Raw genomic sequence first — 56,745 nt, forward strand, 5'->3', positions numbered from 1 at the left:
CGGTTCCGGGGGCGGCGACGGCGGTTCCGGCGGCCAGTCGCCCGCGCCCGAGGGGTCCGAGGCGCCGAAGGTGGACAGCGGCTCGGTGACCGACCCGGTGAGCGGGATCAGCATCCCCATCCCGGACGGCTGGTACGGCCAGCAGCTCACCGTGGGCGCGCAGGTGGCGTCGGACGAGACGTACAAGTGCCCCTCCGACACCTCCCAGGAATGCATGAAGGGCGGCGCCTACTCGGCGCCCGCGCTCGTGCACGGCGCCAAGGACGACACGGCCGAGGAGGTCGCCAAGGCGGACATCGCGGCGAACGCCGAGGAGTCCTACGGCAAGGGGTACGGCGAGATCACCTCGCACGAGGTGCTGGCCTCCAAGGCGGTGACCGTGGCCGGGCAGAAGGGCTACCTGGTGCGCTGGAAGGCGGTCACCAGCAAGGGAGCCGACGGCTACGTCGAGTCGCTCGCCTTCCCCTCCCCCGTCAGCGAGCGGCAGATGGTCCTGGTCCGCTTCGGCGTGGACGTCACGGAGGGACAGTCGGTCCTCGACGAGATCGCCAAGGGCATCAAGGTGTCCACCGGCGGCGGCAACGGCCAGGACATCTGACGCGCCCCGGGAACGACGCGGCCGGGTGGGGCGCCCCTCCGCTCAAGAGGAACCCCACCCGGCCGGGGGGTGCGCGCCGCCCCCGTCCCCACGGTGCGGCGCGGAACAGGTCACCGTCCAGTCATCCCGTGGACGGCGGCCTGAGTCTCAGGTGAGGCCGAGCGTCGGCAGCACGGCGGCCTCCACGAATCGGACGATGTACTCCGGGTCGGCGTCCTCGCCCTCCAGCATGGGACGGGCCCGCAGCACGCCGAAGATCTGGGCGGGGATGTACTCCAGCGCCGGATGGTCGGCGGCGACCTCCCCGCGCTCGACGCCGCGCCGGAGGATCTCGCGCAGCGCTTGGAGCTCGGGTTCGATGAGCGCCTCGTGCAGCGCCCGCTTGAGCTCCGGGTCCTCCATCAGGGCATGCCCGAGTGCCTGCAACAGCCGGGTGTCCTTGGACGACCACGCCCCGGCGGCCCGGGCGGCCTCCCGCAGGTCCCCCGCGAGCGTGCCGGTGTCGATGCCGTCGAAGCGGGTCTGCCGGCTGGCGCGCAGGGCGGCCGCCACGAACTGCGGCTTGGTCCGCCACTGCCGGTAGAGGGTGGCCTTGCTGCACCGGGCGCTGGCGGCGACGCCCTCCATGGTGACGGAGTCGTAGCCGCACGCGCGGACCTGTTCGAGCACGGCGTCGAAGAACTCCTGCTCACGCTCGGGCGTGATCTTGGAGCGGCGCGAGGCGGCGACCGTCTCCGGTCCGTCCGCGGCCTGCGACGTCATCTGCTCGTCTCCTCACTCGCATGCGACCCCACCGTCTGCGGAGGCTCGCTTTCCAGTGTGTCGTACGTCTATCGAAACGCCACTGTACCGGAACGCTGCCGTATCGGTACAGTGGCGTATCGGTACAGACGCGTTTCGGTACGTCACCGTACCGATGAGTTCGCCGAGCCCGAGGAGTCAACAGCTCGACAAGCTCAGCCAGCACCACTCACGTGAGCGAAAGGGCCGGGGGATGAATGGCCGCACCGAGCCTTCCGAGGCGGAGACCGCGATAGCGCGGCCTCCGCTCGTTCGAGAACTCCTGCTCGTCGCAGGGCTCTTCCTCGTCTACAAGTTCGGCCGCCAACTGGCCACGGGCCACACCGCCGAGGCCTTCCGCAACGCGGACCGCGTGTGGGATCTGGAACGGGCGGTCCACCTGCCCGGCGAGGACTCGGTACAGCACCTGCTGCTGCACGGCGACCCGCTCGTGCACATCGCGAACACCTACTACGCGGCCGTCCACTTCCCGGCCACCGCGGCCTTTCTGATCTGGCTGTATCTGCGGCGCCCCGCCCACTACGTCTGGGCCCGCCGCGTCCTCGCCGCCGTCACCGCGGCCGCCCTGGTGGTGCATCTGGCGTTCCCGCTCGCCCCGCCGCGCATGCTGGCCGCGACCGGGCTGATCGACACCGGGCAGGTGTACGGCCCCTCCGTCTACGGCCCGCCCCAGACCGACCACCTCTCGAACCAGTTCGCGGCGATGCCGTCGCTGCACCTCGGCTGGGCCCTGATGGTGGCGATCGGCCTGATCGTGGCGACTCGGTCCCGTCTGCGCTGGCTGTGGCTGCTGCATCCGCTGCTGACCCTGCTGGTCATCGTGGGCACGGCCAACCACTACTGGCTCGACGCGATCGTGGCGACGGCCATGCTCGGCATCGCCCTCGCGGTGATCCTCCCCCAGACTTCGGCCGGGGCGACCCCCATCTCGCTTCGCTCGCCCCGGCCCGCCTCGACGGCGGCCGGACGCGGCGCCGGGAAGCCCGTGCCGACGGCCCGGGACGAGGAAGCGGTCGACGAGGGATCCGTACTCGCGGGAGCGGCCCGATGAACGCCACCGTCCTCGCCGTCGTCCTGTCCCTGGTCTCCGCCGTCGCCTACGCCGGCGCGGCCGTCGCCCAGGAGCGGCTGGCCGCCCGCGCCCCCGGCTCGGGCCTGCTGCGGCTGCTGGGCTCCGGCGCCTGGTGGGGCTCGGTCCTGCTGAACGGCTCCGGCGCGCTGCTGCACGTCGTGGCGCTGAAGTACGGCCCGCTGACCGTGGTGCAGCCGCTCGGCGCGCTCACCCTGGTGGCCGCGGTGCCGCTGGGTGCGCGCATCGCGGGGCGGCGGGTCAGCGCGGTCGAGTGGCGCGGTACGGCGCTGACGCTGGCCGGCCTGTCCGCGATCCTCGTCACGGCGTCCGGGCCGGCGCCCGAGCAGGTCCTGAGCACCTCTCAGGCGCTGGCGGTCGCGGCGGTGACGGTGACCCTGATCGGCATGCTGGCGCGGCCGGGCGCCCGGCCGGGGCTGCGGCACGCGACCGCGTCCGGCTTCGCCTCCGGTGCCGCCTCGGCGCTCACGCAGACGGTGACGGTGGCCGCGACGGACGGCTCCGCCCCGCTGCTCAGCCTCCAGGTGATCGGGGTGGCGCTGCTGGTCGCGGCCCTCGCGGCGAGCGGGCTGCTGCTGTCGCAGACCGCCTACCGGGGCGGGCTCGGCGCACCGCTCGCGGTGGTGACGCTGGCCAATCCGCTGGCGGCCGCGGCGATCGGCCTGGTCCTGCTCGGCGAGCGCCTGCAGGGCGGCCCGGCGGGCATCCTCCTGGCGCTCGCGGGGGCGGGACTGGCGTCGTGGGGCGTGGTGCTGCTCAGCCGGGCCACCCCCGAGCCGGCCCCGGCCGACCTCGCGGCGGACGAGGACCACCCCGTCGCCGCCGTCCTGGCCCTGGAACCCGAGTCGGCGGCACAGGAACCGGCGCTGGTGCCCCGGCAGCCGGAGCCGGGGCACCTCACCGCGCTGTGAACAGCGCCGCGAGCCGGACTACTCCGTGATGATCGCCGGGTCGCTCACACCCGGCCGCCCGGTCTCCACCCGACCGGCGAACCGCCGCAGGAACGCCGGGTCGGCCCCGGCGGTGACGGTCAGGTCGTACCAGCGCCGGCTCTTCGCCAGGTCGACCGTGCGGCGCGCGGTGGCGCCGGGCCGTACGGTCACCGTCGTGGTACGGCCGCCGTACCCGTCGGCGACCTTGAGACGGACGCTCGTCACTCCCCCGTTGGTGAAGGTCAGCTCGATGTCGTCGCCCCTGTGCCGGGCGGTGACCTCGGGACCGGCCGCCTTGTTCGAACCCTTGAACCAGCGCACGAAGCCGGACGGGCCGTGCACGGTCAGGTCGTACGAGCCGTTCGAGTACGCCGAGTTCCAGGTGTCCGCGATGCTCTTGCCGGCCTCGGTGGTGTACATCCACGGCCCGTCGGTGCGGTTGCCGGACGTGACGTGGAAGGCGGCACCGGCCTTGGCGCCGGAGGCGAAGGTCAGCGTGAGCTTGCCGGCCGCCGCGTCCACCGAGCCGTCCACGTGCGGGGCGTACTTCAGCGGGCGGGCCGGACGCAGACCGCGCTCCTGCCGCGGCATGTCGGGGTCGGCCGGCGGCGTCGGCCTGTAGTCGGGGTGCCGCTCGCGGTCCGGCGGCTCGTACTCGTCCGTCCCCGGCAGCGCGGCGGGGCGGCTGTCCTTGCGGGAGAAGTCGAACGCCGAGGTCAGATCGCCACAGACGGCCCGGCGCCAGGGGGAGATATTGGTCTCCTCGACGCCGAAGCGGCGCTCCATGAAGCGCAGGATCGAGGTGTGGTCGAGGGTCTCGGAGCAGACGTAGCCGCCCTTGCTCCACGGCGAGACGACCAGCATCGGCACCCGCGGGCCGAGGCCGTAGGGGCCGGCCGGGCGGTTGGCGTCGCCCTTGTACAGGTCGGGCGAGACGTCGACCGTGGACTTGCCCCGCGAGGCGTCCTTCGGCGGGAGCGGCGGCACCACGTGGTCGAAGAAGCCGTCGTTCTCGTCGTAGGTGACGAACAGGGCCGTCTTGGACCAGACCTCCGGGTTGGAGGTGAGGGCGTCCAGGACCTGGGCGATGTACCAGGCGCCGTAGTTGGACGGCCAGTTGGAGTGCTCGGTGAAGGCCTCGGGGGCGACGACCCAGGAGATCTGCGGCAGCTTGCCCGCCTTGACGTCGGCGCGCAGCTGGTCGAAGTAGCCGTCGCCGTTCTTGACGTCGGTGCCGGTGCGGGCCTTGTCGTACCAGGGGTCTCCGGGCTTGGCGTCGCGGTACTTGTTGAAGTACAGCAGCGAGTTGTCGCCGTAGTTGCCGCGGTAGGCGTCCTCGATCCAGCCCCAGGAGCCGGCCGCGTCCAGGCCGTCGCCGGTGTCCTGGTAGAGCTTCCAGGAGATCCCGGCCTGCTCCAGACGCTCGGGGTACGTGGTCCAGCCGTAGCCGAGCTCGTCGTTGCCGAGGACCGGGCCGCCGCCCGTGCCGTCGTTGCCGGTGTACCCCGACCACATGTAGTAGCGGTTCGGGTCGGTCGAGCCGATGAAGGAGCAGTGGTAGGCGTCGCACACCGTGAAGGCGTCGGCGAGGGCGTAGTGGAAGGGGATGTCCTCGCGGGTCAGATACGCCATGGTCGTGGTGCCCTTGGCGGGGATCCACTGGTCGTACTTGCCGCCGTTGTACGCCTGCTGGCCGTCGGTCCAGCCGTGCGGGAGGCCCTCCAGGAACTGCATGCCGAGGTCGTCGGCGTCCGGGTGGAACGGCAGGATCTCCTCGCCGCCGTTCGACTGGTGCCAGTTCGACTTGCCGTTGTCCAGCTTCACCGGGCGCGGGTCGCCGAAGCCGCGGACGCCGCGCAGCTTGCCGAAGTAGTGATCGAAGGAACGGTTCTCCTGCATCAGGACGACGATGTGCTCGACGTCCTCGATCGACCCGGTGCGATGGTTCGCCGGGAGCGCGGCGGCCCGCTGGATGCTGCTCGACAGGGTCGTGAACGCCGTGGTCGCGCCCGCGAGTTGAAGGAATCTGCGCCGGTTGACTTCGGGCATGAGTGAGGGACCTCTTCCCATCGAGGGTGTTGTGACCGGCCGTTGGTGACGGAATGCGCGCGAAAGGAGTGTTTCAGGAGCACCAAACGTCAGGGAAGGGTCCGGTGGCGCTCGTGTGAAACTCGTCGGTACGTGGGGTGTGCCGGGCCAGGGCGCGGGGATGGTCGCGATCACGACAGAGACGGCGCGCACGGATTCCCCGCCGACCTCACGAGGTCTCCACGGCGGTGTCCTGGTCACGGGTGCGGGTCCGGGTGCTCAGGACCAGGATCGACGGCGCCCACTCGACCTCACTGGAATCTTTCGGGGCGACGCCCTTGACACGTCCGTGAGACCGGATCGATAGTACCCAGAACTTAAAGCGCTTTAAAGCATTCGGTTGTTCCAACAAAGCCCGCACAATGAGGTGCCATCAGCATGAACCGCACATCCCGCTCGTCTGGGACACCATCCGCAAGGGCGCCGAGACCGCCGCCGACCAGGCGAACCTGGTGCAGAACGCGGAGGCCGTCTCCGGTGAGGCACTGGGCGCCAGGCTCAACTCCACCGACTTTCAGCACGCCCTGTGCGTGATCCAGGTCCAGGGCGCGGTCAATCTGGAGCAGCGCTGCGCCGGTGTCGCGCACCGGCTTCGGCCTGCCCAACGGCCTGTTCTTCGACGTCCTGGGCGTCGGCGGCCGGGCCGCGTTCGACCAGCACCGGCCCGCCGAGTACCTCTTCGACGACGCCCAGCCCCAGGCCCGTGCCTTCCTCGACCAGGTCGCCGGCGTCGCCGAACCGCTCCCGGCCTGCGCCACCTTCGCCGACGCGCTGCGAACCATGGAGATCATCCAGGCCGTCGTCGCCTCCTCCCGCGAGGACGGTGCCGCCGTCCTCGTGCCGCCCGCCGCCTGAACCCGAAGCACTCGCCCCGCACCCGCAAGGAGACAGCCATGGCCCTCAAGCTCGGCGCGTACACCGCCTGTCTGCACGACCGCACCCTCACCGAGGCCCTCGACATCCTCCAGGAGAACGGCCTGACGTCGGTCGAGGTCAACACCGGCGGTTTCATCCCCTCTCCGCATTGCCCCGTCGACCTGCTGCTGTCCTCGGCCACCGCCCGCGAGGAGTACCTCGCGACCTTCGCCCACCGCGGCATGGAACTGACCGGCCTGAACTGCAACGGCAACCCCCTCAACCCGCTGCCCGGGGTGGGCCCCAAGCACGCCGACGACCTGCGCCGCACCATCCGCCTCGCCGGGCTGCTCGGCATCAGGCACGTGGTGACCATGTCCGGCACCCCGGGCTCCGACCCGGACGCCAAGTACCCCTCCTGGGTCGTCAACCCCTGGGACGGCGTCTACATGGACGTCCTGGACTACCAGTGGGGCGTGGCCGTCGAGTTCTGGAAGGAGATCGACGCCCTCGCGCGGGAGAACGACGTCAGGGTCGCCATCGAGATGCACCCGCACAACGTCGTCTTCTCCCCGGTGACGTTGAAGCGCCTCGTCGACGAGGGCGGGCTCACCAACGTCGGCGCCGAGATGGACCCCTCCCATCTGATGTGGCAGGGCATGGACGTCATCGCCGCCATCAAGTGGCTGGGCCCGCTCGTCTTCCACGCCGCCGCCAAGGACGCCACCCTCTGCCCCGGCGCCGACATCCGCGGCGTACGGGACACGTCGTTCACCCGCGTACCGGCCGACGCGCCGGACAAGGTGCCCACGGGCTACGGCTTCTGGTGCAACGCGTGGCCCGAGAACCCGGCCTGGAAGTTCGTCGCCGTCGGCCTCGGCAACGACGTCCCCTTCTGGACCGAGTTCCTGCGCGCCCTCGCCGAGGTCGACCCGCAGATGGCCGTCAACATCGAGCACGAGGACGCCGCCTACTCCCGCACCGAGGGCCTCGCCCTCGCCGCCAAGAACCTCCACATCGCGGCGGCGGTACTCTGACCCGCGTCTCTTGACCGGGCCCCGTTCCCACGAGCCGGGAACGGGGGCCGGTGAGTCCGTGTGCGCGGTGCGTGTGCGGTCGGCTCAGTCGCGTCCCGCCGACAGCGAGTAGCCAGGCCCTCCTGGAAACCGGACGCCGAAGCACCATCCGACGACGGCGGCACGGGGCCCTCCCCCTGAAACGCGCACAGTGGCAGGACGACGGCGTAGCCCACGACGGGATCCTCGGGAACACCCGGTCGCGGATCATCGCGGCTCCGAACAGCGCGCGGCCCAGGGCGAAGAAGGCCACGGCCCACGGGTCGACGTCGAGCCGGAACTCCGGCGAGCCCGCCACGTCGTCGATGAGGTCGAGCGCCTCCACGTCGGCGGGTCCCGGACGCGGCACCCGGGGGAAGCGCTGCGCGGATTCCGGGTAGCGGCGGTTGTGGGCATGCTCCTCGCGGCGGTCGAAGAGGTACGTGCGGCACAGCCGCTCGGCCGGATCGGGGCGGCGGGCCAGCAGCGCGTCGTGGACCGCCGCCGAGCTGACCGGGGAGGTGCGGGGGCCGCACCGGGGGGCCGTAGCGCGAGCGGATCGGCCCGGCGTCGGTGTGGAACGGCAGCGCGGCCCGGGTCCGGTAGCCGCGTGCCGCCGGATCGGCCAGGCCGCGGCCGGTGTCCCTGACATGGCCGAGCGGGTGCCCGTCCGCGTCCTGCGGGACGGGCCGCCCCAGGTACTGACCGAGGCCCCAGAGGACCGTACTCGCAGCCGGCTCGCCCAACTCCTCGACCGGGATGCCCTGGACGAGCACGAACCCCCGCCCGCGCGCCTGCGCACGGCGAAGTCGATCTCGGCCGGCTGGTGCGGCGAGAGCCGTACGATCCACTCCTCGGGGTCGTTCGCCGGATTCCCGCCACTCCACACCGAGGCCCCGAACGGGGCGCGTGCGGCGCCTCACCCGCGTCCGTCATACCGGTCATGTGCGCCTCCGTACCACCGACGGTCAGCCTCATCAGACCAGTTCGGGCACGGGAACCCGACCGTGGGACGGAGGGGGACGGTCCTGCGCCGCTCGCCCGCCCCATCCTGGCGGGCGGCCCTACGACGCGCCTGCGGTCAGGGCGCTCACCGTTCGTGGACCACGCGGCCGTCGAACACGGTGAGATCCACCTGGACCTCGGTGATGTCATGGGGGTCGAGGTCGAGCAGCGGGCGGTCGAGGACGCACAGATCCGCCACCTTGCCCGGTTCGATCGTGCCCTTCCAGCCGTCGGCGAAGTCCTGCCAGGCGGCGTTGGCCGTGTAGGCGCGCAGGGCGTCGGCGAGCGGCAGGCACTGGTCGGGGCCGCTGGGGCGGCCGCTGGCCTTCGACTCGCGCAGCATCATCGAGGCGACGCCCTGGCGCCAGTCGGGCTCCGTAATCGGAGCGTCGGAGCTGGCGCAGACCCGCACGCCGGCGTCCGTCGCGGAGCGCGCCGGCCACTGGTAGGCCGAGCGCTCGGGGCCCACGACCTCGTCCATCAGGTCGGAGATCGTCCACTTGATGGCGGGGTTCATGTTGACGCCGTAGCCATGCGCGGCCAGCTTGGCGAGGCTGTCGGGGCCGATGAAGTCGCCGTGGATGACGTAGTGGCGGGCATCGGGCCGGGGCGCGGCCTCGTCGGCGGCGACGAAGGCGTCCACGACGGTGTCGATGGCTCGGTCGCCGGTGACGTGCACGCCGACCTGGAAGCCGGCCTCGTGCGCGAGGCGGATCATCTCGCGCAGTTCCTCGACCTGGAGCGCGGGCGTCTCGCCGTGCACGCACAGGGCGCCGTGGCCGCCTTCCGGGTACGGCTCGCTCATCCACGCCGTGCGGTTCGGCGGCACCCCGTCGCCGAAGATCTTGACGCCGATGGCCCGCAGCAGCCTCGGATCGGCGGACTCGGGCCGGCGCAGCTCCGCCAGCCCCGCGCGCACGTCGTCGGCGGAACCGCCCATCGGCGCGGGCAGCAGCAGGACGCTGACGCGGGCCTCGAGCTCGCCGTCGGCGGCGAGTTCGGCGTAGGCGTGCCAGTTGTCGGTGCTCAGGCCGCCGAAGAGGGTGCCGGCGCCGCCGGGCCCGAGGCCGGGCTCGGTGTAGCTGGTGATGCCGCGGGAGTGGAGTTCGCGGATCACGCCCTGGATGGCCTGGCGGCGCTGGGCGGTCGTGGGCGAGGGGAGCGCGGCTTGGAGGAGCCCCTGGGCTGCCTCCCGGAGGATGCCGGTGGGCTCACCGTCGGGGTCGGTGTCGATGACGCCGCCGGGCGGGGGCGCGGTGTCCGCGTCGATCCCGCAGCGGCGCAGGGCGGCGGTGTTGGCCCACACCATGTGGGAGGAGAAGTCGGTCAGGCAGACCGGGTTGTCCGGCGCCACCGCGTCCAGGTCCCGACGGTTCGGGAAGCGCTTCGGGTCGGCGAGACACTCCGCCAGGTAGCCGGAGTCCCAGCCGAGCCCGACGATCCAGTCCCCCGGTCGGGCGGCGGACACCGCGCTGTCCACGACCGCGGCGATGTCGGCGATGGACCCCACCGCGGGATGGCCGACGAAGAGGGCGAAGGGGGGCTTGGTCATCCCGTACGCGGCCCCGTGCAGGTGTGAGTCGTTGATGCCGGGCAGCACGGTCCGGCCGCCCAGGTCGACGACCCGCGTGCCGGGTCCGGCCAGGGCACGCATCTCGGCGTCGGTGCCGACCGCGACGATGTCCCGGCCGCGCACGGCCACGCCTTCGGCGACGGTGAAGTCGCGGTCGACGGTGAGGACCTGGCCGCCGGTCAGGACGAGGGTGGGAGCGGTGTCGCTCACGGGAGACCTCTCTCGGGGGATCAGGGGATCAGATGGTCAGGGGGGCAGAGGGGCAGGGGGGCAGAGGGGCAGGGGGGCAGAGGGGCAGGGGGGCAGGGGGGCAGGGGGGGCAGGGGGGGCAGGGGGGGCAGGGGATCGGTCGGGTATCGGGGAGTACGGGGGTCATCGCCCCGGCCGGGGTGCGAAGTACGCCAGTGCGGCACCCGCCACCAGCGCGAGGCCCTGGGCCATCTGCTGCCAGAACGTCGGCACGTTCAGCAGGGTGAGGCCGTTCTGCAGGCCGCCGAGGAAGAGCACACCGGCCAGAACGCCCAGGATCGAGCCGGAGCCGCCGGTGAGCGCGACCCCGCCCACCAGCACGGCGGTGAGCACGGCCAGTTCGAAACCGGCGCCTGAGGTCCCGGCGACCACACTGTCGAGCACCGACGCCTTGATGGCTCCGGACAGGGCGGCGGCGATGCCCGTGACCACGAACAGGGCGAACGGCGTACGGCGGATGTTGATGCCGGACAGGTGGGCGGCCTCCCTGTTGACGCCGATGGCGAACACGTGGCGTCCGGCCGGGGCGAGGGCCAGGAACAGAGCGCCCGCGGCCAGGACGATCGCGGCGACGACGACAGGCGCGGCGATCCCGGCGACCCGCGCCCCGCCCAGCCAGGCGAAGCCGGAGCCGAAGCCGCTCAGGGGCAGCGGGAACAGCTGCTGCGCCAGACCCCGTACCGCGGTAAGCATGCCGAGGGTGACGATGAACGGCGACAGGCCGAGGTAGCAGCACAGCAGGCCGTTCACGGCGCCCACCGCGGCCCCGGCGGCCAGCGCCCCCAGCACCGCGACGGCGGGCGACTGGTGTTGCGGTCCGGCCAGCCATCCCGCGACCAGCCCGCCGAGGGCCAGCGTGGAGCCGACCGACAGGTCGAGGTAGCCGCTGATGACGAGCAGGGCGAGCGGTACGGCGACGATGGCCAGGGTGGCGGCGTCGGTGGCGATGCCGCTCAGGTTGGCCGGGTTGAGGAAGCTGCCCGTGGAGACCTGGAAGACCAGCACCATCGCGGCGAGCACGGCGATCAGGGGGTGGCGTCGTACGGCGGTCAGGCCTCCCGTGGCCAGGACGCGCGGGTGGGGCAGGACGCGGTCGGCGGTGGTCATGCTGCTCCTTCGGCGGACGCGGAGGCGGCGTCGGTGTCGGGGCCGGTGTCGTGCACGGCCGACAGCAGGGCTTCTTCTGTCAGGTCGGCGCCGCAGAGTTCGCCGATGATCCGGCCGCCGGCGACGATCAGGCAGCGGTCGGCGAGGGCGACGATCTCCTCGGGGTCGCTGGAGGCGAACAGCACACCCGTGCCCTGTTCGGCGGCGAGGGAGGACACCACCCGGTAGATCTCCTGCCGTGCGCCGACGTCCACTCCCTGCGTCGGCTCGTCCAGCAGCAGCGCCTCCACGTGCCGGGCCTCGTTGATCCACCTCCCGAGGACGAGCTTTTGCTGGTTGCCGCCGGAGAACGCGGCGGCCGGGAGCCCCGGTCGGTCGGGGCGCAGCCCCACACCCGCGGCCACGGTGGCGAAGAGGCGCCGCTCGGCGCCCAGCGCCCGGAGGCCGGAGCGGGCGAGGGGGCGGATGGCGGGCAGCAGCACGTTGTCGTGCGCGCTGAGTGCCGGGAACAGGCCCTGTGCGCGCCGGTCGGCCGGCACCAGGGCGATCCCTGCGGCGAGCGCGTCGGCGGGCCTGGCCGGGGCCACGGTGCGCTCCCCGAGCCGGATCGTTCCGCCCGAGGCGCGGCGCCTGCCGAACAGGGTCTCCAGCAGGCGGGTACGGCCGGAGCCGATGAGGCCGAACAGCCCGAGACGCTCTCCTTCGGCGACCGTGAGGCTGACGGGTCCGAAGCCGGGGCCGCGCAGGCCGTCGACGACAAGCCGGGGCGGGCCGGGTGTGCGCCCGGGGCCGCGTGCGGGCTCCTCGGCCTCCTCGGGGGGCCGGCCGGCGATCGCCGCGACCAGTTCGCCTCGGGTGTGTCCCGCCACCGCGGAGTGGTGGGCGACGCGGCCGTCGCGCAGCACGGTCACCGCGTCCGCGAGCCGCTCGACCTCCGACAGCAGGTGGGTGACGTAGACGATGGCCAGTCCCTGGGCGCGCAGGTCCTCGACCCGCCCGGCCAGGGCGTCGCTCTCCGCGCCGGACAGTGCCGCGGTCGGCTCGTCCAGGACCAGCACGCGGGCGCTGCGGCTGAGCGCCTTGGCGATCTCCACCAGCTGCCGCTGTCCCATGGGCAGGTCGCCCACGCGGTCGCGGGGGGAGCACGTGGCGGCCACCCGCTTCAGCAGCTCGGCGGCGGCCCCGTCCTGGGCGCGCCGGTCGATGAGGCCGCGGCGGGTCCACTCCTGGCCGAGGAAGATGTTCTCCGCCACCGTCAGGTTGTCGACCACGCTCAGCGTCTGGAAGATGATCGCGACGCCCGCCGCGATCGAGTCGCGAGGGCTGAGGCGGGCGTACGGCGTTCCGCTGATCTCGATCGTGCCGGAGTCCGGCGGGAAGGCGCCGCCCAGGCACTTGATGAGGGTGGACTTCCCGGCGCCGTTGTGGCCGAGCAGGGCGTGCACCTGCCCAGCGGTGACGGTGAGATCCACGTCGTCCAGGGCCCTGACTCCGCCGAAGGACTTGGTCAGTCCGCGGATGCGAAGGTTCGTGACCGTCATGGCGCGGCCTACGCGTTCTGGGCGAGCAGCGCGTCGATCTTCGCGGTGTCGCCGCGCTGCACGAGCGCGATCGGCACCTGGACGCTGGGGTTGGCCTTGCCCGCGGCGACCGCGCGCGGGACGTCGACGATGGCGGCCGCGATGTCGTTCGGGGCGAGGGCCGCGGAGGCGCGGTAGAAGGTGCCCTGCTTGACGGCGAGGAGGGAGGGGGCGGAACCGTCCTGTCCGCCGACGAAGGTCCGGGCGTCGTCCTGGGCGCGGCCGACCTGCTGGAGCGCCTTGAACCCGCCGTACGCGGCCGCGTCCGTGACGCCGAGGATCATGTTCAGGTCGGGGTGCTTGGCGAGGATCGCCTTCGCCTTCGACAGCCCGGTGTCGGGGTCGATGGCCTGCTCCTGTGCGACCACGTCGACGCCGGGGGCCAGCTTGGTGAACGCGTCGACCATGCCCTTGGTGCGCTCGCGGCCCAGTTCGATGGTGCTGTCGGTGAGAAAGGCGATCTTGCCCTTGCCGTTCAGGGCCTGCTCGGCCCACTTCGCCGCCGCCTCGCCCAGCAGGGTTCCGCCCTTGCGGAAGCTGAACTGGATGTCGGCGCTCTGGTGCTCCAGCGAACCGCCGTACGTCACCCAGATCAGGCCCGCGTCCAGGGCCCGCTTGGCGATCGGTTCGGCGGCCTGGAAGACCATCGGGAACGACACGATCGCCGGGACCTTTTGGGCGACCCAGGTGTTGAGGTTGCTGGCCTGAGTGTCGGAGTTGGCGTTGTCGCTCGTTGTGAGCATGGAGAGGCCGTGCTTCTTCGCCCGGGCCGAGGACAGCTTCACCAGCGTCGAGTACAGCGGGAGCTGGGAGAAGGGGTAGTCCAGCCCGATCTTCGTCAGCTTCGTCCCGCCCGAGGCGGAGGACTTCGCGGACGCGGACGCGCTCTCCGGCGCCGAGCAGCCGGCCGCGGTCAGCGCCGTGGTGGCGACGGCGGCGCCGGAGAGGGCGAGGAACTGTCTGCGCGAGGCCGACGGGCGGGCGGTGGATCCGGGGGTCATCATGGTGGGCCTCTTCGAGGGATGTGCCCGCGAGCCGCGGGCGTCCGGTGGTGCGAAAAGGAAAGACCCGGGGCGCGCCGCGCCGCCATCCGTACAAATACCGATCGGGTGCGGTGGCGTCGCCCTGCGGCGGCGATCCGGTTACGGAGCGGTGAAGACCTTGCCGGAAGAGGGCCCCGCCCATATCGTTGGGGCCCAAACGACCCTTGGGATCCCGGGCCACTCCGGAGGCTCGCATGCTCAGCCACCACCAGGTCGCGGCGGCCACCCGCATCGGGATGCTCACCCGCGAACCCGACACCGTGTCCGCCGGCGCCGAGGCACTGCGCGAACTCGCCCGCGCCCTCCCGCTGGACGCGGCGACACTGCTCGCCATCGACCCGTTCACCGGCGACCACGTCCAGGTGGCGGGCATCGGCTACACCGCCGAAAGGTCCCAGGCCCTGGCCGCCGAGTTCGTCGCGACCCCGTGGTACCGCAACGTCGTGCACCAGGAGCTGCCGCCGTCCATCTCCGAGGACACCGACGGCGTCGGCCCCCGCTTCCGGCACGGCTGGTTCTACGCCGAGCGGGTACGCCCCGCCGGGTTCCGCGACGGAGTGACGGGCGCGCTGCGCCACCATGGCCGCCTCGTGGGCCTGGTGCACCTCTCCACGGAGAACGCGGGCGCCTACGACACCGACGCGCGCCGTCTGCTCGCCTCCGTCATGCCGGCCCTCGCGGCGCTCGCCGACCCGGTGCCGCAGGCCGCCGACCTGAACGACGTGGCCGAGGCGAGCGCCACGAGTCTGGTGACGGACGGTGGAGTGATCGACGTACCCGGCAGGGACCGCGTCCGGGTCCTGCGCGACGAGGCGTTCCGGCCGCTGCTGCGGGCCTTCGCCGACACGGGCGGCCGGCGGCTTCGCCTGCTGTGGCCGGTGGAGGGCGGCTGGCACCGCGTCACCCTCCACCGGAAGCAGTCCGTACGGAGCCTCGTGGCGGACGCCGTGCTCGTGGTCGAGACACCCACCGAGCTGCCGTACGGGCTCAGCCCCAGGGAACTGGAGGTACTGACCCGGGCAGCCCTGGGACAGACCAACCAGGCCATCGCGCAGGCGCTGTTCCTGTCCCCGCGGACCGTCCACACCCATGTGGAGCACCTGCTGCGCAAGACCGGTGTCGCCTCCCGCGCCGAGGCCACGGCCCTCGCTGTCCGTGACGGTCTGCTGCGCCCGGCCCCGGACCATCTGGCCCGCTTCGTCGAGCGGTGACCGGGCCGTCCGGCGCCGGGCGCGCCGTACAAGACGGACTACACGGTCATCGCCTCCACCCGCCGCATGACCTCGCGGCAGAACGCCCCGACCCCCTCGGGATCGTCGATGAACTGGTTCGGCTTGACGCAGAAGGTGGTGAAGCCGAGCTCCAACTGCTCGGGGATGGAGGCGAGGGCCGCACCGAGGTCCGCCGGTGAGTGGTCGTCGGGGAAGCGGGCCTGGGTCCCGCCGATCATCTCCAGCTCGGCGATGTCGCGTCCGGCCCCGGTCATCGCGTCCTTGAGCGCCTGCAGGTCCTCGGGCGTGGGCCGGCCGAGCGGGTGGAAGCCGTGGCCGTACCGCACCAGCCGCCGCAGGACGGGGCCGTGCAGGCGCTGCCCGCCGAACCACAGCCGCGGGCCTTCGGGGCGGTACGCCCTGGGCTCGAAGTAGACGTCCCGGAACGGATAGTGGTCGCCGTCGTGGGAGATCGGGGAGGGCCCCCACGACTTCGCCCAGACCTGAAGGTGTTCGTCGAGCAGCCGCCCCCGCCTTTCGAACGGTACGCCCAGCGCCTCGTACTCGTCCCTGCTCCAGCTCACGGTGGGCTGCACCAGGAGCCGCCCCTCGCTGATCAGGTCCAGGGTGCCGAGTTCGCGGGCGAGCACCAGCGGGTGCCGCAGCGGCGCGAGGACCGCCGCGGCGGCCAGCCGCAGCCGGGAGGTGACCGAAGCGATGGCGGCGAGCAGGATCAGCGAGCTCGGCCAGGGGGTGTACGGGTCCTGGTTGCCGGGGAGGGCGTAGTCGCGCGGGTTGCCCATGATGCCGGCGGCCGCGGCGTCCGGCCCGAGGACGATGTGCTCGCTGACCATGACGGCGTCGAAGCCGGCGTCCTCGGCCTCGCGGGCCCACCGCACGGCGGCGGGCAGGTCGGCCCGGCCGCCGGTCAGCGTCCAGTTCTCGCTCAGCACGAGGAGCATGCGGGGAGGGGTGGAGGTGGGCATGTCCGTACTTCCTTCAGTTGTCGAGGTGCTGCTGGGGGTCAGAGGTCACGGGGTGCCCGAACGATGGGAGTGGGGCGGTGGGCCGTTCAACTGCGACGGACAGACCGAGGAGAGCGCGCGCCCGGCGATCGATCCGTCACCGAAGCCGAGAAGCTCGGCGGCGTCCCGATCCGCCGGGACCGGATCGCGGCCGTGGCGAATATCCACCCGGCCGCGTCCGCGGTGCGGCAGCACCTGGAGAACTCCATGCTGCGCGAGTCCGACCCGCCGTGCTCCAGCGCGTCGAAGAGACTCTGCTTGGCAGGGTGCTGGCGCAGGACGCCTCCGCCTTCTCCGCACCCGCCGCTTCCGCGACCACCGATCCGGCCTCCAGGGCGACGGGTCGCGGGCAGCGGCAACCCCGAGTGCGTGTCGGGCGACTTCCGGGTCGAAGTCGTGCTGGACGGTCAGCGGCGCCTGGGCGTACGGGACGAGGAAGAGGATGGTCGGGGCCGGCTCCGTCTGTTCCCGGGAGACGGTCTGCTTGTCCACACGGATCACCTGCCTGCGAGGGCATGTTCGTTTCGACCCAAACGAGTTTCGCCCCTCATGGTGGGGTGGAGGCATCCGTTTGACAAGGGGCAGAAGTACGGATGGCGCCCGCGGCTCAGCTCCTTACCCTGCCGTGCCCTGCCCCCCCCCCCGGAACCCCCGCCCCCGCTCCGTCAAGCGTGAGGTGAAGTTCTCGGACATGCGCGGCCGTTGGTCATGTGGAAGCTGGGCGAGGTCGCACCTGGAGAGACCGCTCCGGTACGTCGGCACGGTCGAGCGGACTCGACTCCGTCGTGTGAGGGAAGACCGGCACGGGCACGCGAGGCCCTCGGTACCTCACTCACGACTCGGTTCGACCATCGGCTCACGGACGACCGCGACGCCTCCCGTCCAACGACGGAGACCGCCCTGACATGGCGCTCGCCCTGTACTCCAGCGACGACGACAGTGAGACGTGGAAGGTCCTCAACGTCATCGCGACCGGCGGCCGGCAGGGCGGCAGCGCGGGCGCGATCGGAAGGAACGTCGCCACGGCGAACACGTACAAGCAGGTGGATCCCCTCTGGGAGCCGTACGTCCGGGCTGCTGCCGCCGGACGCTGATCCGAGGCGGCGCGGGGCCGAGGAGCCGGCGTGTCGCACCTCAGCCCCGGGCCATCGCGACCGCCGTCGTCTCAAGGACGAGGAGGTCCGCGAGGTCGGGGCCTCGGCCCGTGCGCGAGAAGGCCGCACTCCTCCGCTGCGTCCGCCCAGATGTGGGAGCGACGGACTGCCGGTCGAAGGTCGCGAACGAACCGTGATCATGACGGCCACGAGCGCTGTCGGCCGGCGGCTGACGGGCTCCGCCGGCCACCGGCGGAGCCCATTGTGGTCTTCCGAGCGGTCGTCATCAGTCCGCCGTCTGTGTCGCGTCGGTCGTCACCCTCCGCAGGAGCGGCTTGCTGCAGCCGATCGCGGCGAACATGGCCAGCGCGCCGATGACCACGCAGACGGCGAGTTGGACCGCACCGGAGGTGTTCATCGAGACCCCGGCCAGCTGGTTCAACTGGTACGCGCCGTAGACGCCCATCGCGGTGGTGCCGCCGGCCAGGACGGCCAGGGGGAGGACCGTCTCGCGGACCCGCGCCCGGTTCAGCACCCTCAGCGGGGTTCCGGCCAGTCGCAGCAGGCCGTAGACGCGGCGCCGGTCGAGGACGTTCGCGGCGGCGGTCAGCCCGGCGGAGGCGGCCGCGACGAGGAAACTCATGACCAGGGTGGCGATGCCGACCACGGCGACACGGTCCGCGATCACGTTGTCCGGGGCGCTCACGTAGTCCTGGGTGAACGGCAGTTGGCCCGCCCCGAGGGGAGTCAGCGCGGTGACGGCCGTGTCCACCTGGTCCTGGCCCCCGGAGACGTGGGCGATCAGGCCCGAGTTGCCGCCCAGCACATTGTCGAAGTCGTCCTCGGAGGGGACGCTGACGGTGGCGGTGACGCCCGCTTCGCGCAGCAGGGTACGGGCCTCGGTGGCCGTGTGCCGGGCGGCGGCGCTGTCCGCGGCCACCACGGCCACCTGGCCGTGGTTGGCGGAACCGTCGATGTCGAGCCCGATGACGGAGAAGAAGCCGGCCACGAATCCGGCCAGGACCAGGCCGCTGACGGTGCGCCAGGCGCCGCGCGGGTCATCGCTGAGCCGGCGGGCCGCCAGCAGGGTCGCCGGGCGGCGGGCGAAGCGGCCCGCGATCCGGCCCAGCCGGTCCACGACCCACGGGCCGAACAGCCAGAACGCGCCGTAGAACAGCGCCAGTAGGGCGATCAGCTGCTGGGTCTTGAGCTGGCCGCCCTGCGTGGAGATCAGGACGTAGCCCAACACCACGGCGAACAGCACGAGGCGGATCATGCGGGTGCGGCGCGGATCGGCCTGCTGGGCGACGCCCAGGGGGGAGGTGGCCACTTGGCGCAGCGTCGACACGGCGCTGACGGTGATGAGCGCGGTGACCGCCGCCACCACCGCCGCGAGCCAGGGCAGGCCCACCCACAGCTGGCCGGTGTACCAGCGGCCGATGCCGTAGGGAATCCGTGCGAGGGCGGGCAGCAGGGCCGCGTAGGCGAGGGCGCCCGTCAGTGCTCCGGCCGCGCCCACGGCCGCCGACTCCGCGGCGGTCATCGCGAGGATCTGCCGCGGGGTGGCCCCGGCCAGCCGCAGCGCGGCGAGCCGCTGCTCACGCCGGGCGGCGCCGAGTCGCCCGGCCGCCGCTGCCAGCACGACAACGGGCGCCACCAGCAGCGTCACACCCATCACCGCCGTCTGCTGGTCGCTGCCGGTGAAGATGCTCGGCTTGGGCTTGGGCGCGGAGAACCCGGCGATGTGGGCCCGCTCGGTCTGCCCCTCGTCGAACCAGTTGCCGCCGCCGGCCGCCTTGGACACCGCCGGGTCGGACGGCGCCCGGCCCACCACGGCCACCAGCTCGTCCGGGGAGGCGAGTCCGGCCGCGCCGATGGTGCCGTAGGACGCCGGCTTCGGGAAGCGGTCGGCCAACTGGCTCGCCGGCAGCTGGTGAATCAACTCCGCCAGCGCTGGGGAGAGGTACACCTCGCCCTTCTTCGGGAAGGCGCTCAGACCGGGCGGGGCGGGGGTCGCCGCGCGGCCGGGCAGCTGGGACAGCGACACCACGGAGACGACGTCGTGGCGGACGTACGTCGTGGCCAGGGCCTGGACGGCGGTCGCACGCTCGGCGGACACGGCGGCCGGTGTGCGCCAGGTCGTGTGGTCGGCGCGGACGCCGGAGCCGAGGGTGGCGGCGACCATCACCAGCAGCACGAAGGCGCCGACGGCGGCGCCGGCCGCGAGCAGGTGGCTCTGCAGGCCGCGGCGCCCGGAGGACCGGGTCAGGTGCCAGGTCAGGGGCAGGACGGGGGAACGCATCGGCATCTCCGCTGAGAAGGGCTGAGGGGAAGGGTCAGGCGACGGTGTACCGGCTGTGGCTGTGGCTGCTGATCCGGCCGTCGCGGACCTGGAGGATCCGGTCGCAGTGGGCGGCGACGTCGGCGTCGTGGGTGACCATGACCAGGGCGGCGCCCTGCTCGCGGGTGACGGACGTCAGCAGCCGTACGACCTCCTCGCTGGTGGTCTGGTCGAGGGCGCCGGTGGGCTCGTCGGCGAAGACCACGTCGGGGTCGACGACCAGCGCGCGGGCGATGGCGACGCGCTGGGCCTGGCCGCCGGACAGCTGCCCGGGGCGGCGCTGCTCCAGCCCGGCGAGGCCGAGCGGCGCGAACCAGCGGCGGGCCCGTTCGACGGCCTGCCTGCGCGGTGTGCCCTCCAGCATCAGCGGCAGCGCGACGTTCTCCTCGGCGGGCAGCTCGGGCAGCAGCTGGCCGAACTGGAACACGAACCCGAACCGCTTGCGTCGCAGCGCGCTGAGCCGGTTCTCGCCCAGCTTGTCGACCCGCTCGCCGCGCAGCAGGACTTGGCCGCCGTCCGGGCGGACGATCCCGGCGAGCGTGTGCAGCAGGGTGGACTTGCCGGACCCGGACGGGCCCATAATGGCCAGCGAGTCACGCTCGCCGACCTCCACATCCACACCGGCCAGCGCGGTGGTGGAGCCGTACTTCTTCACAAGGCCGTGACCGGCCAGGACGATGCTCATGATGGGGCTACTCCGGGGTGAGTGTCAGCGCTGGAATGTCCAGGTGACGGAGGGGCTTCAGCCTCCCCCGCGGACACCGTCGCCCGCCTCGGCCGAACGGCCAGCTTCCGGGCCCGGCTCTCAGCCATTCGGCCGACCCAGAGGACGCCTCTCCGGGGCGGTCCGCCGCGGCCTGCTGGATCTCACACAGAGGTTCAGGCCGGACGGACACCAACTCGGACGGACCCCTTAGAGGGAGCGAAGAAGGCGGCTATGAGGCTCCTGCATCCCTGCCTGGCCGGCCCCGCCCACATCCCGGCCGAGCAGCCGGGCAGATTATCGGACGGGGGTCTCGCGCGAGGATGAGGCCGACCCGAGCCGACGACCACGCGAGTCAGCGGAGTTGTGGATCACGAGTGGGCTCCTCTGGCGGGGCTCTACTTCGACCTCGGTCGAGCTGCCTTGGGGACGCCTGCCTCTGCTCGGGGCCGGGCAGAAACGGAAGCGGTCAGCACCACCATGCGCTGGGCTCCCAGCACGACGCGTACGAGGCCCTCGCCGCGCTGCGCGACCGCATCGAGACGACGCCCTGGCGCGGGGAGCGGGGGCGGACCGCGCTACAGGTACTGCGGGCACATGTGGCCTTCGCCGAGATCGCGGGCGGCGGCCCACTGCACCACGCCAGTGAACGGCAGACCACGGAGGAAGCGGGCATCTCCCGCACGACGCCGCGGGCCGTCTACGAGACCGTCGTCAAGCCGCAGGGCTGGCTGCGCCGACTGCGAGTCGGACACGGCCGGGAGGGCTCCACCTGGTACCTGAGGGACGGCAGCGCCCTCGGTCAGGCTCCTCGGCAGTGCCGCCCTCATGCTCATCAGCGCCCTGCACCAGCGCCCCGCCCAACCACCGCACCGGGGAGACCTGGGCACTCGCACCGCGCGCACTGGAAGGCTTCGGTGTCACCGGCGGTCGGGGCCGCCGCGGGGAGTGACTCGCTGGGAAGGAACTGAACGGTGGTCCCGGTCGTGCCGTCGTGGGCGATCGGGCCGGGCCGGTCACAGTGTTCAGGCGGTGAAGGAGGTCTCGGCGGGGACCTGGGCCGCCGTCTCCGCGGAGGCTCCGCGCGGGGGCAGGCCGTGGCGCTTGCGGAAGTACGTGGAGAAGTCCTCGTCGAGACGGCGGATACCGTCGGACCGGTCGCGGCGTTCCTGCCGTGTCTGTGCCTCCATCGCCTCCTGGTAGTTGGTCGTGGGATCCGGCAGTAGGGTCAGCTGGATGCGCAGGCCCAGTCCCGTGGTCTTCAGGAGCAGGGCCCGGACCGGCGCGGGGGGCGGGGTCATGCCGTGGACCCGCCAGGTGGTCGGGTGCATCGTCGACGTGGCCAGAGCGCGGGCCAGGCCGTGCAGTGGCCTGGGGAAGTTCCGGTAGGCGAACTGGTCCAGGATGGCCAGCGTGACCCAGCGGCCCTCCTCGTTCTCAGGCCAGGGCCGGTTCTCGAACTCGTCGACGAAGGCCATCAGGGAGTCCCAGTCCTCGGGCATGTCCATGATCGTGTTGCCGTGCTCGTCGGTGAAGAGCTTGGACATCTCGAACCAGAAGCGGTGCGCGGCGATCTTCTGCTTCTCGGTGTACCCGGGCAGGGGTCTGTCAAACGAGCGGTGTAACTGGGGTTGTTGGAGTTACTGACGGGCTGCGGAGAGGCGGCCGTCGAAGGTGATGTCGAAGGCGTTCAGTGCGGTCTTCCAGCGCATGGTCCAGCGAGCCTGTCCCTTGCCGGTGGGGTCGAGGGACATGATCGCCATGTAGACGCATTTCAGGGCGGCCTGCTCGTTGGGGAAGTGTCCGCGGGCCTTGACCGCCCGGCGGATACGGGCGTTTACCGACTCAATCGCGTTCGTCGTGCAAACGATGCGGCGGATCTCGGTGTCGAACCGCAGGAACGGGGTGAACTCCTCCCAGGCGTTCTCCCACAGTTTCACGATCGCCGGATACTTTCGGCCCCAGGTATCGGCGAACTCGGCGAACCGGTCCAGGGCAGCCTCTTCGGTGGGAGCGGTGTAGACGGGCTTGAGGAGCTTGGCGATCTTGTCCCAGTCCTGGCGGGCGGCATAGCGGAAGGAGTTCCGCAGCAAATGCACGACACAGGTCTGCACGATCGTCCGGGGCCAGAGCGTCTCCACCGCTTCGGGCAGGCCCTTGAGCCCGTCGCAGACCAGCATGAGCACGTCGCTGACGCCGCGGTTCTTAATCTCCGTGAGGATGTGCAGCCAGTGCTTGGCGCCCTCGCCGCCGTCGCCGGCCCACAACCCCAGGATCTCCCGTCGGCCTTCGGCGGTGACGGCCAGGGCGACATAGATGGGCCGGTTGGCGACCGCGCCGTCGCGGATCTTGACGTGAATGGCGTCGATGAAGACGACCGGATAGACGGCGTCGAGCGGGCGGCCCTGCCATTCGGCCATGCCCTCCAAGACCTTGTCGGTGATGGTGCAGATGGTCTGGCGGGAGACCTCGGCTCCATAGACCTCGGCCAGGTGGGCCTGAACCTCGCCAGTGGTCAGGCCCTTCGCGGCGAGTGAGATGACCATCTCGTCGACGCCGGTCAGGCGCTTCTGCCGCTTCTTGACGATCTTCGGTTCGAAGGAGCCGTCGCGGTCGCGGGGCACGGTTATCTCCACCGGGCCCACGTCGGTCAGCACGGTCTTGGAGCGTTTGCCGTCGCGGGAGTTGCCGCCGTTCTTGCCGGCCGCATCGTGCTTGTCATAGCCGAGGTGGTCGGTGATCTCGCCCTCCAGGGCGGACTCCAGCAGCCGCTTGGTCAGTTGCTGCAGCAGCCCGCCCTCGCCTGTCAGCTGCAGGCCCTCGGCCTGGGCCCGGTGCACCAGCTCGTCGATCAACTGGTCGTCCACTGCCTTCGCCGACACCGTCTCTGCCGACTCGACAGACTTGGGATCGATCACGTTCTCACTGGTCATCGATGCATCTTCCATGATCGGGAGTTACACCGAACGTCTTACAGTCCCCTTCTCACCATCGGCTCTTGTCAGAATGGTGCTCTTTCACTGGAGGTCGAGCCGACGGCGCCTGCCGCCGTGGGGGTTTGCACGGACCGAGCGACCAGGGTCGGCACAGGCAGACTCGTCACCACGAACAGGTTCACGATGTCTTCCCGATCCATGAAAATGATGTGACGCCGCTTCGCCGCATCGAGACTGTTGATGATCCATGACCGCGCCGGTTTGGTGATTTCTCCGCCAGCCACGATGTAGCGTGATCGACCAGGACATGTCAGTTGAAGTCTGGGTCGAAAACCTCATGTCCGAGCATCATCAATGTCTGGTTGAGAATCTCGGCGACGTTCACCTTCCCCTGCCTCGACATCCCGGCTGCATCGAGCTTGTTCTTCTTGACCTGAAGCCCGAAGTAAATGGCGTGACTGGTCGGCAGGACGAACTTCATCCAGATGTCCTTGCCGAATTCCAGCGCCTTGTCCTTATGACCAGTCGCGGTGATGCGCTGATACCCGAGCTGCCGGAATAGAGGCAACAGCACTCTCTCGATCAAGTCGTCCTCTGAGCACCTATCGAGATAGGCGATCAGATCGTCCCGACGCTGGCGCTCAACACATCCGATGAACGAGTCCGCTGTTCTCGGCGGGCGCTCGGCGTAGGGGAAATGCTCGGGATCCGGGATCGGAGTCCAGCGAGTCCCATGTCCTGCGAATCCCATGTCCTGTGAATCCGACGAACCTGACGAACCTGATGAACCTGACTGACGGTCCCGGACGGCGGTTGCGGGCCGCTTCGGCAGGCCGCCGCCGTTGCCGGATACCCGCCTTGCTTGCGCCGCGAGCGACCACTCTGCTCTGTCCGGCGTCTGACCGGTGTACGCACCACAGACCGCCGAAGGGTGATTCCGGCCGGACGGTGCGTCCGTGACGGTGAGTCCGATCCGGAAGGCGTTCGCCGCGGAACCCTGGAGGTCACGCCCTGGGCGCCCACCGCGTGCAGGGTGCCCGGCACCGCACCTTCCACCCGGGATTCAGCACCGGGGGACAGGTCATCATCCCCGTACCCTGGATGGCGGCCGTCGACTTCAGTGGCGCCGGACTGGGCAACTCCGACGTCATCACCCCTGAAGGGGACGATGCCACGGCCGGCCGCAACCTCGACCTCGGGCCGCGGTCTCACCGTCGACGGCACACGCAGCGGTGCGAAGGTCAGTGTCCGCGCGCCGGACCGACCCACACCGACGGCACCGGCGGATCGCCGCGGGGTCACCGCCTCCTCGGCGCGAGCGGACAGGGTCGTGCCGTCCACCGTGACCAGGCGCCGTCTCCGGCAGAAGACGCAGAGCCGACCGTGGTCGGCGACCGGGCCGGCCAGGATCGCCAACAGGCGGCGCAGTGGTGTGCTGCCCACCCGGTGCCTGGCCCGTGACAACGAGGAGCACATGGGCGCGCTACCGGCACGGCGCCGCGTCCGGCTGTGAGCTTGTCCCGCACCGCCCGGTAGGACGACCGCTCGAAGAAGGCGAAGGCGAGCACGAAATGCACCACGACCCGCGCTGGCGGCAGTCGCAGCCTCCGCCCCCGCGCACCGGTCTTCACGGGTGCTGCGTCAACCAGCTCGTGGCCGATGACCTGCGTCAACTCGCCCGCATGGCCGGGCGAGTACACATCCGGGGCTGTAGCCCCCGGCTCGATGCTGACAGGATTCCGCGACAACGGGACGTCCGGAGCACTTGCCCCCGGCCTCGACACCACGGGGACCAGCAGAGGTCCCGCCTCCTTGACAGGGCGCGCGCAACCCGAACGCAACGGTGGTGCACGAGAAGGGACATGACCTGATCGGCCGGCGCACCCACCGTCGTGGCACCGTAATGATCACCAAGCCCGCCTCCGCACACACCGCCACCCCCCCTCACGCCAAGAGGCCCGCAGTACCACGGAATCCGAAGCCGTCTGGTTCAATCTGCGATTTCGGCTCGCGAATCGTGCGAGAAATATTGACGCAGTTCACCGGAACCTTATGATCCAGTCGATCGACACTCCGACCCATGTCCGATATATCGAACATGCCAGGGCCGCACCCCCTCGGCCTTCGGACAGTCTCCGACGGGACCGACCGGAGCCGATAGCTCAAAGGATGACGAGGTTCGCATGCACAGACGTAGTTTCAGCCGCAGACACCCGTCTGCGGTGCTCGCCGCCACCGTCGCCACCCTGGCCGCCCTGGCGGCGATGCTCGTCGCCACCCCGGCTCAGGCGGCCACCACCAGCGCCGTGCGCGGCGTTGCTTCCGGCCGGTGCCTCGATGTGCCGGGCGCCAGCCAGACCAACGGTACGAAACCGCAGATCTGGGACTGCCACGGCGGGACCAATCAGCAGTGGACGTTGACCGACAACAACGAGCTGACCGTGTACGGCAGCAAGTGCCTGGATGTTCCGGGCTACTCCACCACGGCCGGGACCCAGGTGCAGATCTATACCTGCACCGGCGGTGGGAACCAGCAGTGGCGGGTGAACTCCGACGGCACGATCGTCGGCGTGCACTCCGGGCTGTGCCTGGACGTCAGAGGCGGCGCCACGGCCAACGGCACGGCGGTGCAGCTCTGGAACTGCACCGGCGGCAACAACCAGAAGTGGACCGGCCTGTCCGGTACGCCGAACACGTGTGCCCTTCCGTCGACATACCGGTGGACCTCGACCGGTCCGCTGGCGGAGCCGGCGAACGGGTCGGCCTCGTTGAAGGACTTCACCGCCGTGAAGTACAACGGCCAGAACCTGGTCTACGCGACCACCGCGAGCGAATCCGGGTGGCGCGCGACGGGGTTCCGTCCCTTCACCAATTGGTCGGACATGGCGACGGCCCCCCAGACCGCAGTGAGCGGGGCCCCCATTGCGCCCACGCTGTTCTACTTGGCGACCAAGAACATCTGGGTGATGGCCGCGAACGGGTGGGACACCGGCTGGAAATTCACCTACCGCACGTCCACCGACCCGACCAACCCCGCCAGCTGGTCCGCGCCGCAGCAGCTGTTCACCGGCGACCTCCCCGTGGGCGGCCCGATCGACCCGACCCTGATCGCCGACGACCAGAACATGTACCTGTTCTTCGCCAATGACAAGGGCAGCATCTTCAAGTCGACCATGCCGCTCGGGAACTTCCCGAGCAGCTTCGGCTCGTCGTACACGACGGTCATGAGCGACACCGAGGACCGCCTGTTCGAGGCCCCGGAGGTCTACAAGGTCCAGGGCCAGAACCAGTACCTCATGATCGTTGAAGCGAAGGGCGCGAACGGGCGCTACTTCCGCTCGTTCACCGCCACCAGCCTGAACGGTACGTGGACCGAGCAGGCCGGCACCGAGAGCAACCCCTTCGCGGGCAAGGCCAACACCGGCGTCACCTGGACCGACGACATCAGCCACGGTGACCTGGTCCGCAACAACCCCGACCAGACCAAGACCATCGACCCCTGCAACCTGCAGTTCCTCTACCAGGGCAGGAACCCCGCATCGGACGGCACCGACTACCTGTTGCTGCCGTACCGGCCGGCCCTGCTCACCCTGCAGCGCTGACCCGCCCGCTTCACGGTGATCGCGACGCGGGTCTACCCGCCGACGCGTAGACAACCTGTCCACGACATGGGCCAACCCACCCGCCGACCGACCACCGCCTTTGAGGAACCCCAGCCGCGCGTCGGCCGGGGTTCCTCCCTTCTTTCTGGGGCCCTTCCTCAGGGGAGGACCGAAGTGTCAATCCCCCGGCTCCCGAGGTAGTGGGCGATCTCATCGGGTCTGCGGATACAGCCAGCCCCTGCACCTCGTCGTTCCGGCGAGGTGCAGGGGCTGGTCGGTGTCAGTCGGCCTGCGGGCGGTGCCGCGTCCTAGCGCCGTACTGGACGGCGATGCGGAGCGCGAGATGGATCTGCAGACGCGAGCAGGCGCGGCAGATCTTCGGCGAGGCGCAGGCGCACGCTGACCGGGGCGACAACGAGACGAGCGAGGACCTGCTGGCCAAGGCGTGCGACCTCGTCCCGGCCATCCGGTTGGTCCTCACCATCGAGTACACGGAAGACGACGACCTCGCGCCGCTCACGGGCGTGATCCTCGACCTGGACGATGCCTGCTTCGAGGTCAAGATGGAGGCGGCGCTGGAAATTGCCCGCCCACACGACTTCCTCAAGGACTTCTGGTCGGCCAGCCGGCGGGAGCCGTTCGATCGCATCAAGTGGCTGCGCAAGAACTTCTCGGACTACTTCATCGCGTCCACATCAATCAGCGTTCGCCGACCGGCCTTCACCGCCTCGTCCTGGCGCCAGCGCGGTCCCGGGCACGCACCCTCCGGTCGGTGCGCCACAGCCACCACCCCGCCGCTCCCACACCACCGACGACCACACTTCCAACGATGTACGGCCACACCTGCGACCAGAACACCATCAGCACGATCAGTAGCCCGCCACCGCCGAGCACGATCGGCTTCGCTCCCTGCCCCCGCCAGCGACGACGGGCCGGAATCCGTCCACGCCGAGCAGCCATCTCGGCCTCCCCCACACACTCCTGAACCGAATACTCCGCAATGCAGGACAAGCGCGGAAGAGCGCAAGTCAGCCATGACCGATTCCAGTGCCAGGACGAGGGCTCTGGTTGGGCCGAGTGCGCCCTCAAGGGGAGCGCCGAGCTGCTCGACGCGGCCTCATGAGCAACCGGTGCGGCGACGTTGCGTTAGGTGACGAGGACGCGGTGTCGTCAGGCAGCGGGGCCATGATACCCAGCATGGGCGGGACGCTGGTCGGATCGCCGGAGGGCTTCGTGGAGGACGTGAACTGGTGGCGACGTCAATGGTGACTCCGGCCGGCAGCAGGTTCAGCAGTCCTTCGGGTCCCGCATCAGTGGCCCACATCGCCGCCCAACAGGCCCCCTGGCCATTAGTATGTTTACGGAGTATCGAGGTGCGAGCTGCGCGCCAGCGTCCGCAATGGACAGGGTGTGACTCCCAACCCGACATACTCCGTGTACGTTTTCCACCAGGACGGAGCTGAGGACGTGGCCGAGTCGGTTTCAGCGGGAGCGGTGAGGTTCCGCGACCCTGGACGCGCCGTCCGGCGAGCGCCCGCGCCGGTACCCGTCGTGTCGCCTGCGGCCGCCCCAGGGCATCTTCTGCGCCTGGCGCAGCAGGTGCACACCGAGCTGTGGGGCTCACGAATCGACAGCCTCACGGGACCGCAGTACGCGACGCTCGTGGCGATCGCCGGGTGGGACGACGTCGACCAGCGGCGCGCCGGGCAGCTGGCCTCGCTGGACAAGTCGACCGTCGCCGCAGTTGTGAGCCGACTTGTCGGGAAAGGGTGGGTGCGGCGGGTGCGCCATCCGGATGACGGTCGGCGCCGTCTGTTGACCCTCACCAGCGGATCATTGGATCGGCTGGCCGAGGTCACCGAGGTTGCGCGCTCGGTTCAACAAGACATCCTGGCCCCGCTTTCCCACTCCGGCCGCCGGGAGTTCATCGAACGACTGGGCCGGGTCGCTCGCATCGAGGAGGCCGACGTCGCCGGACAGCAGTACGAGGACGGCGTACTGCTCATGCGCACCACCCCCGGATACCTGATCCGCCGCGCCCAACAGGTGCACACCGCACTCTGGAGCGCCGTCGTCCCCGACGTGACCGGGCCGCAGTACGCCCTGCTCGCCGCGGTCGCACAGCTGGGCGCCGCCGACCAGTCCCGAATCGGCGAGGCCGCCTCGCTGGACACGTCGAGCACCGCCGACATCGTGGCCCGGCTCAGCGCCCAGGGGTGGGTTGCCAAGGAGACCGCAGCGAACGACCGGCGAAGAACCCAGGTCCGGCTCACCGCTCCGGCGAGGACAGCGCTGCACGCCCTCGCGGAGCCGGTGAAAGCAGTCCAGTCCGACGTCCTGGCTCCGCTCGGACCCGACGAGCAAGCGGTGTTCATCAGCCACCTCCAGCAAGTGGCGTTCGCCAGGCGGCACATGTAGAGCTTCGCCCCCACATGTGGACGGTCTCTCCGGACCCGTTGACACACCTCGACCATTCACAGCAAGCTAATACTACGTGTACGTAAGATTAGCGAGGTGAACGATGCCCACTTCCCGGTTCAGGTCAGACGAGCCGGCACTCGACTCCTTCTACTTCGAGCTGTCTGACAAGCAGCTTCAGCCACTCTGGGAACTTCACGGACTGCTCACTCCGACACCCCGTGTGCGGGCGATCCCCTATCGTTGGTGTGCGGATGACCTTGCCAAGCTCGGCCGCCGGGCCGGTGATCTGGTCCCGATCGACCGGGGCGGCGACCGGCGGGTGCTGGCGATGGCCAACCCGGGCTTGGGCGGCGCGCCGTTCATCTCGTCGACGCTTTGGGCGGCGGTTCAGTACCTTCAGCCCCACGAGTCGGCACCCGCGCACCGGCACACACCGGCCGCGCTACGGTTCGTCCTCGACGGGGAGGGCGTGTACACCCTCGTGAACGGCGACCCGATCGCGATGGCCCGCGGAGATCTCGTCCTGACACCGTCATGGACCTTCCACGAACACCACAACCCCGGCGACATGCCGATGATGTGGCTGGACGTGCTCGACCTTCCGGTGGTCGCGGCGCTCGACGCGGTCTTCTTCGAACCGGGCGGCGACTCCGAAGCGGACCGGACCGAGATCCCCCGTTCGACCGCCGAGCGCCGCTGGGGTGCCGGAGCCGGTCTCTCCCCCGTCGGAACACCCGATCTGCCCCCGCACTCCCCCCTGTTGGTCTACCGCTGGAAGGACACCGATGCAGCGTTGGACAACCTGCTGGAGGTCGAGGACACGAACGACGTCACCGTCCGGTTCCAGGATCCCTCCCGCGACCGCGACGTCATGCCAACGATGCGCTGTGAGATGCGGCGGGTGAATCCGGGCACCACGACGCGCCGGGAACGCCAGACCGGAACCCGCGTCACGGCGGTGCTCGACGGGTCCGGCACGGTCGTGCTCGACGGCGAGTCGTTCGACCTGTCTCCCGGTGACGTGTTCGTCGTGCCGTCCTGGTGCACCCACCAACTGCACGCGCGCACCCGCCTGGACCTGTTCACCACCAGCGACAGCCCGGTACTGGAAGCCCTGCACCTGCACCGGTCCGAGGAGGTCGACTCATGAGCGGGCACGACACACTGGTCGTCGGCGGCGGCATCGGGGGGCTCGCGGCGGCACTGGCCCTGGCCCGCGCCGGCCGTCGGACGCTGCTGACGGAACAGGCCCCGCAGTTCGCCGAGATCGGTGCCGGACTCCAGCTGGGGCCGAACGCGATGCGGGCCTTCGACCGGCTCGGCGTGCTCGGGCCGGTTCTCGAAACCGCCGTACTGCCCGCCCGCGCCGTGATCCGCGACGCCGTCACGGGCGATGAGCTCACCGTGCTCGACCTCGGGCACCCGTTCCGTGCCCGGTACGGCTACCCGTACGTCGTCGCGCACCGCCACGACGTGCTGTCCGTCCTGCTCGACGCCTGCCGGGCCGAACCCGGCATCGAGCTGCGGACCGGCCGCACCGCCGCCGGCGTGCGTGAACGGGACGAGCACGCCGACGTCACCTTCTCCGACGGCGAGGTGCTGACCACACAGCTCCTGGTCGGGGCGGACGGCCTCCGGTCCCGGGTGCGGCGCCTCATCGACACGAGCCCACCCCGGTTCAGCGGTCATGTCGCCTACCGGGGCGCGAGCGACCGGTCAGAACTCGGCAGAGGACTGGCGCCCGACGATGTGACACTCTGGATCGGCCCAGGCATCCACCTGATGCAGTACCCCGTACGACGCGGCGAGCTGTACAACCAGGTCGCCGTCTACGAGCGCCCCGCAGGTGCACGGGAGCCGCGTGGCGATGCGGAGGAGTTCCGCGCCGCCTTCGCCATCGCGCACCCGAGTGTCCGCGAGTACGTCGCGCTCCTCGATCCCCACCGGGACTGGCCCGTGTACGACCGGGACCCGCTGCCGACCTGGACGACGGCACACACGGCGCTGCTCGGCGACGCCGCACACGCCATGCTCCAGTACCTCGGGCAGGGCGCGTGCCAGGCCCTGGAGGACGCGGTCGCGCTGGGCGACGCCGTCTCGGACCATCAACACTCCCAGGACCGGGCGCTGAAACAGTACGAGGAACGGCGTATCGCCCGAGCCTCCCGCTGCCAGACCGTGGCCCGGCCGTGGGGCAACCTCTGGCACACCCAGGACCCGACACTGCTCGCCCTGCGCAACCGCGTGTTCCGGTTGCGCCGACCCGACGACTACTCCGATCTCGACTGGCTCTACACCGCTTCCTCTGAGGACACCGCATGAAACTGCTCAGCTTCATCAGGCCGGACGGCATCGCCACCGCCGGACGACTCGACGACGACCGCGTCGTGGACCTCGGCAGGCCGTTGCGGACGCTGCTCGGCGATCCCATACCGGAAGGAACGCCACGTGGTGCGGACGTTTTCCACCTTGGAGAGGTCACTCTCCAGCCGGTCGTTCCCGAGCCGTCGAAAATCATCGCCGCGCCGGTCAACTACCGCGACCACCAGGCCGAGATGAACGAGGCCTACCACATCGACGCTCTCGGCATCTTCCTCAAGGCCCCGTCGTCGGTCCTCGCCCACCAGGGCACCATCCGACTGCCGTACACCGACCGGCGCTTCGACCAGGAGGGCGAGCTGGCACTCGTCATCGGCCGACCCGGACGCGACATCACCGTAGCCGACGCCCTGAAGCACGTCGCCGGATACACCTGCCTGCTCGACATCACCATGCGCGGCGGCGAGGACCGCTCCACCCGCAAGTCCTTCGACACCTTCACCCCGGTCGGCCCCTACCTGGTCACCCCGGACGAGGTCGGCCCGTTGGAGTCACTGACCCTGCGCACCTGGGTCGGCGACGAACTGCGGCAGGACGCCGACATCAAGGACCTCATCTGGAGCGTTCCCCGGCTGATCGCCTACGCGTCCTCGGTCATGACCCTCCGCACGGGCGACATCATCACCACCGGAACGCCGGCCGGCGTCGGCACCATCACCGAGGGCGACCGCATCACGGTCGATATCGGCCACGTCGGCCGCCTCGAAGCCACGGTGAGCACGCAAGGCGCCGTCCCCTGCCCCACCAAGGGCGCACACCGCGGCCCCGTACCGCCGAAGACGGTGACGCCTACACGCAGCAAATGATCGGTGCGCTTTCCAAGGCCACGACACATGGGAAGCCCGCCATCGCCGTGGCCCGGTGCGTACACGACGCCCCTGCGGCAGGGTCATCTGGGATCCGAAGCGTCAGTTCGCGGCGTTCTTCACAGCAGGGCAGGTCACCGCGGGTCGAGACGACCTGAGGGCGAGGTCAAGGGTGACGGGGGTGTCCGAGGCGTTGGAGAAGGCCACCTCGCGGGCGATGCCGGGGCCGCGAGGCCAGGTGAGGCGGCCGAAGTCCGCGGCGGTCGCGGTGACCGACACCGGCTGGTCGACGGCGCGCTCCGCGTCGACCAGGCCGGAGCCCTGGTCGTACACCGACTCACCGGCGGTGGGGTCGGCGCTGGAGACCAGGGCCTGGGCCACCTGCCGGGGCGTCCCGTCGGGGTGGGCCTGCATGACCAGGGCGGCGGCGCCGTCGACGGCGGGTGCCGCCATCGACGTACCGGACCGGCGGGTGTAGTGGTCGTCAACCGGTCCCACCGGGCCCTCGCGGTCGACAGCGTCGATCGAGGTGCCCGTGGCGCGGGCGGCCGTCTCGGCGACGCCCGGGGTCTTTATATTGGGCTTGACGGTGTAGTCGCCGAAGAGGGGCCCCGGCTGGAGAAGGTCGCCACCCGATCGTCGCCGCCGGCCGCGCCGACCGCGAGAGCGCCCTCGGCGGCGGCCGAGGGGGGAGGCGGTGGTGCCACTCGCGGGCCCAGACCACCTCAATACCTATGTTTCCCAAGGCACAGTAAAACCAACGGAGTTCAACAATTCCGCCGGAGCCGTCGGCGCCGACCGATGCGGCCTCAGGCAGCGGCCAGGGCCAGGCGCTCGCTGATTTCCCCCGCTGTGGTCAGCAGCTTCTGGGCGACCTCGGCCTCCGCCTCGGGGTAGAGGCGGGAAGCCAAGGCCGCCACGCTCACCGCCGCCACGACCTGTCCGCCTTGACTCCGGATCGGCGCGGAGATACCCACGACGTCGAGGTCGAGTTCGCCGCGGGTGACGGAGTAGCCGAGTCTGCGGATGCGGCCCATACGTTCGACCAACGCATCGACATCGGTGAGGGTGGATGGAGTGAAACGGCGCAGCTCGGCAGCCCCCAACAGCCGGCGAGCCTCGTCCTCGGGGCTCCAGGCCAGCAGAACGAGAGCCGCAGCTCCGGCGTTGAGGGGGAGGGTGCTGCCGCGCTCGTAGGAGATGCGGACCGCGCGGGACTCGCTCTCCGCGCGGTCGACGCAGACGACGAGGTCGCCGACGCGGCGGGTGAGCAGGACGGTCTCCTGCACCTCGGCCGCGAGTGCCTCCATCAAGGGCAGGGCGACCTCGGAGAGGCCGTAGCTGCGGCGGGCCAGCCGGGCGATCTCCAGGACCCGCAGGCCGAGCCGGAAGCCGCCCCCGGGCGCCTCTTCGAGGAAACGCCCGGCGACCAGGCTCTGGAGGTAGCGGTACGCGGTGGAGCGGGCCACACCCAGCCGCTCCGCCACGACCGTTCCGGAGACGACGAGTTGGTCGTCGTCGAACATGGTCAGGATGTCGAGGGCCCGATCGGCCGTGGAGTTACGCTCGCGGTAGGTGGGGGACACTGTTCCTGACATGCCGGACACTCTAGCGGCTGGGGGCGGGTCGGTGGGGGGCATGTCACCGATGGTCCTTGACGACGGTGTTGCGCAGTTCCCCGATGCCCTCGATGGTCGTCACGAGTTCCTGCCCGGGGCGCAGGAACACCTTGGGGTCCCGGCCCGCGCCCACGCCGCCGGGGGTGCCGGTGAGGATGAGGTCGCCGGGCAGCAGCGTGATGATGGTGCTGACGTAGGCGATGACGTCGGCGACGTCGAAGAGCAGGTCTGCGGTGTTGGACTTCTGCATGGTCTGGCCGTCGACGGCGCACTCGATGGCCAGCCCGGAGGCGCCGGAGGGGAGTTCGTCCGGCGTGACGAGGACGGGCCCTACCGGAGTGGTGCCCTCGAAGGTCTTGCCGGCGAGGAACTCCCTGGTGCGGTGCTGCCAGTCCCGGACCGTGACGTCGTTGGCGACCGTGTACCCGGCGACGTGCTCCAGTGCTTCCTCGCGCGACAGATGGCGGCCTGCCAGGCCGATGACGACGCCGAGTTCGGCCTCCCAGTCGAGGTCGTCGCTGACCGGTGGCATGTGAACGTCGTCCCGGGCGCCGATCAGGGAGCCGTCGTACTTGGCGAAGAGGGTGGGGTGCGCCGGGGTCGGGCGACCCATCTCCTTGATATGGGTGGCGTAGTTCAGTCCCAGGCAGACGATCTTGTTCGGGTGCGGGACTATCGGAGCGAGGGAGACGCTGTCCTGCGGGATCCGGTCCCCGTTCCTGGCGGCTCGTTCTCGCCAGTCGGCTCCGGAGGCGAGCAGCGTGCCGACGTCGGTGTACGGAAGCAGGACGAATTCGTCGCCGTCCTGACGAGCGGCGGTCGTGGTGCGGTACCCGTCGTGGAGACGGACCGTGCTGAGCCTCATCGGCGTGCTCCTTGGAATTGCGGTCTCTCGGGGGTGGCTGGGCGGGAGGTGCGGGCGCCGGTCGAGCGCCGTAGCTCCACCTCGACATGGCCCGCCTGGTCGGGAGGGAAGACGGCGGCCACCACCCGGTCGGGACGTACGAGTACGAAGCGCCCGGCCAGGTCCTGAAGAAAGGACCGGGGGCCACCGTCGGCATCCGTGATCGCGGGCCGCTCGGTGGCGCGGTCGAGTGCCAGGTCACCGATGACCACATCAATCTCGGTGCCAGGCGGGAGGCCGACTTCTCCGACCGAGGTCCAGTCGGCCTCGGTGAGGCCCACGCCCAGGAGACTCCAGCCAGTGCCGAGGACATCGTCGAGGAGGACGAGTCGGTAGCTGGGACCGAGCAGTACGCGCGGCTGCGAAAGCACCGTGCCGACGAGCGGGTGAACTCGTTTGCCCGGCCGGACGACGGCTCCGGTCCGTGCCCGGGTGTCCGGGCGGTAGCGCATCTCGGTGAGGTAGCGGCGTCCAGGGCCGGTCAGCAGTGCGGCGCGCACCAACAGATCCCGCAGGTGTGCACGCGGGCGGCTGGTGGTCATGACGGTCCGGCCGAGCCGGACGGACAGGTCGATCATCGCCTGGGCGTGCGGTCGGCGTTCCACGTCGTAGGTGTCGAGGAGGGCGTCGTCAGCCCGCTCGTTCAGAACCTCCGTCAGCTTCCAGCACAGATTGGCAGCGTCCCGGATGCCGGAGTTGAGGCCCTGTCCGGCGAACGGCGGCATCATGTGCGCGGCGTCGCCCAGCAGGAAGCAACGACCCACCCGCAGTCGCTCGGCGAGCAGCGCGTGGAAGCTGTAGGCGACGGCCCGCTCCAGCTGCCTCGGAGTGATCTCCCGGAAGGGCTGGAGGAGCCGGCGCACGAGATCGAACGGCGGCTCCTGACCGGCCGCACTCTCGCCCGGCCGCAGCAGGAACTCGTAGCGGCAGCGGCCGTCGCGGCCGGGCACGATCACTGTGGGGCGAGAGGGGTCACCGATGTGCATGCCGTATCGCTCGCGGTGCGGGTCATCCAGGGTGTCCAGCACGAGCCACACCTCGTCCGGGAAGCTGCGCCCCCGCATGGGAACGGACAGCAGCCGGCGCACTGTGCTGCGTCCACCGTCACACCCGAGTACGTAGGAGACCTCCAGGTCCTCGGCGGCACCGCCGGTGCTGAGCGAGACGCGGACATGGGTGGCGTGCTGTGCCAGCCCCACCAGCCGGGTGCCGAAGCGTGCCTCGACGTGCGGGTGACGGGCCAGTTCTGCCTGGAGCACCCGCTCCAGATCCGGCTGGGCGAACGGGTTCTTGAAGGGGTGGCCGAAGCGCCGATCACCGCTGCCTCGGGCGTGCACCAGAGAGCGGCCGCCCACGCCGAAGTACCTCGTGCCGGTACCTGGCACGATGATCGGGTACACCGCGTCGGACAGGCCCGCGGACTGCAGTGTGCGCAGCGACTCGTCGTCCAGACTGATCGCCTTGGCCGCGTCGCTGGTGGTGGTGTTGCGCTCGACCAACAGGACCCGTACGCCCAGCGAGCCGAGCAGGTGGGCCGCGGTCAGGCCGACGGGGCCCGCACCGACGATCAGCACGGCGGGGTCGGCGGTGGTCTGCGCCTGACCCGGTGGAGGGCTGGTTCCCGATGTCGGTTCACTCATGAAGTGGGGCTCCGCTGTGGTCGTCGGGACGGGGCGGCGAACTCACTGGACGGGCTGATAAGCGGGCCCTCCTTCGGTCAGCAGCCGCTCGGACTCGGCGAGGATCTCCTCGGGCGGCAGGTCAAGGTCGATCGTTTTGCGGAAGGGCTGGGGCACGTTCCGCTCCAGCCGCAGGTAGACCTCGTTGCGGTTGCCCTCCGGATCGAAGAAGTAGATCCCGATCGCGTTGCCGTGGGTGACCTCCTGCTGGACCTCGATGCCCTCGGCACGAAAGCGGTGGTGGAAGTCGATGACCGACTCCAGGGAGTCCACCCGCCAGGAGACCTGGTGCGTGAGTTTCACTCCGTCGGGTGCCGTGCGACCGCGCTGGAGCACGAACTCGTGATGCTCCTCGTCAGGGCGGGCGGACAGGAAGACGATCCCCCGTTCCTCGTCCTCGTCGGTGACGGTCAACCCCATAACGCGGCTGTAGAAGTCGCGCATCAGCTCCAGGTCGTACACCCAGAAGCCGGTGTGCCCGAGCCCAGTGATCACTTTCGGTATCTCCTTTCAGGACCGGCTTGTCTGTTGTCAGGACAGGTTCTGGTCGAGTGGTGACAGGCTCAGGTCCACCGCGGAGACACCGCAGTCCGCCATGAGCACGGCGCCGGTGACGACCGCCGAGCGCGGCCCGGCGAGGAACGCGATGACCTCGGCGATCTCCGACGGCTCCGCCGCACGACGCAGCGGCACCAGCGATCCGGCACGCCGGTAGGCGGTATCCCGGTCCAGGCCGGACCGGAAGCCGACCTCGTCCATCACGCGGTCGAGCATCGGGGTGCGCACAGCACCGGGACAGATCACGTTCGCGCGGACCCCGAGGGGTCCGAAGTCGGCGGCCAACGACCGAGTGAGTCCGATGAGGGCGTGTTTGGAGGTGGTGTACGCGGCGGCGGCGGGCACGGCGAGCGTCCCCGCCAGCGAGGACACGAGCACCACGGCACCGCCGGTGTCGATCAGCGCGGGCAGCGCGCTGCGGGTCGTCACGTAGGCGGTGTCCAGGTTGGCCCGCAGCGTGTCCCGCCAGCCGGGCTCCGAGTCCAGGACCGTGCCGAAGGTACCGAGGCCGGCGCAGCACACCACGGCGTCGAGTCGCCCCCCGTCCAGGAGCGCGGTGCCGACCGCGCGCCGTACGTCGTTCTCGTCGGCGGCGTCGCCCGGAACGGCTGTCGTCCGGGGCAGACCGGCGACCTTCCCGAGACCCGGATCGTCCGGCCCCAAGGCGACCACGGTGGCCCCGCGCTCGGTCAGCAGCTCCGCGGTGGCGTACCCGATACCGCCGCCGCCCCCGGTGATCAGGACGGTACGACCGGTGAACTCTGCGGTACTCATGCGAGGTCCACGGCGAGAGGCTCGGTCCCCGAAGGGGCGGTTTCTTCCTCGTCACCGCGGTCGGCCGTCGGCCGATCGCTCGGGGAACGTCGGCCGAGCAGGCGGCGGGCGGCCCTGCACAGCATCGGCCACACGCCCTGCGGGGCGAAACGAACGATGAGGATCAGCAGGACGCCCTCGATCACCAGGGAAAGCGTCTGCTCATTCTGCAGTTGGCGGGTGAGGCCGTAATAGACGACGGTCACGCCCAGGAGCGGGCCCAGCACGGTGCCGGTTCCGCCGACCACAGCCATCAGCACGGCGTTGAGGCTCCAGGCCACGCCGGCCACACCGTCCGGGGAGATGACGACGAACTGGAAGGCGATCACCGCTCCAGCCAGTCCGGTGATCGCGCTGGAGGGGAGCAGCACGGCGAGCTGGTGGCGGCGGACGGCGACACCGAGTCCGGCGGCGGCCGGTTCGTTGTCGCGGATCGCGGCCAGCCGGAGCCCGAAGTCGCTGTGCCGCGCGTGCAGGGTGAGAGCCACGGCCAGCGCCGCGACGATCACGGCGAGTTGGAACAGGTTGCCGCCGCTGGGCACGGAGTCGACGGGCAGGGTGACACCACTGGCACCGCCCGCCCAGTCCCAGTTGCGGATCAGTGCCTGGAGAGCGATGGCGATGGCCAGGGTGCCGATGGCGAAGTAGTCGCCGCGCAGGCGCAGCAGCGCGGCGGACAGCAGAAGGGCGAGCAGCATGGCGGCGACCGGCGCCGCCACTACGGCCAGGGGCCAGCTCAGGCCGGTGTGGACGAGCAGCAGCGCGGCTGCGTAGCCGCCGGTCGCGACGAAGGCCGCGGCGCCCAGCGAGACCAGGCCTCCGAAGCCTGCGAGTACGTTCCACGCCTGGGCGATGGCCAGGTAGCACAGCAGGGTGACGCCGAGGTCGAGGGCCCCGTGGTCGAGTACGCCTCCGAGCGCGAAGCAGACCAGGGTGGCGAGAAGCAGGGCGAGCGCGGGCCACCAGCGCCGCAGGGTGGGCGTGGGTGTCATGCGGCATGTGCCTTTCGGAACAGGCCCTGCGGGCGGATCGCGAGGACGAGGAAGAAGGCCAGGTAGACGACCACGTCGCGCCAGCCGCCGCCGAAGAGGCCGACGCTGACGGACTGGAGAACGCCCAGCGCCACGCCCGCCGCCAGTACGCCGCCCACGCTGCCGATGCCCGCGAGTGCCATCACGGCGAAGCCGGTGAGCAGCAGCGGCAGGCCGCTGCTGGGGGTGAAGCTCTGCGCGACGCCGGTGAGCACTCCGCCGGCTGCGGCGAGCGCCGCCGCACCGGCGAAGGTCATGGCGTAGACGCGGTTGACGTCGATTCCGAGTACCGCCGCGGTGCCGGGATCGGCTGAGGCCGCCCGCACCGCGCTGCCGGCCCGTGTCCTGGTGAGCACCAGGTGGGTCGCGGCGCACAGCACGACGGCGAGCCCGAAGGCGATGACGTAGACGGTCTGGACCCGTACACCGAGCACGGACAGGCCGGTGTCGGCGTAGGAGGCGGGCAGTGCCTTGGGGTGGGTGCCGAAGGCGGCCTGGAAGAGCGCCTGCCCGAGCAGTGCGAGGCCGAAGGTGGCCACCAGCGGGGCGCTCCTGCTGTCCCTGAGCAGGGGCGTGAGCAGATAGCGCTGCAGCGGGTAGGCGATCAGCGCCATGGTGGCCATGGCGAGCGGCAGCGCGGCGAGCGGATCCCAGCCGGCCTCGACCACGAGCAGCGAGGCCAGGTAGGCGCCGCCGATGACGAGTTCGCCGTGAGCGAGGTTCATCAGTCCGAGCACCCCGAAGACCAGGGAGATCCCCAGGCCGATCAGGGCGTACAGACCGCCGGCCAGAATGCCGGCGGCCAGCACGTCCAGGCTCATGTCTCGACTCCCTTCTGCCGTTTCGGCGGACGGTTCAGCTCAGGCCGGAGAGGGACTTCAGGGGGACGGCACCCTTGGCCGGCCAGACCTGCTGGATCTTGCCGTTCTCCCACTGCCCGATGAAGGACGGTGTGGTGCTCTTGTTGTCCTTGAACTTCACGGGGCCCAGAGCGGACGACATGTCGGTGGTGGCGAGGGCCTTGTTGATGGCGGCGGGGGTGGCGTCGCCGGACCGGGAGATGGCGCTCATCAGGAGTTCGGCCTCGTGGTAGCCGAGCGCGACCGAGCCCAGATCGTTGAGGGCGGGGTACTTCGCGGCGAACTTGTCGACGATCATCCGGGTGTCCGGCAGTCCCGCGGAGTCCGTCCAGTTCAGCTGGACGAGGGTGCCGTCGCCCAGCGGGCCCAGGGAACTCCAGCCAGGGGTCTGGGCGCACTGCAGGCCGATGGCGAGCTTCGGCTTGTACGCCAGCGCCTTCATCTGCTTCCACATGGCGAAGCAGTCCGGTGGTGTCATGTTCACGATGAGTATCTGAGCGCCGGTGGACTTGCCGGACTGGATGACGTCGGAGAAATCCGTGGTGCCGCCCGGCACCGCCTTGCTGGAGGCGACGGTGAAACCGGCCTTCTTGCCCAGCCCGCCCCACAGCTGCCCGGTGGCCTTGCCCTGGGCGTCATTGGTGTTGACCATGAGGATCTTCTTGTTGGTGGACGCTGTGGCGGCGAGTTCGTAGAACTTGTCGGCGCCGTCAGCCAGGGACTGGAAGGAGTCCCAGGCATAGCCGTTGCCCGCGGGCAGCAGTTCCACCGGAAGGGCACCCATGATCAGGGGGGTCTTCAGCGCGTCGGCCTGACCCTGCATGTCGATGTTCTGCTGACAGCAGGAGCCCAGCAGGGCGACGGCGTGGTCGCTGAGCACCAGGGAGCGGACCTGCTGCACCATCGTGTTGGTGTCGCTCCGGTTGTCCAGCACGACCAGCTTGATCTTGCGCTTGACCCCGCCCACCTCGACTCCACCGGCCGCGTTCACCTTGTCGACGGCGAGCTGGTAGCCGTCCTTGATCGAGGTCAGCACCGTGGCGCCGGACAGGGAGATGCTGGTGCCGATCACGATGGGGCCGCTGCTGCTCGCGCTGCTCGCGCTCGATGTGTCGTTGCCGGCGCAGCCGGCGACGAGCAACGCGGCGCAGGCGGTGGCGCAGGCCAGGCGCAGGGACGGTCTGACTGTTCTCATGAGGGTTCTCCAGTGGTGCGTGCGGGCGAGCCGGAGTGCGAAGCTCCGGTGGAGACAGAGGCATCCGTGGTGTCGGTGCCGAAGTAGGCGGCGTCCAGGTCCGCGTCGTCCAGCAGGCCGGCTGATCCGCCCTGGTAGGAGACGCGCCCCCGGGAGAGGACGACCGCGTGGTCGCAGATGCCCAGGGCACGCTTGACGTTCTGCTCGACGAGCAGGATCGCCACGCCCTGGGCGTTGATCTCGGCGAGTGCCCGGTACAACGCGTCGATGGCGACCGGGGCCAGGCCCAGCGAGATCTCGTCACAGATCAGAACGGACGGATCGGCCATGAGGGCGCGTCCCACGGCGAGCATCTGCTGCTGCCCGCCGGACATCGTGCCCGCGCGCTGCCCCGCGCGTTCGGCGAGCACGGGGAACACGGTGTGCACCCGCTCCATCCGGCCCTGCACCTCGCCCCTGGCCAGCGAGAGCGGGGCGCCGAGTCGCAGGTTCTCGGCGACGGTCAGATCGCCGAAGACGCGGCGGCCCTCCTGGCAGTACGCGATGCCCAGGCGGGCCCGCTCGTGCACCGGCAGGCGGGTGATGTCCCGGCCGAACGCCGTGATGCGGCCGGTACGGGTGGCGACGGTGCCCATGAGGGTGCCGCAGAGCGTGGACTTCCCCGCGCCGTTCGCCCCGAGCACGGTGACGATCTGTCCGCGCCCCAGGCGCAGTGAGAAGTCCCGTAGGGCCACCATGTCGCCGTATCCGGAGGTGACTCCGTCCAGGACCAGCACGTCGTCGGTGCCGCGCTGAGAGACAGTGACCGCGGCGTCCTGCTCTACACTCCGCATGTCCTGACTATCGACTTGAGAACGGGCGGTAGGGCTGCCGCCCGGTGCAGAGCTGTCGCCGAGGTAGACCGCGCGCACCTGCTCGTCGACAGCAATCTGCGCCGGAGTGCCGTGCGCTATCGGACGCCCCCAGTTGAGCACCAGAACGCGGTCGACGATCTCGCGGACGACCCGTTCGATGTGCTCTACGAGGATCACGGTGGTGCCTCGCTCATGGACCTGGCGAATCAGGTCGATCGCCTCGTCGAGTTCGCGGCCCACCAGCCCCGCGGCCACCTCGTCGAGCATGAGCACCCGCGGCCGGGTGGCCAGCGCCCGTGCGACCTCCAGTCGTTTCAGATCCAGGACGCGCAGCGAGTCCGCGGAACGGGCGGCTTTGGTGTCCAGACGGCACAGGGCCAGCAGGTCAGCGATTTCCGGCCCGCGTATGGGCGGCCCTGCGGCCATGGCCCCGATCCGCACGTTGTCGCGGACGGACAGGCCATGGAAGGGCCTGGGGACCTGGTGGGCCAGAGCCACGCCCAGTCTGGCGATGCGGTGCGGCGGCAACCGGTCCAGCCGGTGATCTCCGAGATGGATGCTCCCCGAATCCCGCCGGTGCACCCCGGCGATCAGCTTGAGGAGGGTGCTCTTTCCGGCCCCGTTCGGCCCGATGACCGCCACGGCCTCGGCGCGACGCACGGTGAGGTCGACACCTTCGAGCGCCGTCACACCGCCGAAGTTCTTTCCCAGTCCCCGCACGGTCAGGGCGGTGTCCGAAGTACTCACCTTCGCGACTCCTTCGATGTCGTTGACCGACGTGTGGACGCAAGCTACTGTCCCCCCAATCGAAATGCCAGTCCTAAATAACAGGACTTTTACGAGACTTCTAAGAGTTGAGGAGCGGCCGATATGTCCTTCGCAGGGCTGACCGGACGCGTGGCGCTGGTGACCGGCGCCGGCAGCGGGATCGGGGCGGCCACCGCGCGGCGCCTCGCCGACGAGGGCTGCTCGGTCGCCCTCGTCGACCGCGACGAGGACGCCGTGTCCGCCGTCGCCGCACAGTGCGGGCCGCAGGCCCTGGCCATCACGGCCGACGTGTCGCAGGAGCCCGACGCCGCGGTCTACCTCCGGGCCGCCGTCGACCACTTCGGCGGTGTCGATCTGTTCCACCTCAACGCGGGGGTCCCCGGCCCCTTCGGATCGTTCGCCGACCTCGACGCGGCGGACTACGACCGGGTCGTCGCGGTCAACCAGCGCGGTGTCTTCCTCGGTCTGCGCGACGCGCTGCGTCACTTCCGTGCCACCGCCCGGCCCGGTGCCGTGGTGGTCACCAGTTCCCTGGCCGGGCTGCGGGCGAGCGCCGCGATCGTGGCGTACACGGCGAGCAAACACGCTGTGATCGGCCTGGCCCGCAGCGCGGCGATCGAGGGAGCCCCGCTCGGGGTACGGGTGAACGTCATCGCACCGGGTCTGATCGAGACACCGATGCAGCAGCCCCTCGCGGAAGCACTGGGTGGCGAGCCGGCGCTCACCGCACTGCACAAGCACAGCCCGCTCGGGCGCATGGGCAGGCCCGACGAGGTCGCCGCTCTGGTCGCCTTCCTGCTGAGCGACGAGGCGCCGTACATCACCGGCGCCGTCCACGTCATCGACGGCGGCGTCGACGCCAGCGACCCCATGCAGATCCGCCCCTGAACCACTCGGCTCGAAAGGCACTGGCATGAACGTTTTCGACGTACGCGACGTCGTCAAGGAGCCCGACGCTCTCCTCGCGGTCACGGAGAACCCGCGGCACAGGGCGATCCTGCTGAACTTCCGCAGGCACGCGCTGCTGGAGGTCTCCGGGCGCTGGCGGGAGATCCTCCAGCCGGACATGATCGTCGACGAGCCCGTCTACCGCATCAACGAGAACGGCACCTCGCTCCGTCTGCGCGGCACGGCCGAGATCGCCGCGTTCTACGCGGGCCTCACCGGCGCGCGCGCCAACGTCTTCGGGCCGATCACCGACCACGTGGCCGTAGCGGACTGGGGCCTGGCCATCGAGTCCTTCTTCGGCCACCACCTCCCCGGCCGTGTCCTGGCCGAGCAGGGCGAGGACATCGACGACCCGGACGCCTACTATCAACTCACCCACTACATGGCGTCGTTCTGGCCGTACGACGCGGACTGCCGCCTGATCGGCGAGCACGTCTACGAGGACACCGGCAGCCGCCGCATCGAGAAGATGGACCCGGCGGACGTCATCACCCCGGAACGGGCACGCGAGCTGCTGGCCCCCTTGTTCGACCGCGCCCCGCTCGGACCCGACCCGTCCGCACACGGATGACCGGAAGGATCTCGCGGGGTGCCGGGGCCAGAGGATGATGGACTGCGGGTGAGCGAGGCGAGCGAGGGGGCCGTCATGACGAGCGCGGGTGAGTGGCTGCTGGGATTGCGGCCGGACGGCGACACGCTCGGCCCGGCACCGGCCTCCTCGCCCGCGACCGTCGCCGAGGCCGAAGCCGATCTGGGCCCCGGTCCCGTGGCCTGGGCGGTGGAGACGGCCTCCGGGGCCGCCGAGAAGTTCCTCCGGCAGTCTCCCGAGATCGCCGACGGACCGGTGGGGCTGCGGACGGCACGCCGGTCGGCGGAGGCGTGCTGCATCGCGATCCTGCGGGGGCTGCTCCACGACACTCCCCCGGGCCTTATCGCCGTCCCGCCCGAGGCGGTCGACGGCAACCGTGATCTCGTGCACCGGGGCGTATCGCTGGACCGGATCCTGCGGGCCGTGTGGACGTCTCACGTGCACACCTACGAACGTCTGCTCGCCGCTCTGCGGCTCCTCGTCGAAGCCGACCGCCGGCCCGACGAGAGCGAGCGCGTCGCACGCCTGTCCTTCGCCTACGTGGAAGAGCTGACCACGGCGTTCACCACGCAGTACGCGGCGGAGCGGGAGCACTGGGCGGGCAGTCGCGCGGCAGCCCGCCGCAAGCTCGTGGAGGACCTGCTCGCCGGCCGACCCGCCGACCCCACCGCCGTGGAGAACACCCTGGGCCTCGACATCGTCCACCACCATATGGCCGCCATCCTGTGGACGGCCGACGGGGAGGAGGCGCAGGTCTCGTCCGCGCCGCTGCACCGACTCGCCACCGATCTCGTCGGCGCGTCACAGGCCGTACGCTCCCTCGTCCTGCCTACCGGTACGTCCGAGGTATGGGTATGGCTGAGCTGGCCCGGGCAACCGCCGGGGGATCTCGCCGCCTTGATCCGCGAAGGTACGGCGCCGACAGCACGCTGCTCCGGCGGTGCCTACACGGCGCTGGGGCCGCAGGCCAGGGGTAACCAGGGTTTCCGCGCCAGCCACCTGGCGGCCCGGGAGACCCAGCGGGTGGCACAGGCGCTCGGCAACCCGGGCACGTACGCCTACGCCGACATCGCTGTGCTGTCCCTGCTGACCGCCAACGCAGAGCACGCCGAGCGCTATATGCGCGATGTGCTGGGACCGCTGGCCGTCCCCGACCCGAAGGTTGCCGTGATCCGGGAGACGCTGCGTCTGTACCTGGCGCACGGGCGGAGCCGCAGCCTGGCCGCCGAGGATCTCTTCGTGGCGCCCACCACCGTCGCCTACCGGGTCAAGCGGGCCGAAGAGCTGATGGGCCGGCCCCTGCCGCAGGACCATCTGCCGTTGCTCCTGGCGCTTGAGATCAGCCGGGTCATCACCCCCTGACCACGGGCCCCGACTGCTCCGCGACGACAAAGCCGGGGCGCGAATCTGTCGTACGGCGCCGAGGACACGCGCAGGACGACATCCGAAGATGACCGGGCCGGGCACGAAGTGGTGTCCACCGGGCAGCGGAGCGGCCCATGAGCCGAAGAGCCCCGGCGCAGAGGCTGTTCCCCGCCGAGGGGGACTTCATGAAAGGGACTTCATGAGCACCCCGTCCGTCCCCGTGGTCGCGACCACACCGATGTCCGTTGCGCCGCAGGGTCAGCCTGCCGGCCCCAGCCAGAACTGGCCGACGGAGAACAAGTGGCTGAACGGCCCCTTCTCCCCGTGGGCGGAGGAGAGCCACGGCTACGACCTGCCCGTGAAGGGCAGCATTCCGGAGGATCTCGCGGGTGCGCTGTTCCGCATCTCCTCCAACCCCCGTTTCCAGCCCCGCAACCTGGACCGCTACCACTGGTGGGAGGGCGACGGGATGGTGGCCGGGCTCTACCTGCGGGACGGCAAGGCGGCCTTCCGTACCGGCTGGGTGGCGACGGACTCGATGAAGTTCGAGGTCGAGCAGGGCGAGGCCGTCTACAGCGGCTTCGTCAACGGTGGCACGCCCGGGCGACTGCCCAAGGGCGCCCCGCCCGCGAAGAACGTGGCCAACACCAATGTGGGCATCTTCGACGACCACCTGCTCGTCTACTTCGAGGGCGGTCTGCCGACAGCGATGCACCCGCAGACACTGGAGACGTACGGCGCCTACGACTTCCACGGGGGCATCGACGTCCTGTGCACCGCCCACTACAAGACCGACCCGGCCACCGGCGACCTGCTGTTCTTCGCCGCCACCGGCCCCGTCATCACCTGGTACCGCGCCGATGTCCGGACCGGGCAGGTCATCGACTCCCACACCATCGACATCGGCATCCCGGCACTCATGCACGACTTCGTCGTGAGCGAGAACTACGCGATCTTCTTCGTCGCGCCCAACCTGTTCCGTCTCGACCTGATCGCCCAGGGCCGCCCCGGCGTGGTCTGGGACGAGTCGGTGCTGCCTCACGGCACCCAGATCGTGCTCATGGACCGTCGTACCCACGAGGTGAAGTGGTACGAGGCCGGCGGCATGCTCGCGCCCACACACTTCTACAACGCCTACGAGACCGGTGACGAGGTCGTCATCGACATGCACCGGATCTCCCGCATCGGCAGCCCCGCCGACGCGCTCACCCCGCTCGGCTCCCACGAGTGGTTCCCCCCGGGCTACTCATGGCAGTGGCGGATCGACACGACGACCGGAAAGGTCAGTGACCGCCGCGTCTCCGGCGTCGCCGGCGAATTCCCGAAGATCAACGACGGTTACGTCGGCCGCCGGCACCGCTACGGCTACTTCGTCACCACCCGCGACCTGGCGCCGGAGACCATGACCGACGGCCTGGCCGTACACGACTACCTCAAGGACTCCACGACCGTCGTCGAGGGACCGCACCCGCTCACCAGCCCCAGCGAGCCGGTGTTCGTCCCCCGTGACAACCCGGCCAGTGAGAACGACGGCTATCTGCTGACCCTGTGGTGGAACCCCGAGACGGGTCTGAGCGAGTTGCTGATCCACGACGCGTCCGACCTCGTCGCAGAGCCGCTGGCCCAGGTCCGGCTGCCCGTGCGGGTGCCGTTCGGCTTCCACGGCAGCTGGGCCGACCAGGCCGTCCTCGACAAGAGCGTGTCCGCCCTCAGCGACAGGCACTGAGCCGCCCCCCTTGAGCCGCCCACCGACCCCGGAGACCACCTTGAGCACGACAGTTGAGACCTCGTCAGCCCCCGACCGCCTGCCATGGGACGGCAGGATCTTCGACGGCACCTGGATCCAGGGCCACGGCGGGACCCTCGAAGTGACGGCACCGGCCACCGGCCGGCTGCTCACCACGGTCGGCGCCGCCTCACCCGCCGACGTCGACCGAGCCGTCGAACGCGCAGCCAAGGCCCAGCGGAACTGGGCCCGGTTGCCCTACGACCAGCGGGCGGAGGTGTTCCGCAGCGCGGCGTTCGCCCTGGAGAGCGATCCCGACCGTCTGGTGCGCTGGCTCGTTCCCGAGGCCGGGTCGGGAGCGGGCAAGGCCGCCTTCGAGACAGGTCTGGTGGTCTCCGAGCTCTTCCAGGCCGCCGCCCTCGCCGCGGAGCCCTACGGCGAGCTGCTGCGCAGTACACGGCCACGGATGTCGCTCGCCCGCCGGGTCCCCCTCGGGGTGGTCGGGGTCATATCGCCCTTCAACTTTCCCGCCATCCTCTCCATCCGCTCGGTGGCGCCCGCGCTCGCCCTGGGCAACGCCGTCATCCTCAAGCCCGACCCGCGCACCCCGGTCTCGGGAGGACTGGCTCTCGCCCAGCTCCTGGCCGAGGCGGGGCTGCCCGAAGGGCTCCTGCACGTGCTGCCGGGCGGCGCCGATGTCGGTGAGACGCTGGTGACCCATCCCGGCGTGCCCTGCATCTCCTTCACCGGCTCGACGGCCGCGGGCCGCGCGATCGGTGCCGCCGCCGGGCCCCTGCTGAAGAAGGTGCACCTGGAACTCGGCGGGAACAACGCCCTCCTCGTACTCCCCGACGCCGACCTCGACGCGGCCGCGTCGGCCGGCGCCTGGGGATCCTTCCTGCACCAGGGACAGATCTGCATGACCACGGGGCGTCACCTGGTACACGCCTCCGTCGCCGAGCAGTACGTGGCCAAGCTCGCGCAGAAGGCCGGGGCCATCACCGTCGGCGACCCGACCGATCCGCAGAACATGCTCGGCCCGATCATCGACGAGCGCCAGCGTGACAGGGTCCACGACATCGTCACCCGCAGCGTGTCCCAGGGTGCGCGGCTGGCTGCGGGCGGAAGCTACGACGGGCTTTTCTACCGGCCCACCGTCCTGGCCGACGTTCCTCACGACGCCCCCGCGTACACCGACGAGGTCTTCGGCCCGGTCGCCCCCGTCTCCGTCTACGAAACCGTCGAGGAGGCCATCGAGCTGATCAACCGCTCCGAGTACGGCCTGTCGGTCGCCATCCTCACCGACGACGTGTTCGGCGCGTTGGAACTCGCCGAACGCATCGAGTCCGGCGCCGTCCACATCAACGACCAGACCGTGGACGACGAGGCCGTGGCACCCTTCGGCGGCGCCAAGGCGTCCGCGGCCGGCGGTCGCTTCGGCGGCGGAGCCAACCTCGACACCTTCACCGAGGTGCAGTGGGTGACCGCGCAGGCGAAGATCGAGCGGTACCCGTTCTGAGCAGAGCCGGTCGGAGCCACCGTCAAGAACGGCGACTTGGGCCATGACGCTTCTGCGGCCCCTGCGGTCCGGCCAGGAGTACTGGCCGGACCGCAGACTCTTCCATGCTGGGCGACACGCTCTTCTTCGTCAGCAGTGCCGGACTTAACGGCCCTGGAGTCGACCGGCCGTCATGCGCCGGCCGGTGCGGGTGACCCGGCCGACGCAAAGCCGCGCGGTCGCTCGGTCAGCGACTTTGAGCCGGCCGCGATGCCGGACCACCGGGCTGCCGTCCTCGTCGGCCCTCACGATCGGGCACTCCAGCCCCAGACCGGAGGACCTTCTCCTCGGCACGCTTCCCGCTGCGCGCGGACTGCGTGCCTGGCGCTCAGCCCTGGCCCGCACCGCCGCGCTTCGCACTGATCGCCTGCGAGAGCGGCGGCGATCTGCGCTTCGCCAGTCCATCGGTCTGGCGACGGCGATGATCCACAACGGCGCCCGACCGGTCACCGCCACCCACTGGGCGCTCCCCACCAGCTTCGCCTTCCACCTGGCCGATCTGCCGGAGTCCCTACGGCCGCTCACGGAGGCCGTGGTCGCCATGGAAGCGGCCCACTAGGACCACGCCCCGATCCGCCATCTCGGCGCCTGGCCGCGACAGCAGCTGCTCAGCACGTAAAACCCCGGCCACACAACGAGATGCCCAGCTCAGAGCCTTGCGTAACGCCCTTTAAAGATCACTCTTGCGGGGAAACGGTCGATCGCTCTACGCGACAACCTCGTCGGCGGCGTCGCCGAGCTGACCTTGCTTCGCTCGGTCATGGAGGGCCCGTGCGGACTCAATCAGCTTCACCGCATCGGGACCCCACATGATGCGCATCATCCGCCGTTCCACGCACGGCTGCTGTGCCAGCCAGATGAGCGGCAGCATGAACTTGGTCGACGCCACGGCCACCTTGTCCTTGAAGGGCCCGACTCCCATGTTCCGTCGCGTCTTTCCGGACGCCGCCCCCATGATCGGGTACGCGAAGATCTTCTGACTCAACACGAGCTGCGCGTGCACACGCAGCTGCGAGATGTGGAAGTTCTTCTTGACGGACGCTTTCTGGATGGTGTGGAAGCTCTGGCCCGTGGCGGGAATGATGCCCATGGTCCGGCTGGGCTTGAAGAGCTCGTCGTACTTGTCGTACAGCGCCTTCAGCTCCGCCATCGTCGTGGCGATCTCCCCCTCGGGGGAATCGAACAGGCGGCAGTAATCGGCGACCTCTGCGATGTACTTGTCCCGCTGCTCAGGGGGGAGCCGACGCGGCGGCCTGCCGTTGCGGAAGGCAAGGTTCTCGTAGACCCACAGCATCGTGTGCATCTCGGTGAGAGCGGCCCACATGGCTTCCCGGGGACCGTTGGCGTCGTATCCGCCGAGTTCGGGGTGACCGATGTCGATGACGTCGCCTGCCACCTTGGCGTGGATGTTGTGAAGGTGTTTGGCGACCCGCCGAGCGGTAGCAGTGTCGCCGAGCCACATCGGGGTGTGGATGCCCGAGTTGCGCTGGGCCCGGTCGAAGAGGTCGAAGATCGTCAGCTCACCCTTGCGGGCCTTGCGCGAGATCGGGTCCCAGTCACGCACTCCGGCAAGGATCGGCTTGTACGTGAGCTGGAGGATGAACTGTGCCGGGCTCTGGAAGAAGATCGTGGCGGGGTGCAGGAGGACCTCCCACGCGACGCTCCCCGGCCCGAAGACGCCGTAATCCGGAGTCCCGTCCTCCTTGAGCGAGCCGCCTGCCGGGGTCGGTTCACCGAAGCGGCGCCACCGCGACTCCGTGCCGAGAAGACGCTCTTTGGTGACGACGCGATTGACCCGGCTGACTGCCTCTGGGGCCTTGTCTGTGGCGGCCATACCGAAACTCCCTTGTTCACTGATGGGCGACGCAGGCGGCCGAACACGGGAGTCCCGATCCCGGGAGCGTCCCTCTCACAGCTCACCTACGACCAAGTCGCTTGTTAAGCGTTCAGCAACTTTTTTCAAGGTAGTAATCTCGCCCTATGCCGTCAACCCCTCGCATCACTGCCGACGCCGATCTCGGCGACGCCGAGCAGGCCAAGGCCACGCGTACCAAGCAGGAGCGGCGTGATCAGGCCGAACAGTCATTGCTGGCAGCGGCCAGCAGACTTGTGGCCAGGCGAGGGGTCGACCAGACGTCAGTGGCAGACGTGGGCACGGAGGCCGGCTACAGCCGGGGCCTGGTCAATCACCACTTCGGCTCCAAGGTCGCCCTTCTGCAACGAGTGGCGCACGAGAGTCAGCGCGGCCTCGTCGAGGTCGTGGAGGCCCTCGTCGGGGATGAGCTGGAGTCGCTTACCGTGATGATCCGTTCGTACCTCACCTGGATCCACCGCAACCCGGACGAGGCACGCGCCTTCTTCGCGATGTGGGGTGCGGCGCTGCCGGCGGAGTCAGTGCTCCGAGATGCGTTCCGCGAGTTCGACGTCCGGATCCGCACGAAGATCGAGGAGTTCGTACGCGCCGGCCAGGGACACGGCAAGATCAGGCAGGACGTCGAGCCAGCTGGTGTGGCAGCCGCCATCACCGGCCTCCTGCGAGGCACAGGCGCACAACTACTTCTTGCTCAAGAAAGCCTCGCATTCGAGGAAGTCTGCGCCACCTGCGAACTGTTCGCGCGCCGGATGCTCGCCGTACCCGAGACGCCGGACTGCTGACCAAGAGGAACCGCGAGTCAGGCCCTGGAGAGGTGCGACGCCGAATGACTCGTGCCAAACGCGTGCCAGGTCGTGCGGGGAACCACGGGGAACAGCGGGTATACAACCCGGAGGCACACTGAGCTCCAGCACCCTTCAGCCGCAGGTCAGCGGACCAACCGATGGCAAATCACCTTAAGTAGCCGTTGTCGTACCGATCACGGAGGCAGGGCGATCGAACGGCAGGGCCCTTTGCATGATCGACGTCTGTCCGGGTTCATCCGGTGATGCCGAGGGCGGTCAGGGGCCTTCTCCAGTTGCGAGCGGTGTGGCGTAGGGCGGCGGCGATGTTGGCGTGGCCGTCCTGACGGTGGACGCCGATGGCGAGGTTGCGCAGGCCGGCCATGATGCGCGGGAGATTGTCGGCATGGCGAGTGTCCTGGCCGGTGCCCGCTCCCGTTCGGCAGAAGCCACGGGGAACGGGCGAGACCGATGATCCCCACGACGGCACCCAGGGTCATCCTGAGGCGCCAAGTTCCTTCGACCGGCAGGGAGCCGACGACAAGTTGGGTGGCGATGCCCCGACCGGGACTCCGAGCAGGACCAGCAGGATCGCGTGTTTGCGCCTCGCGGTGGCGTCCCGGGCGAAGCTCAGGACCAGCGGTATGGCGAGGCCCGTACCGATGCCTGTCAGTATTCGGAGGAGCCCCAATTGCCAATGGGCTCCGGCCACCGGGCAGGCACCGGACCAGAGCGTGGACCACAGCAAAGCGGTGAGTGTCGCCCGCTGGCGCCCGAGACGGCGGGCCAGCGGCACAGCGGCGATGGCGCCTGCCGACATCGCCGGGAAGATCATGCTCCCGATCAGGCCGGCACCGCCAGGGGACAAATGCCGGCCGGGCTCGGCACGCAGGGCTTCGAGCAGATTGGGGAAGACGACGATCTGAAAGGTCTGCGCAGCCACGAGAACCAGTCCGAGCGGGAACCACACCGCAGGCTGTCCTGGGCGTGACGGTGCTGGACGACATGCCGGGCCTCCAGGCGGAGAACGGAAGACGGGGGCGGCAACAGCGCGGAATCGGGAAGCCTGGGTGAAGGTCTCTCGCGGTGCGGAGGTGCTCTCACCGTGCGCCGAGAAGACGCGCGGGACCAGGAAGAGTCGCCGTAGTTGCCTGCGAGGAAGCTGCCGGCATGAGCCAGGCACCGGCGTCCGGGGGACAATGGGAGTGCCTTGACACAGCATCGGCCCACGGATGCCCGCCTTGTCAGCCGGTGTTGACGGCTGCGTCGAGTTCGGCGGCGTCCGACCAGCTGCCGTGGAATCCCATGGGAACCCGGTGGTTGAGCTTGATGCGGGCGATGGGTGCGGCCGTGAAGTCCTGGGCCTCCTGGACGATGACCTCGCTGCGGTCGGTGGCTGGGTCCCACCAGATCGACAGCAGCCAGCCGTCGTCCTCGGCCGTGGCGCCGGGACGGGGCACGAACTCGGGTTCACCGGGTGAGGTCAGCACACCGTCGAGCGTCTGGATCGACGTCTCGCCCGTGAGGTGGTCGTGCTTGGCCAGACCGTCGGTGAACCAGTCGCCGGCTCCGCGTGTCGTCGCGTAGTAGCCGTACCGGTGGGACAGGCCGGTCAGTTGATCGTTGATCCTGGGGAATTCCCCCAGTACGTCGGTGAGCTGGCTGTCCTTCGTCTTCCCTGTGGCGAGGTCGAGTTCCCAGCGCCAGGGGGTGGCGACCATGCGCTTGAACCACCAGTTCCAGTCCCCGCCCGGCGGCGGTGACTCCAGATCCTTTTGAGTGGGGCCGAATTGGTCGACGCGGTGCCCGTCGATGACGATCTTCGTGCCGTCCTGGTAAGCGTTGAGGAAGTGGGTCTGGGCGAAGGCATCAGAGGCCTCCGCCCAGGTGACCTCACCAGTCCTGCGATGCAGTACAGCCCAACGGCAGGTGTCCAGCGTCTCCGGCTCCCAGGTCGTCGCCGGCCGACCCGTGAGCATGCTCTCGAAGCGGACCATTGCTGGGCTGACCAGGAAGATCGCGTAGTCGGGGGTGACGACGTAGTCATGGGTGAAGGTGGGGACCCCCAGGTCGACCGAGTGACGGTCGAGGACGTTCCCGTGGCGATCGACTCGATACCACGTGACCGCGCCGTCCATGTTGTCGTGGGTGAGCAAGTCTCCGTTCGCCGGGTCGATCTTGAAGTGGGGACCTATGGGACCGGTGATTCCCCCGCCGAAGTCGTAGCACTGGCTGACGGTCTCCAAGGTGTCCGGCCGCAGGTCGTGCGGCGGGCCCACGGAGAAGACCAGCAGGCGTTTGTCGAAGAGGGTCACGTGCGTGTTGGCGGGGTTCTTCGGGAAAGCGCCGGGCGGAAGGGGGGTAGCGCTGCCGTTCATGAAACCGCCGTAGATCGACCGGCCCAGTTCCATCTCCTCCTTCAGGCCCGCGGTCTCCACGTAGCGGTTGCGGTAGGTCGCGCGACCGTCGCGCAGGAAGAGGGCGCTGACCATGCCGTCACCGTCGAACCAGTGGTACCGGCTCGGATCCTCCGGGCGGTAGAACTGGCTGGTGTTCATCCGGTACAGCGCACCATTCAGCTCGTCCGGCAGACGGCCCTCGATCTCCAGATCGAAGGCTTCGCCCTGCTCGCGCCAGGGTGCGTAAGGCCCGTTGAGAAACATGTTGTCGGAGTCCCACATGGAGGCCCCTCCTCGCTGAAGTGTATCCTGCATGTCGAGACATGGAGCCTGTTGATTGGGATCTTGATGGAACCGTACATCTGCAGCTGTAGGAGTTCAGGCGAAGTACAGGTTCCGAACTCAAGGTAAAGTGGCGTCAAATCCGCAACTGGTAAGGCGAATCGTGCACGACTATCGCCACGCGTCCACTTCGAGCCTACCGTCCCTCATGGCAGGACAATAGTCCCAACTTGGAGTTGCTATCAGGGTCCTTTGCATGATCGACGTCTGTCCGGGTTCATCCGGTGATGCCGAGGGCGGTCAGCAGCCTTCTCCAGTTGCGAGCGGTGTGGCGTAGGGCGGCGGCGATGTTGGTGTGGCCGTCCTGACGGTGGACGCCGATGGCGAGGTTGCGCAGGCCGGCCATGATGCGTGGGAGATGGCCGGCATGGATCTTGGAGTCGTCCTCGCGGAACGTGCGGTCGCGGACGTGGTGCAGAAGGTTTTCGATCTTTCAGTGCCCTCTGATCCAGTCGGCGAGCTGGGCGCCGGTAGCCGCGCCGGGCGGCAGGCTGGTGATCAGGTAGACGCGCTCGATGGTGAGCTTGCCGCTGGTGAAATCCTTCCTCCAGCGCACGACTTGAAGGGCCTGGCGTGCGTCGGGGTAGTCGAGGTGTGCGAAGGCGGCGGTCTTCAGCCGCCGGATCTCCAGGCGGTGGTGGGCCCGCGTGCGGTCGTAGTGGTCGAGCCTGATCTCACGCCAGGGCAGGCGGCGGACCCTCTCGAAGAGACCAGGCTGGTTGGCCTTGACCTGGGCGATGTAGTGGGCACCGCGCTCGCGGAGGTATGTGCCCGTGGGCGTGCTGGGTGTGCAGGGCGTCGGCGGTGATGACCGTGCCGGTCAGGTCGACGCTGTCCAGCAGGGGCCGGAAGGTGGGGATCTCGTTGCTCTTGTCGGCGACCTGACGCTGGGCCAGGACGTGACCGGTGTGGTCCATCGCGGCGAGCAGGGTGACGTGCCCGGTGACGTGGGTGCGCGAGCCGCGAGGGCCTTGCCGTCAACAGCGATCGCCCGCAGTCCGGGGCCGGCCGGGGCGGCGCGGGTGGTGAGGAAGTCGCCGATCGCCCGGTCCAGGGCGTCGCAGTCGAGCTGGACGAGACGGCGCAGGGTGTGGGGGTGCGGGACGGACACGGTGCCGGAGAGCGGGTCGGTGGGGAAGCCGAGAACCCGGCAGGCCCACGCGGGGACGTCGCTGATCCATTCCGTGATCGCGGTGAGCGAGCGGGCACCGGCCAGGACACTCGCCGCGGCCGCGGCGACCAGGGCGGACAACCGGTAGCGGCGGCCACGGACGCCTCGCGGGTCGGGCACCAGATCCAGGAAGTCGGACAGTGCGACCGCGTCCGCCAGCGGGACCGGCGCGGCAGTCCGGCCCAGTTGGGCCAGCGCGGTGGGCATGGGAGAAGATGCAGGAGCAGGCACGGACTCGCCAGGTGTTCATGGGACTTCGACACTCACATGATCACTGAGACCGTGCCTGCACTGCGTCCGCTCCCGCCCGAACCGGGACGTCCCCTCCAAGGAGGGGCCAGCACGGCACTCCGGACGAAACGCGATCACGCAACGGCCCCTGCATCGAACGGAGGTTGCGTTCCGTCGTTCACGGGCCTCTTCGATGCGCTGGGCGACCACTCTCGCAGCCGTTGCCCGGGGTCGGTTGCTCGTCCGTACGCTGCGCGCAGGATGTCGTGCGGCGGCCGGGGCGGCTTCGGCAGCGTTCGGATCTGGTGTGTTCGCTGGCGCGGCGGCGCCGTGGAGCGGAGTAGGTGAGCCTGTCGGCCGTCCCCGGTGCGTGCCCTGTGCTGCGGTGCCCGGGTGGGATGTCCGGGCACCGCTGGACCGGTCCGCCCGCGGGGACGGACCGGCTTTCGGTGTCATGGGCGGTGGATAGGCGTGAGGTTGAGGGTGAAGTCGGCGGTGCCGAGTTCGAGGCGGTGCTGGGGCAGGACGCCGGGTCCGCATGCGGCGCTTCCGACGCCCTGGACGGCGTGGTCGGTGTGCAGGTGCACGAGCGGGCCGGGGGTCAGCTCGGTCTGGTGCCGGGCCGCGTCGAGCTGCCGGTCGGTCCAGCGGCGGGCGGAGAGGTGGAAGAGTTCCTCGCCGCGGATGTGGATGGCGCCGGAGCCGTCACTGACCTCGGCCCACCGTACGTCCGTGCGGTTGCCGTTGTCCTGCGGGCGTACGTAGGGCGTCTGCATCTGGTCGACCGTGGTGTGGAACCGTCCGACGCGGACCGCTTGCCGGGAGTCCGGGTAGGCCTCGCCGGGGCCGGCGCCGAACCACTCGACCTGTGACCAGTGGGCGGGGAGCTGCCAGTCGAGACCGATCCGGGCCAGGGACCGGGAGGTGTTGCGGCGCAGGAGTTCCTGGTGCTCTTCGGGCGGCAGGTCGGGGTCCACCATGGTGTC

51 protein-coding genes and 2 pseudogenes (2 of these 53 running past the window's edge) are annotated in these 56,745 nt (G+C 70.1%); 20 read left to right on the forward strand and 33 right to left on the reverse strand.

The window, feature by feature from the left end:
* On the forward strand, positions 1-598 hold the 3' portion of the coding sequence (locus IM697_RS28820) for a DUF2510 domain-containing protein (RefSeq protein WP_194039016.1). Its footprint begins 416 nt before the window's first position; only the last 598 of its 1,014 coding nucleotides appear in the window; the start codon falls outside the window, past its left edge; it ends in the stop codon at positions 596-598.
* A gap of 147 nt (positions 599-745) precedes the next feature.
* Here IM697_RS28820 and IM697_RS28825 read toward each other — a convergent pair whose 3' ends face one another.
* Positions 746-1,360 (reverse strand): TetR/AcrR family transcriptional regulator, encoded by a 615-nt coding sequence (locus tag IM697_RS28825; RefSeq protein ID WP_194039017.1) that lies wholly within the window; start codon positions 1,358-1,360, stop codon positions 746-748.
* A 232-nt stretch (positions 1,361-1,592) separates the two neighbouring features.
* On the opposite strand from IM697_RS28825, the gene IM697_RS28830 reads away from it, so the two are divergent.
* Together IM697_RS28830 and IM697_RS28835 are read left to right on the forward strand one after the other, a co-directional pair.
* A complete protein-coding gene (locus IM697_RS28830; RefSeq protein ID WP_194039018.1) occupies positions 1,593-2,450 on the forward strand; it encodes a phosphatase PAP2 family protein in 858 nt (285 codons plus the stop codon).
* Positions 2,447-3,400, forward strand: a complete 954-nt coding sequence (locus tag IM697_RS28835; RefSeq protein WP_194039019.1) for a DMT family protein — start codon at positions 2,447-2,449, stop codon at positions 3,398-3,400. The genes IM697_RS28830 and IM697_RS28835 overlap by 4 nt, the downstream gene beginning before the upstream one ends.
* Positions 3,401-3,418: 18 nt before the next feature.
* Here IM697_RS28835 and IM697_RS28840 read toward each other — a convergent pair whose 3' ends face one another.
* The gene (locus tag IM697_RS28840; RefSeq protein ID WP_194039020.1) at positions 3,419-5,470 is read right to left on the reverse strand and encodes a phosphocholine-specific phospholipase C; all 2,052 of its coding nucleotides are present in this window, start codon (positions 5,468-5,470) and stop codon (positions 3,419-3,421) included.
* A gap of 615 nt (positions 5,471-6,085) precedes the next feature.
* Here IM697_RS28840 and IM697_RS28845 point away from each other — a divergent pair.
* On the forward strand, positions 6,086-6,364 hold the full coding sequence (locus IM697_RS28845) for a hypothetical protein (protein WP_228044207.1): 279 nt from the start codon (positions 6,086-6,088) through the stop codon (positions 6,362-6,364).
* A 38-nt stretch (positions 6,365-6,402) separates the two neighbouring features.
* A complete protein-coding gene (locus IM697_RS28850; protein ID WP_194039021.1) occupies positions 6,403-7,401 on the forward strand; it encodes a sugar phosphate isomerase/epimerase family protein in 999 nt (332 codons plus the stop codon).
* Between the two features lie 1,108 nt (positions 7,402-8,509).
* Here the strand turns inward: IM697_RS28850 and IM697_RS28855 are convergent.
* The 4 genes from IM697_RS28855 to IM697_RS28870 form a co-directional block, all read right to left on the reverse strand.
* Positions 8,510-10,207, reverse strand: coding sequence for an amidohydrolase (locus tag IM697_RS28855; protein ID WP_194039022.1), 1,698 nt, complete (start codon positions 10,205-10,207; stop codon positions 8,510-8,512).
* 162 nt (positions 10,208-10,369) lie between these two features.
* Positions 10,370-11,353 (reverse strand): ABC transporter permease, encoded by a 984-nt coding sequence (locus IM697_RS28860; RefSeq protein WP_194039023.1) that lies wholly within the window; start codon positions 11,351-11,353, stop codon positions 10,370-10,372.
* Entirely contained in the window at positions 11,350-12,894 is a 1,545-nt protein-coding gene (locus IM697_RS28865; protein WP_194039024.1) for a sugar ABC transporter ATP-binding protein, read from the reverse strand. The genes IM697_RS28860 and IM697_RS28865 overlap by 4 nt, the downstream gene beginning before the upstream one ends.
* Before the next feature lie 8 nt (positions 12,895-12,902).
* Positions 12,903-13,937, reverse strand: coding sequence for a sugar ABC transporter substrate-binding protein (locus IM697_RS28870; protein WP_228044208.1), 1,035 nt, complete (start codon positions 13,935-13,937; stop codon positions 12,903-12,905).
* Between the two features lie 233 nt (positions 13,938-14,170).
* Between IM697_RS28870 and IM697_RS28875 the strand changes: the two genes are divergently transcribed.
* Positions 14,171-15,187: a helix-turn-helix transcriptional regulator gene (locus tag IM697_RS28875; protein WP_194039025.1), complete on the forward strand. Its 1,017-nt coding sequence runs from the start codon at positions 14,171-14,173 to the stop codon at positions 15,185-15,187.
* A 38-nt stretch (positions 15,188-15,225) separates the two neighbouring features.
* Here the strand turns inward: IM697_RS28875 and IM697_RS28880 are convergent, their stop codons facing one another.
* Positions 15,226-16,173, reverse strand: a complete 948-nt coding sequence (locus IM697_RS28880) for a TIGR03619 family F420-dependent LLM class oxidoreductase (protein WP_228044209.1) — start codon at positions 16,171-16,173, stop codon at positions 15,226-15,228.
* Between the two features lie 63 nt (positions 16,174-16,236).
* Between IM697_RS28880 and IM697_RS45020 the strand changes: the two are divergent.
* Both IM697_RS45020 and IM697_RS28885 read left to right on the forward strand, forming a co-directional pair.
* Positions 16,237-16,437: pseudogene (locus tag IM697_RS45020) on the forward strand (hypothetical protein); the annotation flags it as partial.
* Between the two features lie 641 nt (positions 16,438-17,078).
* Positions 17,079-17,282 (forward strand): annotated as a pseudogene (locus tag IM697_RS28885) (RICIN domain-containing protein); the annotation flags it as partial.
* A 310-nt stretch (positions 17,283-17,592) separates the two neighbouring features.
* On the opposite strand, the gene IM697_RS28890 reads toward IM697_RS28885, so the two are convergent.
* The 7 genes from IM697_RS28890 to IM697_RS46010 all read right to left on the reverse strand — a co-directional run bounded on the left by IM697_RS28890 (position 17,593) and on the right by IM697_RS46010 (position 25,073).
* Positions 17,593-19,608, reverse strand: coding sequence for an FtsX-like permease family protein (locus tag IM697_RS28890; protein ID WP_194039026.1), 2,016 nt, complete (start codon positions 19,606-19,608; stop codon positions 17,593-17,595).
* A gap of 34 nt (positions 19,609-19,642) precedes the next feature.
* Positions 19,643-20,332: an ABC transporter ATP-binding protein gene (locus tag IM697_RS28895; RefSeq protein ID WP_194039027.1), complete on the reverse strand. Its 690-nt coding sequence runs from the start codon at positions 20,330-20,332 to the stop codon at positions 19,643-19,645.
* A 1,043-nt stretch (positions 20,333-21,375) separates the two neighbouring features.
* Entirely contained in the window at positions 21,376-21,897 is a 522-nt protein-coding gene (locus IM697_RS28900; protein ID WP_194039028.1) for a hypothetical protein, read from the reverse strand.
* Between the two features lie 93 nt (positions 21,898-21,990).
* Positions 21,991-23,283 (reverse strand): IS256 family transposase, encoded by a 1,293-nt coding sequence (locus IM697_RS28905; RefSeq protein WP_228044210.1) that lies wholly within the window; start codon positions 23,281-23,283, stop codon positions 21,991-21,993.
* A gap of 68 nt (positions 23,284-23,351) precedes the next feature.
* Complete coding sequence (locus IM697_RS45025; protein ID WP_228044211.1) at positions 23,352-23,570, reverse strand: hypothetical protein; 219 nt, start codon at positions 23,568-23,570, stop codon at positions 23,352-23,354.
* A gap of 26 nt (positions 23,571-23,596) precedes the next feature.
* Positions 23,597-24,037, reverse strand: a complete 441-nt coding sequence (locus IM697_RS28910) for a hypothetical protein (RefSeq protein WP_228044212.1) — start codon at positions 24,035-24,037, stop codon at positions 23,597-23,599.
* A gap of 547 nt (positions 24,038-24,584) precedes the next feature.
* Positions 24,585-25,073, reverse strand: coding sequence for a transposase domain-containing protein (locus tag IM697_RS46010; RefSeq protein WP_407699555.1), 489 nt, complete (start codon positions 25,071-25,073; stop codon positions 24,585-24,587).
* A 396-nt stretch (positions 25,074-25,469) separates the two neighbouring features.
* Here IM697_RS46010 and IM697_RS28920 point away from each other — a divergent pair, with 396 nt between their 5' ends.
* Entirely contained in the window at positions 25,470-26,888 is a 1,419-nt protein-coding gene (locus IM697_RS28920; RefSeq protein WP_194039030.1) for a non-reducing end alpha-L-arabinofuranosidase family hydrolase, read from the forward strand.
* Positions 26,889-27,196: 308 nt separating this feature from the next.
* Here the strand turns inward: IM697_RS28920 and IM697_RS28925 are convergent, their stop codons facing one another.
* The gene (locus tag IM697_RS28925; protein WP_194039031.1) at positions 27,197-27,484 is read right to left on the reverse strand and encodes a hypothetical protein; all 288 of its coding nucleotides are present in this window, start codon (positions 27,482-27,484) and stop codon (positions 27,197-27,199) included.
* Positions 27,485-28,439: 955 nt separating this feature from the next.
* Between IM697_RS28925 and IM697_RS28930 the strand changes: the two genes are divergently transcribed.
* The 4 genes from IM697_RS28930 (at position 28,440) to IM697_RS28945 (ending at position 32,494) form a co-directional block, all read left to right on the forward strand.
* The gene (locus IM697_RS28930) at positions 28,440-29,306 is read left to right on the forward strand and encodes a MarR family winged helix-turn-helix transcriptional regulator (RefSeq protein WP_194039032.1); all 867 of its coding nucleotides are present in this window, start codon (positions 28,440-28,442) and stop codon (positions 29,304-29,306) included.
* A 103-nt stretch (positions 29,307-29,409) separates the two neighbouring features.
* Positions 29,410-30,459 carry a cupin domain-containing protein gene (locus IM697_RS28935; protein ID WP_194039033.1) on the forward strand — a complete coding sequence of 350 codons (1,050 nt, stop codon included), beginning with the start codon at positions 29,410-29,412 and terminating at the stop codon, positions 30,457-30,459.
* Positions 30,456-31,631 (forward strand): FAD-dependent monooxygenase, encoded by a 1,176-nt coding sequence (locus tag IM697_RS28940; protein WP_194039034.1) that lies wholly within the window; start codon positions 30,456-30,458, stop codon positions 31,629-31,631. The genes IM697_RS28935 and IM697_RS28940 overlap by 4 nt, the downstream gene beginning before the upstream one ends.
* On the forward strand, positions 31,628-32,494 hold the full coding sequence (locus IM697_RS28945) for a fumarylacetoacetate hydrolase family protein (protein WP_194039035.1): 867 nt from the start codon (positions 31,628-31,630) through the stop codon (positions 32,492-32,494). The genes IM697_RS28940 and IM697_RS28945 overlap by 4 nt, the downstream gene beginning before the upstream one ends.
* Before the next feature lie 102 nt (positions 32,495-32,596).
* Here the strand turns inward: IM697_RS28945 and IM697_RS28950 are convergent, their stop codons facing one another.
* The 10 genes from IM697_RS28950 to IM697_RS28995 all read right to left on the reverse strand — a co-directional run bounded on the left by IM697_RS28950 (position 32,597) and on the right by IM697_RS28995 (position 42,754).
* Positions 32,597-33,223 carry a S8 family serine peptidase gene (locus IM697_RS28950; RefSeq protein WP_194039036.1) on the reverse strand — a complete coding sequence of 209 codons (627 nt, stop codon included), beginning with the start codon at positions 33,221-33,223 and terminating at the stop codon, positions 32,597-32,599.
* A gap of 80 nt (positions 33,224-33,303) precedes the next feature.
* Positions 33,304-34,092, reverse strand: a complete 789-nt coding sequence (locus tag IM697_RS28955; protein ID WP_194039037.1) for an IclR family transcriptional regulator — start codon at positions 34,090-34,092, stop codon at positions 33,304-33,306.
* A 43-nt stretch (positions 34,093-34,135) separates the two neighbouring features.
* Positions 34,136-34,978, reverse strand: coding sequence for a fumarylacetoacetate hydrolase family protein (locus IM697_RS28960; RefSeq protein WP_194039038.1), 843 nt, complete (start codon positions 34,976-34,978; stop codon positions 34,136-34,138).
* The gene (locus IM697_RS28965; RefSeq protein WP_194039039.1) at positions 34,975-36,657 is read right to left on the reverse strand and encodes a bifunctional 3-(3-hydroxy-phenyl)propionate/3-hydroxycinnamic acid hydroxylase; all 1,683 of its coding nucleotides are present in this window, start codon (positions 36,655-36,657) and stop codon (positions 34,975-34,977) included. The genes IM697_RS28960 and IM697_RS28965 overlap by 4 nt, the downstream gene beginning before the upstream one ends.
* A gap of 42 nt (positions 36,658-36,699) precedes the next feature.
* A complete protein-coding gene (locus tag IM697_RS28970) occupies positions 36,700-37,191 on the reverse strand; it encodes a VOC family protein (RefSeq protein WP_228044213.1) in 492 nt (163 codons plus the stop codon).
* 36 nt (positions 37,192-37,227) lie between these two features.
* Positions 37,228-38,028 carry an SDR family NAD(P)-dependent oxidoreductase gene (locus IM697_RS28975; protein WP_194039040.1) on the reverse strand — a complete coding sequence of 267 codons (801 nt, stop codon included), beginning with the start codon at positions 38,026-38,028 and terminating at the stop codon, positions 37,228-37,230.
* A complete protein-coding gene (locus IM697_RS28980; protein WP_194039041.1) occupies positions 38,025-39,059 on the reverse strand; it encodes a branched-chain amino acid ABC transporter permease in 1,035 nt (344 codons plus the stop codon). Before IM697_RS28980 ends, IM697_RS28975 begins: the two co-directional genes overlap by 4 nt.
* On the reverse strand, positions 39,056-39,919 hold the full coding sequence (locus IM697_RS28985) for a branched-chain amino acid ABC transporter permease (protein ID WP_194039042.1): 864 nt from the start codon (positions 39,917-39,919) through the stop codon (positions 39,056-39,058). The genes IM697_RS28980 and IM697_RS28985 overlap by 4 nt, the downstream gene beginning before the upstream one ends.
* Before the next feature lie 34 nt (positions 39,920-39,953).
* On the reverse strand, positions 39,954-41,153 hold the full coding sequence (locus tag IM697_RS28990) for an ABC transporter substrate-binding protein (protein WP_194039043.1): 1,200 nt from the start codon (positions 41,151-41,153) through the stop codon (positions 39,954-39,956).
* On the reverse strand, positions 41,150-42,754 hold the full coding sequence (locus IM697_RS28995) for an ATP-binding cassette domain-containing protein (RefSeq protein ID WP_194039044.1): 1,605 nt from the start codon (positions 42,752-42,754) through the stop codon (positions 41,150-41,152). The genes IM697_RS28990 and IM697_RS28995 overlap by 4 nt, the downstream gene beginning before the upstream one ends.
* Positions 42,755-42,877: 123 nt before the next feature.
* Here IM697_RS28995 and IM697_RS29000 point away from each other — a divergent pair, with 123 nt between their 5' ends.
* The 6 genes from IM697_RS29000 to IM697_RS45030 all read left to right on the forward strand — a co-directional run bounded on the left by IM697_RS29000 (position 42,878) and on the right by IM697_RS45030 (position 49,520).
* Positions 42,878-43,663, forward strand: coding sequence for an SDR family NAD(P)-dependent oxidoreductase (locus tag IM697_RS29000; protein ID WP_194039045.1), 786 nt, complete (start codon positions 42,878-42,880; stop codon positions 43,661-43,663).
* Between the two features lie 25 nt (positions 43,664-43,688).
* Complete coding sequence (locus IM697_RS29005) at positions 43,689-44,294, forward strand: hypothetical protein (RefSeq protein ID WP_194039046.1); 606 nt, start codon at positions 43,689-43,691, stop codon at positions 44,292-44,294.
* 75 nt (positions 44,295-44,369) lie between these two features.
* Positions 44,370-45,674: a PucR family transcriptional regulator gene (locus tag IM697_RS29010; RefSeq protein ID WP_194039047.1), complete on the forward strand. Its 1,305-nt coding sequence runs from the start codon at positions 44,370-44,372 to the stop codon at positions 45,672-45,674.
* Positions 45,675-45,876: 202 nt separating this feature from the next.
* Entirely contained in the window at positions 45,877-47,403 is a 1,527-nt protein-coding gene (locus IM697_RS29015; RefSeq protein WP_228044214.1) for a carotenoid oxygenase family protein, read from the forward strand.
* Between the two features lie 40 nt (positions 47,404-47,443).
* Positions 47,444-48,922: an aldehyde dehydrogenase family protein gene (locus IM697_RS29020; protein ID WP_228044215.1), complete on the forward strand. Its 1,479-nt coding sequence runs from the start codon at positions 47,444-47,446 to the stop codon at positions 48,920-48,922.
* Positions 48,923-49,382: 460 nt separating this feature from the next.
* A complete protein-coding gene (locus tag IM697_RS45030) occupies positions 49,383-49,520 on the forward strand; it encodes a hypothetical protein (RefSeq protein ID WP_228044216.1) in 138 nt (45 codons plus the stop codon).
* Between the two features lie 147 nt (positions 49,521-49,667).
* On the opposite strand, the gene IM697_RS29030 is transcribed toward IM697_RS45030, so the two are convergent.
* The gene (locus IM697_RS29030; RefSeq protein WP_194039048.1) at positions 49,668-50,795 is read right to left on the reverse strand and encodes an oxygenase MpaB family protein; all 1,128 of its coding nucleotides are present in this window, start codon (positions 50,793-50,795) and stop codon (positions 49,668-49,670) included.
* Positions 50,796-50,941: 146 nt separating this feature from the next.
* On the opposite strand from IM697_RS29030, the gene IM697_RS29035 reads away from it, so the two are divergent.
* Positions 50,942-51,616, forward strand: coding sequence for a TetR/AcrR family transcriptional regulator (locus IM697_RS29035; RefSeq protein WP_194039049.1), 675 nt, complete (start codon positions 50,942-50,944; stop codon positions 51,614-51,616).
* 256 nt (positions 51,617-51,872) lie between these two features.
* On the opposite strand, the gene IM697_RS29040 is transcribed toward IM697_RS29035, so the two are convergent.
* The 7 genes from IM697_RS29040 to IM697_RS29060 all read right to left on the reverse strand — a co-directional run.
* On the reverse strand, positions 51,873-52,001 hold the full coding sequence (locus IM697_RS29040) for a hypothetical protein (protein ID WP_322734530.1): 129 nt from the start codon (positions 51,999-52,001) through the stop codon (positions 51,873-51,875).
* Positions 52,002-52,112: 111 nt separating this feature from the next.
* Complete coding sequence (locus tag IM697_RS29045; protein WP_194039050.1) at positions 52,113-52,559, reverse strand: MFS transporter; 447 nt, start codon at positions 52,557-52,559, stop codon at positions 52,113-52,115.
* 301 nt (positions 52,560-52,860) lie between these two features.
* The gene (locus IM697_RS29050; RefSeq protein WP_194039051.1) at positions 52,861-54,297 is read right to left on the reverse strand and encodes a carotenoid oxygenase family protein; all 1,437 of its coding nucleotides are present in this window, start codon (positions 54,295-54,297) and stop codon (positions 52,861-52,863) included.
* Positions 54,298-54,574: 277 nt separating this feature from the next.
* Positions 54,575-54,703: a hypothetical protein gene (locus tag IM697_RS45575; RefSeq protein ID WP_265582676.1), complete on the reverse strand. Its 129-nt coding sequence runs from the start codon at positions 54,701-54,703 to the stop codon at positions 54,575-54,577.
* 87 nt (positions 54,704-54,790) lie between these two features.
* Complete coding sequence (locus IM697_RS45580) at positions 54,791-54,913, reverse strand: hypothetical protein (protein WP_265582677.1); 123 nt, start codon at positions 54,911-54,913, stop codon at positions 54,791-54,793.
* 264 nt (positions 54,914-55,177) lie between these two features.
* Positions 55,178-55,735 (reverse strand): transposase family protein, encoded by a 558-nt coding sequence (locus tag IM697_RS45035; protein ID WP_228044217.1) that lies wholly within the window; start codon positions 55,733-55,735, stop codon positions 55,178-55,180.
* A 476-nt stretch (positions 55,736-56,211) separates the two neighbouring features.
* A protein-coding gene (locus tag IM697_RS29060) for a glycoside hydrolase family 2 TIM barrel-domain containing protein (protein WP_194039052.1) crosses the window boundary here: on the reverse strand, positions 56,212-56,745 show its 3' end. 2,490 nt of this gene lie beyond the right edge of the window; 534 of the gene's 3,024 nt are visible here — the last part of the coding sequence; its start codon lies beyond the right edge, outside the window; its stop codon occupies positions 56,212-56,214.

Origin of the sequence: Streptomyces ferrugineus (assembly GCF_015160855.1) — a bacterium.
GTDB lineage: Bacteria > Actinomycetota > Actinomycetes > Streptomycetales > Streptomycetaceae > Streptomyces > Streptomyces ferrugineus.

What these genes read in the sequence shown, in the direction of transcription:
- IM697_RS28840 (WP_194039020.1), bottom strand. Translation starts at nt 5,470, where the DNA reads ATGCCCGAAGTCAACCGGCGCAGATTCCTTCAACTCGCGGGCGCGACC.
- IM697_RS29040 (WP_322734530.1), bottom strand. Translation starts at nt 52,001, where the DNA reads ATGGCCGGCCTGCGCAACCTCGCCATCGGCGTCCACCGTCAGGACGGC.
- IM697_RS28935 (WP_194039033.1), top strand. Translation starts at nt 29,410, where the DNA reads ATGCCCACTTCCCGGTTCAGGTCAGACGAGCCGGCACTCGACTCCTTC.
- IM697_RS28975 (WP_194039040.1), bottom strand. Translation starts at nt 38,028, where the DNA reads ATGAGTACCGCAGAGTTCACCGGTCGTACCGTCCTGATCACCGGGGGC.
- IM697_RS28940 (WP_194039034.1), top strand. Translation starts at nt 30,456, where the DNA reads ATGAGCGGGCACGACACACTGGTCGTCGGCGGCGGCATCGGGGGGCTC.
- IM697_RS28860 (WP_194039023.1), bottom strand. Translation starts at nt 11,353, where the DNA reads ATGACCACCGCCGACCGCGTCCTGCCCCACCCGCGCGTCCTGGCCACG.
- IM697_RS29010 (WP_194039047.1), top strand. Translation starts at nt 44,370, where the DNA reads ATGACGAGCGCGGGTGAGTGGCTGCTGGGATTGCGGCCGGACGGCGAC.
- IM697_RS45035 (WP_228044217.1), bottom strand. Translation starts at nt 55,735, where the DNA reads ATGCCCACCGCGCTGGCCCAACTGGGCCGGACTGCCGCGCCGGTCCCG.
- IM697_RS29005 (WP_194039046.1), top strand. Translation starts at nt 43,689, where the DNA reads ATGAACGTTTTCGACGTACGCGACGTCGTCAAGGAGCCCGACGCTCTC.
- IM697_RS28990 (WP_194039043.1), bottom strand. Translation starts at nt 41,153, where the DNA reads ATGAGAACAGTCAGACCGTCCCTGCGCCTGGCCTGCGCCACCGCCTGC.
- IM697_RS45030 (WP_228044216.1), top strand. Translation starts at nt 49,383, where the DNA reads ATGATCCACAACGGCGCCCGACCGGTCACCGCCACCCACTGGGCGCTC.
- IM697_RS28920 (WP_194039030.1), top strand. Translation starts at nt 25,470, where the DNA reads ATGCACAGACGTAGTTTCAGCCGCAGACACCCGTCTGCGGTGCTCGCC.
- IM697_RS29030 (WP_194039048.1), bottom strand. Translation starts at nt 50,795, where the DNA reads ATGGCCGCCACAGACAAGGCCCCAGAGGCAGTCAGCCGGGTCAATCGC.
- IM697_RS28960 (WP_194039038.1), bottom strand. Translation starts at nt 34,978, where the DNA reads ATGAGGCTCAGCACGGTCCGTCTCCACGACGGGTACCGCACCACGACC.
- IM697_RS28830 (WP_194039018.1), top strand. Translation starts at nt 1,593, where the DNA reads ATGAATGGCCGCACCGAGCCTTCCGAGGCGGAGACCGCGATAGCGCGG.
- IM697_RS29050 (WP_194039051.1), bottom strand. Translation starts at nt 54,297, where the DNA reads ATGTGGGACTCCGACAACATGTTTCTCAACGGGCCTTACGCACCCTGG.
- IM697_RS28905 (WP_228044210.1), bottom strand. Translation starts at nt 23,283, where the DNA reads ATGACCAGTGAGAACGTGATCGATCCCAAGTCTGTCGAGTCGGCAGAG.
- IM697_RS28945 (WP_194039035.1), top strand. Translation starts at nt 31,628, where the DNA reads ATGAAACTGCTCAGCTTCATCAGGCCGGACGGCATCGCCACCGCCGGA.
- IM697_RS28895 (WP_194039027.1), bottom strand. Translation starts at nt 20,332, where the DNA reads ATGAGCATCGTCCTGGCCGGTCACGGCCTTGTGAAGAAGTACGGCTCC.
- IM697_RS28825 (WP_194039017.1), bottom strand. Translation starts at nt 1,360, where the DNA reads ATGACGTCGCAGGCCGCGGACGGACCGGAGACGGTCGCCGCCTCGCGC.
- IM697_RS28910 (WP_228044212.1), bottom strand. Translation starts at nt 24,037, where the DNA reads ATGGGATTCGCAGGACATGGGACTCGCTGGACTCCGATCCCGGATCCC.
- IM697_RS28955 (WP_194039037.1), bottom strand. Translation starts at nt 34,092, where the DNA reads ATGTCAGGAACAGTGTCCCCCACCTACCGCGAGCGTAACTCCACGGCC.
- IM697_RS28850 (WP_194039021.1), top strand. Translation starts at nt 6,403, where the DNA reads ATGGCCCTCAAGCTCGGCGCGTACACCGCCTGTCTGCACGACCGCACC.
- IM697_RS28900 (WP_194039028.1), bottom strand. Translation starts at nt 21,897, where the DNA reads ATGTCCAAGCTCTTCACCGACGAGCACGGCAACACGATCATGGACATG.
- IM697_RS29000 (WP_194039045.1), top strand. Translation starts at nt 42,878, where the DNA reads ATGTCCTTCGCAGGGCTGACCGGACGCGTGGCGCTGGTGACCGGCGCC.
- IM697_RS28890 (WP_194039026.1), bottom strand. Translation starts at nt 19,608, where the DNA reads ATGCGTTCCCCCGTCCTGCCCCTGACCTGGCACCTGACCCGGTCCTCC.
- IM697_RS28965 (WP_194039039.1), bottom strand. Translation starts at nt 36,657, where the DNA reads ATGAGTGAACCGACATCGGGAACCAGCCCTCCACCGGGTCAGGCGCAG.
- IM697_RS45575 (WP_265582676.1), bottom strand. Translation starts at nt 54,703, where the DNA reads ATGGCCGGCCTGCGCAACCTCGCCATCGGCGTCCACCGTCAGGACGGC.
- IM697_RS28865 (WP_194039024.1), bottom strand. Translation starts at nt 12,894, where the DNA reads ATGACGGTCACGAACCTTCGCATCCGCGGACTGACCAAGTCCTTCGGC.
- IM697_RS28835 (WP_194039019.1), top strand. Translation starts at nt 2,447, where the DNA reads ATGAACGCCACCGTCCTCGCCGTCGTCCTGTCCCTGGTCTCCGCCGTC.
- IM697_RS29035 (WP_194039049.1), top strand. Translation starts at nt 50,942, where the DNA reads ATGCCGTCAACCCCTCGCATCACTGCCGACGCCGATCTCGGCGACGCC.
- IM697_RS29015 (WP_228044214.1), top strand. Translation starts at nt 45,877, where the DNA reads ATGAGCACCCCGTCCGTCCCCGTGGTCGCGACCACACCGATGTCCGTT.
- IM697_RS28985 (WP_194039042.1), bottom strand. Translation starts at nt 39,919, where the DNA reads ATGAGCCTGGACGTGCTGGCCGCCGGCATTCTGGCCGGCGGTCTGTAC.
- IM697_RS28870 (WP_228044208.1), bottom strand. Translation starts at nt 13,937, where the DNA reads ATGATGACCCCCGGATCCACCGCCCGCCCGTCGGCCTCGCGCAGACAG.
- IM697_RS28980 (WP_194039041.1), bottom strand. Translation starts at nt 39,059, where the DNA reads ATGACACCCACGCCCACCCTGCGGCGCTGGTGGCCCGCGCTCGCCCTG.
- IM697_RS28875 (WP_194039025.1), top strand. Translation starts at nt 14,171, where the DNA reads ATGCTCAGCCACCACCAGGTCGCGGCGGCCACCCGCATCGGGATGCTC.
- IM697_RS28880 (WP_228044209.1), bottom strand. Translation starts at nt 16,173, where the DNA reads ATGCCCACCTCCACCCCTCCCCGCATGCTCCTCGTGCTGAGCGAGAAC.